This is a genomic window from Streptomyces sp. NPDC033221, from assembly GCF_055577005.1.
On the sequence record NZ_JBVIQN010000004.1, the window covers coordinates 337,755 to 392,659 of the forward strand.

Consider the following 54,905-nt stretch of genomic DNA (forward strand, 5'->3'; position numbering starts at 1 on the left):
CGACGGCGCGGGTGAGCGAGGGGCCCGCCACATAGCCGGTCGCCACCCAGGGGACGGGGGCGTCGGGGTCGGCGTCCAGGACGGGCGCGGTCCAGGCGCCGCCGACCCGGCGTGCGGACTCCACCTCGCGCCGGAAGCGGGCCCGGAACCGGTCGTCGGCGGCGAACTGCGCGTGTACGGACTTCACCGCGACGGTCCGGCCGCCGGCGCTGCGTCCGAGGTAGACGCGGCCCATGCCGCCCGCGCCCAGCCGCCCCAGCAGCCGGTACGCACCGATGACGCGCGGATCGTCCGCCCCCAGCGGCTCCATGGCTTCGCCTCCCCCTGCCGGCCCGGATCACTGCCCAGCCTATGACCCAGGTCATGCCCGGTCCGGTGAACCCGTACAGCGGCTTTCGGCATCAAAGAGATGGAACGCCAGCAACCGTCCGACTTGTCCTGCGGGGCAGCCCACCATCCGGAGTCCTTCGTGCAGCACCAGCGCCATTCCGGGGAGCAGCCCCCGTACGGCCCCGGGGGCCATTCCCCGTACGGACCCGACGGCGGGCCCGCGTACGGCCCCGCCCGGGAGCACCGTGCCCCGCGCCGCCGGGCGGGCAAGCGCAAACGGCTCTGGCTGCTCGGCGCGGTCGTCGTCGCGCTCGGGCTGGCCGCCGTGCCCGTACTGAACGCCCTCGACGTCTTCTCCGACAACGGTGACCCGATGTCCTTCGGCCGGCCCGGCCCGGACGGCGGCGGCGCGGGCGGGTCCGCCGGTTCGGGCGGGGCGTCCGGCACGTCCGATCCGCGGGTGCGGATGCCCACCGGGCCGCAGGCGCAGTTCACGACGGCGAACACGCTGGAGGACGGCACCAAGATCGGCGTGACCACGCTGCACGGGAAGAAGTCCGGTTTCACGGGCAAGGTCTGGGTCTGGGCGCCCAAGGAGTACTACGAGGAGAAGTACGCCAGGAGCGCGTTCCCGGTGCTCATCGCGCTGCCCGGCGGCCCCGGCTACCCGGTCAATTACTGGATGGGAACCGACCTGAAGCTGCAGAGCAGCATCAGCGACTGGGCGAAGTCGGGCAAGAGCAAGCCGTTCATCGTCGTCATGCCGGTGCTGAACGCGGACGACAAGAACTACTACGACGGCAGTGACATACCGGGGCAGCCGAAGATGGGCACCTGGATGTCCGACGACGTCCCCGACCTGGTCAAGGCCAACTTCCGGACCTTCGCCTCGCGGGACGGCTGGGCCTTCATGGGCTCTTCCTCGGGCGCCTTCGTGGGTCTCAAGCAGGTGCTCCAGCACCCCGACCGGTTCAAGGCCGTGATCGCGAGCGGTCCCGACACCCGGCCGGACTCGCCGCTGTGGCGCGGCCACGAGCAGGAGCAGCGGGCCAACGACCCGGAGCAGCTGGCCAAGGCCCTGCTCGCGCGGCCCGGGGCCCCGGACGTGCACATCGCGTTCCAGATCGGCACCAAGGAGGGTGGCCGGGCCAAGCTGGACGCCTTCATGAAGAAATACGGCAAGGGTCCGATCAAGACCCGCCTGCAAGTGATCCAGGACGGCGGGCACAACGCCCGCGGCTACATCCGCGGCATGAATGACGGATCGATGGAATGGATCAGCAAGGTGATGCCGGGGCCGACGCCCGCCGGGTGATGTACCGGCCGGGCTTTTCCGTACACCCTTCTTTCCTTTCCCGATGACTTCCGTACGGCTTCCGTACGCCCCCCGTACGACTTCCGCACAACTCCGATGCGCCACGCGATCCTTTCGTATGCTTTTCGCACACCTCTCGGCACCGCTCACGCATCCTCCGGTACGCGCGGAATTCGCCGCCGGAATCGGGAGCCGGGCCCGCTGGTTCGCCGGCGGGCCCGCGGGTTCTGCGGCTAGCCCCGCGGGTTCTCCAGCAGGTCCACCCGGACATCCGCCGGATAGCCGGTGGATTCTCCCGTTCTGCGGGCGAATTCCGTCACACCGCGCAGCTGCTCCGGGCCGAAACGGAAGTCCAGGGTCGTGAAGTAGCGCTCCAGCACCTGCTCGTCGAAGGTCTCCCAGCGCGCGGCCTGCTCGGCCACCTTGCCGACCTCCTCCAGCGACAGGTCACGGGAGGCCAGGAACGCCTCATGCACCTTGCGTACGACGACCGGCTCGCGCTCCAGGTAGTCCCGCCGGGTCGCCCAGACCGCGAAGACGAACGGCAGCCCCGTCCACTCCTTCCACATCTGGCCCAGATCGTGCACCTGGAGGCCGAGCCGCGGCGCGTCGTGCAGGTTCGCGCGCAGCGCCGCGTCCCCGATCAGCACCGCCGCCTCCGCCTCCTGCATCATCAGGCCGAGGTCGGGCGGGCAGGTGTAGTAGTCAGGATTGACGCCGATCTTCTCGGCCAGCAGCAGTTGGGCCAGTCGTACGGACGTACGGGAGGTCGAGCCGAGTGCGACCCGAGCCCCGTCCAGCTCCTCCAGGGGCTTCTGCGACACGATCACGCACGACATGACCGGCCCGTCGCAGCCGACCGCCAGGTCGGGGAAGGCGACCAGGTCGCCGGCGGCCCGCAGGAACTCCACGAGGGTGACCGGCGCGATGTCGAGATCGCCGCGCACCAGCTGTTCGCTGAGCTTTTCCGGGGTGTCCTTCGTGAGCTCCAGGTCGAGCAGCGTGCCCGTACGCGCGAGGCCCCAGTACAGGGGCATACAGTTCAGGAACTGGATGTGGCCCACCCGCGGCCGGCTGCGACGGTGGTCGGCTGCGGCTCCTGCGGATGCGTCTCCAACGGTTGAATTGTCCACATGCGGAGGCTAGACCCGGTGTGTGCCGAGCGGCGCGGCGGGGCCGCCCTATGGCCGCCGCACTGCACGGGTAAACGTGATCTTTGGCTCTTCCGCCCTCCAAGCGCCCCGTGCTACGCTCAGCGCAAGTTGCAGTTTGGTTTCCCTTGCAGTACAGAGCCTGCGGAGCATGTGACGCCGCAGGCTTTTGTAGTTTTCAGACTTCTTGCAGGTTCTGGAGCAGGGCAACCCTTTGGCCCAAGGAGGGCTTATGGCTACCGGAACCGTGAAGTGGTTCAACGCTGAAAAGGGCTTCGGCTTCATCGCCCAGGACGGCGGCGGCCCGGATGTCTTCGTTCACTACTCTGCGATCAACGCCTCTGGCTTCCGCTCCCTGGAGGAGAACCAGCAGGTGAACTTCGACGTCACGCAGGGCCCGAAGGGTCCGCAGGCGGAGAACGTCACGCCGGTCTGAGTTGCCCGGTCCGACCGATCGCGGTCGACTTAGCAGTACCCAAGGAGCCCCGCTCCTTCCTTTCGGGGAAGGGGACGGGGCTCCTGCCTTTCCCGCACGCCGCCGCTCGAATGCGGGCAGGCGGATTTTCGGCGCTCCGGCCCTGCTGACCTCTTCGGCCCCCGCGGCTACCGTGCAGGGTCATGACCGGGCCGACCATCGCGGTGCACCATGTGCGGGCCGTACTGAGCGGTGCGCGGCGGATGGGTGTGGACACCGTGCCGCTGCTGCAGGCGGCGCGGATCTCGCCGCTGCTGCTCGGGGACGAGCGGACGCGGGTCGCCGCCGACCGCTTCGCCCGGCTGGTCACGGAGCTGCACCGGGCGACGGACGACGAGTTCCTGGGCCTCGGGCCGCTGCCCAGCCGCCGCGGCACCTTCGCCATGATGGGCCTCACCTGCCTGGGCTGCCCGGATCTCGGTACGGCGCTGGAGCGGGCCGTACGGTTCTACGGGCTGTTCCCCGGCGGGCCGGAGATGGCGGTGACGGTGCCGGTGGAGTCTCCCGGTACCGGCACCGATAGCGCCACCGGCCCCGCTCCCGCCGAGTTCTCGATCCGTACCGACCTGAGCCCGTACCCCGAGGCCACCTTCCTCGCCGAGTCCGTGATGATCATCTGGCACCGGCTCTCCAGCTGGCTCATCGGCCGGCACATCCCGCTGCGCCACGCCCGCTTCGCCCATCCGGCCCCCGCACACGCACGTGAATACGAACTCCTGTTCGGCTGCGCGGTGCATTTCGGAGCGCCGTACACCGCGGCGGCTTTCGACGCCCACTGGCTGGCGGCGCCGGTCGTCCGGGACGAGGCGGCGCTGACGGCGATGCTGCGGCGCGCCCCCGCCGGCCTGCTCAGCCGCCGGGAGTACGGCACGACCGTCGCCGAACGGGTGCGGCGCACGCTCGTGCTCGCGCTGCGCGCCGCGGGCCCGGCCCGGCTGCCCGAGGCCGCCGAAGTCGCGGCGCGGCTGGCGGTGAGCCCGGCGACGCTGCGCCGCCGGCTCCAGGAGGAGGGGACCTCGTACCGGCGGCTGAAGGACGCGGTGCGCCGGGACGCGGCGATCAGTTCGCTGATGGCGGGCCGGGAGCCGATCGCGGCGCTGGCTGCGCGGCTCGGCTTCTCCGAGGACACCGCCTTCCACCGCGCGTTCCGGCGGTGGACGGGGACCACGCCGGGCGCGTACCGGCTGCGTCCGCCCGCCGCTGCCCTTCCGGGTCAGCAAAGCTGAGCGTCCTGGTCAGCGCCATACTTACCCGTGAGTCACTACGGTCACCCCAAGTACCCCGTCCTCCGGACCCCTGGGAGAGCCGCATGGTGCCCCACACCCCCCATGACCGGCGTGCGTCCCGCGCGCTGCGCACCACCGCCGTCACCGCCGTCACGATGCTCACCCTCTCGCTCGGCCTCACGAACGCCGCCGCCACCGCGCAGTCCGCCCCGGCGGCCCCGCAGCCGGCCACCCAGGCGGCCGCGCGCCCCGGCGACGTCGTGGCGTCCTCACCCACGTCCTTCCACCCGCTCCCGGGCCAGCCGACCCGCACCCGCGCCTGGCACCTGCAATACCGTTCGACCACCGCCAAGGGCACCCCGAACGTCGTCTCCGGCACCGTCATCGTCCCGGACGACGGCCGCACCGGACCGCGCCCGCTGGTCACCTACGCCGTCGGGACGGTCGGCCTCGCCGACCAGTGCGCGCCCTCGGCCGGCTTCCCCAAGGGCACCACCGTCGAGGCCAACCTCATCCAGCAGCTCACGGCCCGCGGCTGGGCGGTCGCCGTGACCGATTACGAGGGCCTGGGCACACCCGGCGAGCACACGTACACCGTCGGCCGCGCCGAGGGGCAGGCCGTCCTGGACGCGGCACGCGCCGCCCAGCGGCTGCCCGGTGCGGTGCGGGCGGGCGTCGCCGAGGACTCCCCCGTCGGGATCATGGGCTACTCGCAGGGCGGGCAGGCGGCCGGCTGGGCGGCCGAGCTGCACGGTACGTACGCCCCCGAACTGAAGGTCAGGGGCACCGCGGCCGGCGGCGTCCCCGCGGACCTGCTCAAGGTCGCCGACTTCAACAACGGCAACGTGGGCGCGGGCCTGATCCTGATGGCGGCCGTCGGCCAGGACGCCGCCTTCCCCGAGCTTGATCTGGCGAAGTACCTGAACGACAAGGGCCGGCACTACGTCGGCTTCATGAAGCGCAACTGCGTGGCGATCGACGGCATCGCCGGCGCCTTCAAGAAGATCTCCGACGTCACGGTGCGGAACCCGCTGTACGAAGCCGACTGGCAGCAGCGGCTGCGGGAGTCCGGCCTCGGTACGCGTACGCCGGACGCGCCGGTCTTCCTCTACCACGGCACGCTCGACGAGCTGATCCCGTACGGCGTCGGCAAGCGGCTGCGCGCGGACTGGTGCGCCGAGGGCGCCGACGTGCGGTGGGCCGCGATCCCGCTGGGTGAGCACGTCGTCGGCGCGATCGCGGGCGCCGTACCGGCCGCCGACTGGCTGGCGGGCCGCTTCGCCGGGAAGCCGGCGGGCGGCAACTGCGGCTGAGCCGGCGGCGGCAGGCATACGAAGAGGAACCCCGTGCCACTTCCCCCACAGAGGTGACACGGGGTTCCAGTCTGCCGGGCCGGGCATCTCCGAGGTTACCCGGGGGTCAGTTAACGGGGCATCAGTATGGGGATTCCGGCGCGTACAACTCCGTTATCTCCTTGGCGAAGTCGCGCGCGACGGCGGCCCGCCGCAGCTTCAGGGACGGGGTGAGGTGGCCGGCCTCCTCCGTGAAGTCGACCGGCAGCACGGTGAAGCGGCGTATCGATTCGGCGCGCGAGACCAGCTGGTTGGCGTCGTCCACCGCGTCCTGGATCCCGGCCAGCAGCGCCTCGTCGCGGACCAGTTCCGCGATCGGCACCTGCTGCTTCTTCCGCATCTGCCGCCAGTGCGCCAGCCCGTCCGGCTCCAGCGTGACCAGCGCGGTGATGTACGGGCGGTTGTCGCCGACGACCATGCACTGGCCGACGAGCGGGTGCGCCCGCAGCCGGTCCTCCAGCGGGGCCGGGGCGACGTTCTTGCCGTTGGAGGTGACGATCAGCTCCTTCTTGCGGCCGGTGATGGTCAGATAGCCGTCCGCGTCCAGGGCCCCGATGTCACCGGTCGCCAGCCAGCCGCCGTTGCCGTTCCCGCCCGCGTCCCCGAATCCGCCCCCGTAGGCCTTGCCGTTCCCGCCGCCGCGCCCGGCCTCGTCCACGTCCCCGGCCGGCAGCGGCCCGCCGGTCGCGGCGTCCCAGTACCCGGTGAAGACCTGCCCGCCGCGCAGCAGCACTTCCCCGTCCTCCGCTATCCGTACGGCCGTGCCGGGCAGCGGCCAGCCCACCGTGCCGATACGGGGCCGCAGCGGCGGGGTGAGGGTGGCCGCGGCGGTGGTCTCGGTGAGCCCGTACCCCTCGAAGATCTCGATGCCCGCGCCGGCGTAGAAGGCCGCGAGGCGGTGCCCGAGCGGGGAGCCGCCGCAGATCGCGTAGCGGACCTTGCCGCCGAGCGCGGCGCGGATGCGGCGGTAGACCAGTGGGTCGTACATCCGCCGGGCGGCTTTCAGCGCCACGCCGGGGCCGCTGCCGGTGCCGTGTTCCTTCGCCTCGACGGCTTCCCCGTAGCGTTGCGCGACCGCGGCGGCGCGGTCGAAGGAGGCGGCCCGGCCCATCTTCTCGGCCGTGGCGCGGCCGGTGTTGTAGACCTTCTCCAGGACGTGGGGGATGGCGAGCAGGAACGTCGGCCGGAAGGCGGCCAGGTCGGCGAGGAGGTCTTCGGTACGGATGCTGGGCGCGTGGCCGAGCCGTACCCGGGCGCGCAGGCAGCCGACCGCGACCATCCGGCCGAAGACGTGCGACAGGGGCAGGAAGAGCAGGGTCGAGGCGGGCTCGCTGCTGACCGACTTGAAGACCGGGTGCAGCAGTTCGACCGCGTTGTCCACCTCGGCGAAGAAGTTGCCGTGGGTCAGGACGCAGCCCTTCGGACGGCCGGTGGTACCGGAGGTGTACACGAGGGTGGCGATGTCGGCGGGGCCGGTGGCCGCGCGCCGCTCGGCCACCAGCGCGTCCGGCACCGGCCGCCCGGCCGCGACGATCTGCGGCACGGCGCCGGTGTCGAACTGCCACAGGTGCCGTAGTCCGGGCAGCCCGGACCGTACGCCGCTCACCAGCCGGGCCTCCTCGACGCTCTCCACGACACAGGCCGCGGCCCCGGAGTCCTGAAGGATCCAGTGCGCCTGGTGGGCCGAGGAGGTCGGGTAGACGGGCACGGTGACCAGCCCGGCCGCCCAGGCGGCGAAGTCGACGAGCGTCCACTCGTAGGTCGTACGGGCCATGATGGCCAGCCGGTCGCCGGGCCGCAGCCCGTGCGCGATCAGCCCTTTGGCCACGGCGAGCACCTCGGCGGCGAACTCGGCGGCGCTCACGTCCCGCCACGCGCCCCCGGCCTCCCGGCCCGCCTTCTTGCGCGCCAGCACCACCTCGCCGGGCGCTTGCGCGGTGTTGTCGAAGGGGATGTCTCCCAGTGAACCGGTCCGCACCGGCGGCACCAGCGGAGGTACGGCCACCTCCCGCACGACCCCGTCCCGCGTCTGCGTGCGCGGTTCCACCGGAGCGGGCGCCGGCGGCCCGACTTGCCGTTGCTGACTGGACACGAGCGGCTCCTCGTCTCACGGTGGGCGTAGGGCGCGCGGCGCGGCGGCCGACACTCGGCGCGGCGGCCGGCGGACCTCAACGGGCCCAAGGAGCAGGCTCGTTCGGTGGCCGTGAACGGCGCGCGGAGCGCGGACCCGCGCTCTCGACCAACACCTGACCCGACAGTAACCTTACTTCGAAGTTAACTTACGCGAGGACCAGGAGTTGGCCAATGCCCGAACACCGTCTTCCTCCCACCGATTCGGCCCCGGGCCCCCTCCGCACCCCTCGCACCGGCCACCCGCTGCCCGCGCCGCACCGGCCGGGTGCCTGATGGCGGCCGACGCGCCGGGCGGCGCGACCACCGGCCTGTCCCGCCCGCCACGGCTGATGCCCGTACTGGCCAAGGGCGTACTGACCGGCTTCGGCAAGCACCCCCGGCCGCACGCCGCCCTGCCGCGCACCCGACTCGCCCTGCCCTCCGTACGGATCGGGCTGGGCCGGGCCGCCGCCTATGCGCGGGTCTGCGGGTACGACGCCACCGAGCCGCTGCCCGTCACCTATCCGCACATCCTCGGATTCCCGCTGGCCGCGCGGCTGATGAGCGCGCGGGACTTCCCCCTGCCGATGCTCGGCCTGGTGCACACCGCCATCGAGATCACCCAGTACGCGCCGCTGCACCCCACCGACACCCTCGAACTGGCGGTGTACGCGAGCGCGTTGCGGCCGCACCGCCGCGGCACCGAGGTCGTGATGACCACCGAGGCGCGCCGCGCGGAAGCACTGGTGTGGCACGATCGCAGCACCTACCTCGCCCGGCACCGCACGGCGGGGAGCGAGGGGGCCCGGCGCCTCGATCCCCCGCCCCCGGGCCCCCGCGAACTGCCCGTACGCGCCCGCTGGCGCCTGCCCGCCGACCTCGGCCGCCGTCACGCCGCCGTCTCCGGTGACTACAACCCGATCCACCTGCACGCGCTCACGGCCCGCCCGCTCGGCTTCCCGCGCGCCATCGCGCACGGCATGTGGACCTTCGCGCGCTGCGCCGCCGAGGCGGTGCTGCCGGGTACGGCCACGCTGCGCATATCGGCGGAGTTCCGCGCCCCGGTGCTGCTGCCCGCCACCGTCGCGTACGCGTACGAGACCACGCGCAACGGCGGCGCGTTCCAGCTCCGCGGCGGCCCGGACGGGCGGCCCCGCGTCCACCTGGAGGGGCGGGTCGAAACGGACGTATGACGCCCGGGGGCGTGCGCCCCCTCACCCGCCCGGCGACCACCGCTCTCCGCCCATCAGCCGGCCCAGCCCCGCCCAGGCGAAGTTCATCAGCGTCGCCGCGGTGTCCTTGGCCGACGGGCGTTCCCCCGACGCCGCCTGGCTGCCGCGCGCGTTGGCCCAGTCGGCCAGCGATTCGGCGGCGCCCACCAGGGCGTGCGCCAGGCCGGACACTTCGCGCGCGGCCAGTTCGCGATCGCAACCCGCTTCCTGTGCCGCCGCGCCGATCATCGCCGTGACGAACTCGACGATCTCCGCCCGCATGGCGGCCACTTCGACCGCGAACGGTTCGCCCTGCGTACGGGCCTGCTGGTGCAGCACCGCCCAGCCGTCCGGATGCTCGGCCGTATGTGCGAAGAATCCTTTCAGCCCGCTCCACAGCTGCCGGTCCGCGGGCACATCCGGCTCCACCGAGGCCCGTACGGCCTCCGCGAGCGCCGTCGACTCCCGCCGGATCACGGCACTGAACAGCTCCTCCTTGGAGTTCAGATACAGATAGACCAGCGGCTTCGACACCCCGGCCACCTCGGCGATCTCATCCATCGAGGCCGCCCGGTATCCGCGCCGCGCGAAGGTCAGCACGGCCGCGTCGAGCATCTGCTGCTCCCGTACGGCCCGCGGCATTCGCTTGCTCTTCACAGCTCCCACGCCAATTGCCCTTCCGTCCCACCCCTTTACCGCCAAGTAAGTTTACGTTTTCCCGCCTTGTCCGGTGCCTCTTGACGTGATCGCATCCCCTACGAGACGATACGTATCGCCTCGTTGAGTGCGACGGAAGGACCTCCCCATGCACCAGGCGCACCAGCAATACATCGAAGCGGCCCCCGGCGTGCACCTGTGGACCGAGCAGCGCGGACCGGCCGACGCGCCCCCGCTGCTGCTCGTCATGGGTGCGCAGGCCTCCGGCCTGGGCTGGCCGGAGCCGTTCGTGGACGCGCTCGCCGTCCACCACCGGGTCATCCGTTACGACCACCGCGACACGGGCCGCTCCACCTGGTCCTTCGACGAACGGCCGTACCGCATCACGGACCTGGCGCAGGACATCGTCCGCGTCCTCGACGGCCTCGGGGTCGAGCAGGCGCACCTGGTGGGCCTGTCACTCGGCGGAATGCTGACGCAAATAGTCCTCGCCGACCACCCCGGCCGGGTGCTCAGCGCCACCCTGATGGGCACCTCAGCGCTGAGCACGACCCCGTACACCCGCCCGGACGGCACCCGGGTCCCCGCCGCCGAACTGCCCGGCATCGCGCCGGAGGTACTGGAGATGTGGGCCCGCCCCGTCGAAGACCACGGCCTGGAAGCCGAACTCGACCGGCGCGTCGAACACTGGCGGGTCCTCAGCGGTGGACAGCTCCCCTTCGACCCCGGCCATTTCCGCGCCCTGGAACGCCGGATCATCAAACACACCGGCCGCTACGACGTCTCCACCGCCCCCGCCCGCGCCGACCACTCCGGCATGCTGCGCACCGAAGCCCTGGCCGCCAACCGGGTCCCCGCCCTCGTCATCAGCGCCCCCGCCGAACCGGTCTTCCCGCCACCGCACCCGCACCACCTCGCCCAGGTCATCCGCGGCGCGCAACTCGCGGAAATCCCGGGCATGGGCCACGCCCTGCCACCGGAGGTCCAGGGGCCGCTGGCGGAGGCGGTCCTCGCGCTCACGGCGAAGGTGGACTGAGGAATCAGACCGGGCGCACGCCAAACGCCGGGCGGGCCGGGGATCGCTCCCCGGCCCGCCCGGCGTCGGAATGTGGCGTCAGGCCCGGGCCCCGGCAGGCGCCGGCACCGAAACCTTCTGCTCAGCCGGCTCCGCGTCGCCGACCGCGCCGTCCTCCAGATCGACGCCGGCGGCACGGGCATACGCCTCGCGGTCCAGGATCTTCTCCTTGGCCGAGACCAGGATCGGCACGACGACCTGGCCGGCCACGTTCGTCGCCGTCCGCATCATGTCCAGGATCGGGTCGATGGCCATCAGCAGGCCGACGCCCTCCAGCGGGAGACCGAGGGTGGACAGGGTCAGGGTCAGCATGACGGTGGCGCCCGTCAGGCCGGCGGTGGCCGCCGAGCCGATGACCGAGACGAAGGCGATCAGGATGTAGTCACCGACGCCCAGGTCGACGTCGAAGATCTGGGCGATGAAGATCGCCGCGAGCGCCGGGTAGATCGAGGCGCAGCCGTCCATCTTGGTCGTCGAGCCGAAGGGCACGGCGAAGGACGCGTACTCCTTCGGGACGCCCAGGCGCTCGGTGACCTTCTGGGTCAGCGGCATGGTGCCGACCGAGGAGCGGGAGACGAACGCCAGCTGGATGGCGGGCCAGGCGCCCTTGAAGAACTGCAGCGGGTTGACCTTGGCGAAGACCGACAGCAGCAGCGGGTAGACGCCGAACAGGACGATCGCGCAGCCGACGTAGATGTCGACGGTGAAGGTCGCGTACTTGCTGATCAGGTCCCAGCCGTAGTCCGCGATGGCGTAGCCGATCAGGCCGAGCGAGCCGATCGGGGCGAGGCGGATGACCCACCACAGGGCCTTCTGGAGCAGCTCCAGCGCGGAGCGGCTCAGGCGCAGCACCGGCTCGGCGCGGTCGCCCAGCTTCAGCGCCGCGATACCGGCCACCGTCGCCATGAAGACGATCTGCATGACCTTCAGCTCGGTGAACGGCGTGATGACGTCCTTGGGCACGATGCCGGTCAGGAAGTCGATCCAGGAGCCGGCGTGCTGCGGGAGCTTGCCGTCCTTGGGGGTCAGTCCGGTGCCCGCGCCGGGGTCGCTGACCAGGCCGATCGCCATGCCGATGGCGACCGCAATGAGCGAGGTGACCATGAACCACAGCAGGGTGCGGGTGGCCAGCCGGGCGGCGTTGTTGACCTGCCGCAGGTTGGTGATCGAGACCAGGATGGCGAAGAAGACCAGCGGTGCCACGGCCAGCTTGAGCAGCTGGACGAAGAGGTCGCCGATGGTGTCGAGGGTGGTCTTCAGCCAGGAGATGTCACCGCTCTTGGCGATCCAGCCGAGCAGCACGCCGAGGACCAGGCCGAGCAGGATCTGGGCCCAGAACGGGACCTTGGGTATGCGGCGGGAGGATCTGGCGGTCTCGGCGGACCGCGGGGTCTCGGACGACGTGGTGGACAACGGACACACTCCGGGGACAGACAGGCGTCGGGAAGGAAACGGCGGACAGCGCCAGGAGACAGGAGGTCCGTATCGAAGTCCGTACGGGATCTCCGGCCGCTGCGGTGACGGGAAGGTCAGCGGCGGCAACAGGCCGCGGACATGCAGCGGCAAAGATCGACGTGCAGGCGCGCCACGAGCGGGACGCCCGTGGAGTGGTGGTGCGCTGCTGCTGTCTTCATGCCGAATACGTTAACACTTGAACTTTGGGGAACCCAAAGAATTTCTTTGGGCAGGACGGGAGGAATATGTACGGAGTGGCGCGTGTTACGCGCGATGCCCCGTCGTGGAGGGGTTTCTCCACGGCGGGGCATCCGTCGGTTCAGCTGCTGTGCGGCGCCTCGCGGCGCGGGCGGACCGGACGCGGTACGGCGGCCACGGGGCTACAGGAGGCCGTCCTCCTGGCGGGCGCTGGCCGCGATACGGGCCTTCTGCCTGTCCACCTTCGACACGATCTGCTCGGACATCGCGTCCCGCTGCTTGCGCAGCAGCACGAAGCTCAGCGGCGCGGAGATCACGATCGCGAGCAGCAGCAGCCATACGGCGTTGGAACTGCCCACGCCGAGCGGGATGACGTGGAAGTACGCCAGCGCCCAGACCAGCGCGAAGCACACGACGAAGATCCCCAGGCGCAGGGCGGTGTAGCGGAGCGTGGCGAACTTCTGGCTACTCACGGGCGGACCTTCTTCACGACGACAACCGAAAGGGTCTGCATCCAGTCAAGCACAGCCCGATTCGTGATCTTTTAGGGCCCCTGCCGTGGCGGCGGACCCGCGGCGCCGGGCCCGGCGCGCGGCCGGTGGCGCCGGTGGCGCGCGTCACGCCAGTTCGCGCCACATGGTGATGTCGTCCCGGTAATCGTCGTCGGCCAGTTTGATCGCCGACGGCACCCGGCCGACCTCCTTGTAGCCGCAGGCGGCGTAGAACCGGTCGACGCCGCTGCCGCCGCGGCAGGTGAGGCGGATGCCCTGGACGCCGTCGGTCGCGCGGGCGGCCTCGTCGACGGCCGCCATCAGGGCGCTGCCCGCGCCCTGCCCCTGGAGAGCGGGGTGCACCATCACCGTGTAGACCCACAGCCAGTGCTTCATCAGGCGGTGCTGGTTGAGGTGGAGGAAGGCGGTGGCGAGCACCCGGCCGCGCTCGTCGCGGCCCACGAGCAGCCGGGCGCGGCCCTCCGACATCGCCACCAGGTGGCTGAGCAGGTCGGGGCGTACGTCCTCGGCCGTCACCGGCGGGACGAAACCGACGGCACCGCCCGCGTTGGACACCTCGGCCCACAGCGTTCGGATGCCGTCGGTCAGTTCGGGGGTGACGGCGGGGTCGAGGTCGAAGCGGAGATCCATGGTCCGGACCCTAATCGCCTCGGGTGACACCCGCCGCCGGCGTCACGCGCATCCCTGGCGTCACACCGGCCCCTCGCGTCACACGCGCATCGGCTGCGGTGCCTCGCGGCGCTCCGCGTCCGGGCCCGGGTACTCCCGGATGATCTCGTAGCGGGTGTTGCGCTCGACCGGCCGGAAGCCCGCGTCGCGGATCAGGTCCAGCAGGTCGTCACGGGTCAGCTTGTTCGGCGTGCCGTAATTGTCCGCGTCATGCGTGATCTTGTACTCGACGACCGAGCCGTCCATGTCGTCGGCACCGTGCTGGAGCGCGAGCTGCGCGGTCTGCACGCCGTGCATGACCCAGAAGACCTTCACGTGCGGGACGTTGTCGAACAGCAGCCGGGAGACGGCGAAGGTCTTCAGCGCCTCGGCGCCGGTCGCCATCGTCGTGCGCGCCTGCAGCTTGTTGCGGACCTTGCCGTCCTTCATGTCCACGAAGTCGTGCTGGTAGCGCAGCGGGATGAAGACCTGGAAGCCGCCCGTCTCGTCCTGCAGCTCACGCAGGCGCAGCACGTGGTCGACACGGTGCCGGGGCTCCTCGATGTGCCCGTACAGCATCGTGGCCGGGGTCTTGAGGCCCTTCTCGTGCGCCAGGCGGTGGATGCGCGACCAGTCCTCCCAGTGGGTGTCGTGGTCGACGATGTGCTGGCGCACCTCCCAGTCGAAGATCTCGGCGCCGCCGCCGGTCAGCGACTCCAGGCCGGAGGCGATCAGCTCGTCGAGGATCTCGGAGGCGGGCAGCCCGGAGATCTTCTCGAAGTGGTGGATCTCGGTGGCGGTGAACGCCTTGAGGGAGACCGTGTCGGGCAGCGCCTCCTTGAGGGCGCTGAGCGAGCGCGGGTAGTAGCGCCACGGCAGGGTCGGGTGCAGACCGTTGACGATGTGCAGCTCGGTGAGGTTGTCGCCCTCCATCGCCTTGGCGAGGCGGACGGCCTCCTCGATGCGCATCGTGTACGCGTCCTTCTCGCCCGGCTTGCGCTGGAAGGAGCAGTACGCGCACGAGGCGGTGCACACGTTGGTCATGTTGAGGTGACGGTTGACGTTGAAGTGCACGACGTCGCCGTTCTTGCGCGTGCGCACCTCGTGGGCGAGTCCGCCCAGCCACGCCAGGTCGTCGCACTCATAGAGGGCGATGCCGTCCTCGCGGGTCAGCCGCTCCCCGGACCGGACCTTGTCCTCCAGCTCGCGCTTGAGACCCACATCCATGGATGCAGTCATCCGGCCGCCTCCCATATCTCTGCCAAAATCGGGCTTCACCGAGCGTACTCTCCCGTTTCCCGGCCCCACCGGGCCCCCATGCCTGTACGGCCGGGAGCCCGCCGTACAGGCGCGGGAGCGGGGTGTTCCCGCGTGTCGTTCCGCGGGCCGCCGCCCTACGGGGTGTCCTCGGGCAGCTCGCCGACGCGGTTCTCCCACTTGGTGGAGAGCACGATGGTGGTCCGGGTGCGGGAGACGCCCTTGGTGCCCGAGAGCCTGCGGATGGTGCGCTCCAGCCCGTCCACGTCGCCGACCCGGACCTTGAGCATGTACGAGTCGTCGCCCGCGATGAACCAGGCGTCCTCGATCTCCGCGAGGTCGCGCAGCCGCATGGCCACGTCCTCGTGGTCGGCCGCGTCCGACAGGGAGATGCCGACCAGGGCGGTGACGCCCAGGCCCAGCGAGGCCGCGTCGACGGTCGCGCGGTAACCGGTGATCACGCCGGCCGCCTCCAGGCGGTTGATCCGGTCGGTGACGCTGGGCCCGGACAGGCCCACGAGCCGGCCCAGCTCCGCGTACGAGGCCCTGCCGTTCTCCCGCAGTGCCTGGATGAGCTGCCTATCTACGGCATCCATACGCCCCTGACCTTCCATTCACTCAGCAATCCCGGCTTTTACATGTAGAATCTAAGGCATACAGGGGCTGCAACCCTGTAGAACCGTCAATCCCAGTTGATCAAAGACGATCTTTCACAGGAGATGTCACCGTGTACTCGATCGAGATGGCCTACGCCCGTATGCGCGAGCTGCAGGACCTGGCCAATCGTTCTCGTGCCCACCGTCCGGCCGCTGCCCCCACCGAGAGCAAGCGCCGCTTCGGCCGTACCTCCAAGAAGCGCTAGTCCGCCTCCTTGGACGCGGAGCCCAGCTCCCCTTCCCAGCGCCGGTAGAGCCGGTGCGGCACACCCGCCGCATCCAGTGCCCGGCCCGCGACGAAGTCCACCAGATCCTGGATGTGCGTCGCTCCCGCATAGAACGCCGGCGAGGCGGGCAGCACGACAGCGCCCGCCTCGTCCAGCGTCACCAGGTGCTTGAGGGTCTGCCCGTTCAGCGGGGTCTCCCGCACCGCGACCACCAGCCTCCTGCGCTCCTTGAGCGTCACGCTCGCCACCCGCTGGAGCAGGTCCTTCGACAGGCCCAGCGCCACCCCCGCCACACACGCCGTGCTCGCCGGCACGATCAGCATCCCCTTGACCGGGTACGAGCCCGACGACGGCCCCGCGGCGAGATCACCGGCCGGCCAGTACCGCACCAGGTCCAGATCGGCGTCCGTGACATCGAACGTCCCCGGCTTGCCGTCCGCGCCGCGCGCCAGCCACTCCCGCAGGTCCGCGCGCCAGTGCGCGTCCCGGAAGGAGATGCCCGTCTCGTCCAGCAGCGTCAGCCGCGACGCCCGGCTGACGATCAGATCCACCGCCTCGCCGGCCGCGAGCAGTCCGCGCACCACGGAGGCCGCGTACGGCGTGCCGGACGCGCCGGAGACACCCACCACCCAAGGGCGGCGGGGCACGTCGGCGGACCCGGCGGCCGGCCGGGCGGAGTGCCCGCCGGGCCTTGTGACACCGGGCTGACTGGGGTTGTTGTCCTGCGGTTCCACGGTTCGAGCCTATCCGGCGGAACCATCGGACCCCGCACGGCCGTTTGTTCCGGTGAACGGGGAAGGGGAGGTGCCGGGAGATGATGACGCGAGCACTGGAGCGCGCGAAGCCCGCCGCCGCGCTGATGCTGGGCTGGGTCGCCCTGCTGTGGGTCCTGGAGATCGCCGACGCCGCTTCCGGCAACGCGCTGGACACCTTCGGCGTGCAGCCGCGCGAGATGAGCGAGCTGGCCGACGTGCTGCCCGCCGCCTTCGTGCACTTCGGCTTCGAACACCTGACGGCCAACACGCTGCCGCTGCTGCTCCTGGGCTTTCTCGCCGCGTTCCGCAGCGGCCTGCGCCGGTTCCTCGGGGTCGCCCTGTTCATAGCCCTGACCAGCGGCCTGGGCGTCTGGCTGACCGCCCCCGCCGGCAGCAACACGGCCGGCGCCTCGGGCGTCGTCTTCGGCCTCTTCGGCTATCTCCTGATACGCGGCTTCATCGACCGCAAGCCCCTGGACATCGCCCTCGGCGCGCTGGTCGCCGTGGTCTACGGCTCGATCCTGTGGGGCGCGCTGCCCACCGACAGCGGCATCAGCTGGCAGGGCCACCTCTTCGGGCTGGTCGGCGGCGTCCTGGCGGCGTTCGTCTTCCGGCAGCGTCCGGCCGAGCGGATATCCGGCGTGGACGCCGGCTGATCCCGTGGGCGACCGGGCGTCCGGCCCGCGCGATGGCGCCTCCGGGCGCAGTGCGCTCCGGAGGCGGCCGCCCCCGGAGCGCCGCGGCTCAGAGCGTCAGACCGCGCACGAACAGATCGAGCAGCGCGCAGACGAACAGCGCTATCCCGATGAACCCGTTGACCTGGAAGAACGCCCGGTTCAGCCGGGACAGGTCGTGCGGGCGCACGATGGTGTGCTCGTAGAGGAAGGCACCGACGACGATCACCAGACCGAGCCAGAAGAACGCCCCGGCGTGGGTGGCGAGCGCGTACCAGACCAGCAGCGCCGTGGTGACGGCGTGGCAGGCGCGGGCGCCGTACAGCGCCCCCGGGATGCCGAAGCGGGCCGGTACGGACTTCACACCGTGCGCCCGGTCGGCCTGCACGTCCTGGCAGGCGAAGATCAGGTCGAAGCCGCCGATCCAGACGCCGACGGCGAGCCCGAGTATCACCGCGTCCCAGGACCAGGACCCCGTGACGGCTATCCACGCGCCGATCGGGCCGATCGCCTGGGCGAGGCCCAGTATCGCGTGCGGGAAGTTCGTGAACCGCTTGCCGTACGGGTAAACCACCATCGGGATCACGGCGACCGGCGCCAGCGCCAGGCACAGCGGGTTGAGCAGCGCCGCGGCGCCGAGGAAGAACACCACGGCGACCAGCGCGCCGGTCCACGCGGACCGTACGCTCACCGCGCCGGTGACCAGCTCACGGCCCGCGGTGCGCGGGTTACGGGCGTCGATCTCCCGGTCGATGATGCGGTTGGCGGCCATCGCGAACGTCCGCAGGCCGACCATCGCGACGGTGACCAGCAGCAGCTCGCCCCAGTGGACGCTCTTGTCCGACCCGTGCATCGCGGTCAGCGAGGCGATGTAGGCGAAGGGCAGCGCGAAGACCGAGTGCTCGATCATCACCAGCCGCAGGAACGCCTTGATCCGGCCGGGCGGTGCGGGTTCGGGGGCGAAGAGATCCGGTGTCGCTGAATCGGCGCTCATGACTGGAACCCGTACTCCTTCCAGCGGCGGTCGACCTTCGCCGCCGTCGCGGTGTCCGACTCGACCATCTCCGGCCAGCCGCCGTCCCGCGTGTACCCCTCCTCGGGGAGTTTGCGTGTCGCGTCGATGCCCGCCTTGCCGCCCCAGAACTGCTGGTACGAGGCGTGGTCGAGGTGGTCGACCGGCCCCTCGACGACGGTCAGGTCGCGCGCGTAGTCCGTGTTGCCGAGGGCCCGCCAGGAGACCTCGTGCAGGTTGTGCACATCGCAGTCGGCGTCGACCACGATGATCAGCTTGGTCAGCGACATCATGTGCGCGCCCCAGATGGCGTGCATCACCTTCTGGGCGTGCTTGGGGTACTTCTTGTCGATCGAGACGATCGCGCAGTTGTGGAAGCCGCCCGACTCGGGCAGGTGGTAGTCCACGATGTCCGGCACGATGATCTTCAGCAGCGGCAGGAAGAACCGCTCGGTGGCGCGGCCCAGCGGCCCGTCCTCCGTCGGCGGCCGGCCGACCACGATCGACTGGAGCAGCGGGCGCTTGCGCATCGTGACGCAGTCGATGGTCAGCGCGGGGAACGGCTCCTGCGGCGTGTAGAAGCCGGTGTGGTCGCCGAAGGGGCCCTCCGGCAGCATCTCGCCCGGCTCCAGCCAGCCCTCCAGGACGACCTCGGCGTTGGCCGGGACCTGGAGCGGCACGGTCTTGCAGTCCACCATCTCGATCCGCTTGCCCTGCACGAACCCGGCGAACAGGTACTCGTCGATGTCGCCGGGCAGCGGCGCGGTGGAGGCGTAGGTAACGGCGGGCGGACAGCCGAAGGCGATGGCCACCGGCAGCTTCTCGCCGCGCTTGGCGGCCACCTGGTAGTGGTTGCGGCTGTCCTTGTGGATCTGCCAGTGCATCCCGATGGTGCGCTTGTCGTGGCGCTGGAGGCGGTACAGACCCAGGTTCCGTACGCCCGTCTCCGGGTGCTTGGTGTGGGTCAGGCCCAGGTTGAAGAACGACCCGCCGTCCTGCGGCCAGGTGAACAGCGCGGGGAGCGTGTCCAGGTCGACGTCGTCGCCCCGGAGCACGACCTCCTGGACCTGGGCGCCGTCGCCCTTGACCTTCTTCGGCGGTACGTGCGTCATGTTCGCGAGCTTGCCGAACGCCTCGCGCACACCGACGAAGCCCTGCGGCAGCTCGGGCTTGAGCAGGCCGCCGATCTTGTCGCTGATGTCGTCGTACGACGTCAGGCCGAGCGCCTTGAGCAGCCGGCGGTCGGTGCCGTACACGTTCATCGCCAGCGGCATCGACGAGCCCTTGACGTTCTCGAAGAGCAGCGCCGGCCCGCCGGACTTCTGCACCCGGTCCACGATCTCGCCGACTTCCAGGTGCGGGTCGACCTCGGCCTTGATCCGCTTGAGGTCGCCCTCCCGGTCGAGCGCGCGCAGGAACGAGCGAAGGTCGTCATAAGCCATGCGTTCCAGTATCCGGTACGCACTACCCTGGACGGGTCACCGGGCCCCGCCGAGGCCCGCCCGTCAGCTCTGGGGGGCTGCTTCCGCAATGCTCAGGTATCTGCCGTTCCTCTTGATCCTGGCGCTGTGGATCTATGCGTTCATCGACTGCCTGAACACGCCGGAGAACCAGGTACGCGGGCTGCCGAAGATCGCCTGGGTCTTCATCATCCTGCTGTTCGGCGAGGTGCTGATCGGGCCGGTCGCCTGGCTGGTCGCCGGCCGGCCCCGACGCGAGCACGCCGGCGGCCCCGGGGGCGGCGGCGCGTCGCCGTGGCCCCGCGGCGGACGCGGCCCGGCCCCCAAGTGGGTCGCGCCGGACGACAACCCCGACTTCCTGCGCTCGCTCAAGGACGAGGGCAAGAAAGAGGAGGGCAAGAAGGACGAGGCCGTCCTGAAGGACTGGGAGGCCGATCTGCGGCGCCGCGAGGAAGAGCTGCGGCGCAAGGAAAACGGTTCGTCGGACGGCGAGGGGAACAACCCGCCGCCGAAGGGCTGACGCTCCGCCGGCCGGCACTCCCCCGCGCCCCGGACACACCGGCCTGATCACGTCCCGTGCGTTGCCCGGCCGCCCCGGAGCGAGGAAAGTGGCCGTCGTGAAGGACCGGGAGCGCGAGATGCTGACGACGGCGGTCGCCGAGGCACGGGCCGGGCTGGCGGAGGGCGGCATCCCCATCGGCGCCGCGCTGTGCGACGCCGACGGCACCGTCCTCGGACGCGGCCGCAACCGGCGCGTCCAGGACGGCGACCCGTCCGCGCACGCGGAGATCACCGCCTTCCGCGCCGCGGGCCGCCGGCGCGACTACCGCGGTACGACGATGGTCACCACCCTCGCCCCGTGCTGGCTCTGCTGCGGCCTGATCCGCCAGTTCGGCATCTCGCACGTCCTGATCGGCGAGGCGCGCACCTTCCACGGCGGGCACGAGTGGCTGGCGCAGAGCGGCATACGGATCGTGCTGCTGGACGACGCGGGATGCCGGACCCTGTTGCGCGAGTTCATCGCGGCCCGGCCCGCGTTGTGGAACGAGGACATCGGCCATGAGTGAGCCCCCGGGCCCCGCGCCCACCCCGTCCGGCTCTCCCGCCTCCCCTGCCCCTCCCGCCTCTCCCGTCCCCACCATCGACCTCACCCGCTGGCGGACCGGCGACGCCGACACCCGCCGCGGCATCGCCGAGGCCGTCGACGCCGGGCTGCGCGCCGCCGGCTTCCTCCTCGTCACCGGCCACGGCATCGGCCAGGACCTGCGCGACCGGGTCCGTAGCACCGCCCGTACGTTCTTCGCGCTGCCCGCCGCGGCGAAGCAGCCGTACGCCACCGAGGTCGGCGGCCGCGGCTGGCTCGGCCCCGGCGCCGAGGCCAACGGCGCCGCCGAAGGCACCGCGACCCCGCCGGACCTGAAGGAGTCGCTGTCCTTCGCCTCCGAGGAGCCGACCGGCGTCCCGGCCGTCGACGCCGAGTGGTTCCTGCCCAACATCTGGCCCCACCAGGTCCCCGCGCTCCGCACCGACGTCCAGGACCTGCTGACCGCCCTGCGCGCCCTCTCCGACCTCCTCCTCGAACTCCTCGCCGCGGCACTCGGCGCCGCGCCCGACCGCTTCACCCGGCACACCGCCCACCCCACCTGGGGCTTCAACATCAATTGGTATCCGGGCACGGAGACGGTGGGCGAGGCGCTGCCCGGCCAGTTCCGCATCGGTCCGCACACCGACTTCGGCACGGTCACCGTCCTGGACCGGCAGTACGGCAAGGGCGGCCTCCAGATCTGGACCGACCCGGCGTACGGCGGCACCGGCTGGCAGGACGCCCCGTACGTACCGGGCTCCCTCACCGTCAACATCGGCGACCTGATGACCCACTGGACCGAAGGCCGCTGGCGCTCCGGCCGCCACCGCGTCCTGCCGCCACCGCCCGACATCCCCTCCGAAGAGCTGATGTCGCTGGTCTACTTCTACGAGTGCGACCCCGGCACCCGCATCGGCTCCCTGGCCGACTCCCACACGTATCTGCGCGGGCAGCTCGCCGCCATCAACGCGCAGGGCGCCTCCTGACGCCCGGGCCGCCGCCTAAATCAGTGGCCCACCGCACCACCGCTCGCACAGACTGACCGCCCATGAACAGCGAAGACACCGACCCGATCCGATCCACCACCCACCCCGAACCGCTCCGCCGCATCCGGGCCGCCCACACCGGCACGACCATCACCGTCTACCAGGCGTACGGCCCGTCCCTCGGCCTGCCCGCCGCCCGCGACGGCCGCTTCCCGCCTGCCTGGAAGCGGGAGCGGATGACGTGGATCAAGCCGTCGTTCCGGTGGATGATGTACCGCTGCGGCTGGGCCGCCAAGCCCGGCCAGGAGCGCGTCCTCGCCATCGAGATCGAGCGGACGGGCTTCGACTGGGCGCTGCGCAACGCCTGCCTGTCCCACTACGACTCCGCCGTCCACACCGGCCGCGACGCCTGGAAGCGGCAGCTGCGCGACTCCCCCGCCCGCGTCCAGTGGGACCCCGAACGCGATCTGCACCTCAGGCCCCTGCCCCACCGCTCGCTCCAGCTCGGCCTGGCCGGCGAGGCCTCCCGCCGCTACGCCGACGAGTGGACCGTCGCCATCCGCGACGTGACCCCGCTCGCCCACCAGATCCACGCCCTGGTCGCCCGCGGCGACCTGACCGCCGCCGCCGGTCTGCTCCCGGAGGAACGCCCCTACCCGGCTCCGGCCGAGACCCCGGGCCTTCACTGCCCGGCAGCCGCGTAGTCCGCGCGCAGCTCCCGCCACCGGTCCAGGTTCCAGGTGGCCCAGTCCTTGGGGCGGCCGCCGAGGGCTTCGGTGAGGAACTCGAAGTGGTGGTGCCAGCCCGCGAGGCAGTCCAGGCGGCAGGAGGGCGATCCGGTGAACTCGTTGGTGAACCGCAGGCGGGTGCCGGACGCGCCGGGCCGCAGTTCGAAGCGGATCCGGCCGTGGATGTCGACGGTGTACTCGGCCAGCCGGGTCGGCCCCCAGCCGGTGACCTGGCCGGGAGCCACCGTCGCGGTGCCGTGTTCGTCGGTGTTCTGCCACCGGAGGGTGATCGCACCGCCCTCGCGCCGTACGAACGGCTCGGCGACCGCGAGCCAGCCCGGCAGGCCCTCCTGGGTGGCCACCGCGTCCCAGACCTCCTGCACGGGCTGCGGAAAGCCCAGCTCGTAGCGGAGGGTGTGGGTGTCGTCGGCGGAAACGGCGGTGCCGTACGGAACGGGGCTCTCAAGGCGATCCATGAGGCCACCGTCGCGTACGGCACCGGTTCTCGCAGGGGCGTACTGCGCCGACCGGGTCAGACTCCGGAGTAGGAGTGCAGCCCCGAGAAGAAGTAGTTCACGACGTAGTAGTTGAAGATGTACGTCACGAAGGCGAACAGGCCCAGGTAGGCGGCCTTGCGGCCCTTCCAGCCCGCGGTGGCGCGGGCGTGCAGGTAGGCGGCGTAGGCGACCCAGGTGACGAAGGACCAGATCTCCTTGGAGTCCCAGCCCCAGTAGCGGCCCCAGGCCTCGCCGGCCCAGACCGCGCCCGCGATGATCGTGAAGGTCCACAGGGGGAAGATCGAGGCGTTCACGCGGTAGGAGAACTTGTCCAGGCTGGCGGCCGCGGGGAGGCGCTCCATGACGGAGGTGGCGAAGGCGCCGGGCTGCTTGCCGGACGGGTCGGCCAGCTTGCTCTCGTAGCGGTCGCGGAAGAGGTAGAGCAGCGTGGAGACGGCGCCGAGGTAGAGGAAGGCGCCGGAGATGATCGCGCAGCTGACGTGGATCCACAGCCAGTACGAGTGCAGGGCCGGGACCAGCTGGGAGCTGTCGGTGTAGAGCCAGGTGACGGCCACGCCGAGGTCCAGCAGGACGGTGGCGGTCAGCAGCAGGCCGATCCAGCGGACGTTCTTCTTCAGGGCGAGGAGGACGAGGTACGCGGCCACCGCGACCATGCCGAAGGTGGTGGAGAACTCGTACATGTTGCCCCAGGGGGCACGCTGCACGGACAGGCCGCGGGTGAGGACGCCGCCGAGGTGGATCAGGAACGCGAGAGTGGTCAGCGAGATGGCGATCCGGCCGTACAGGTCGCCCTTCTCGGTGCCGCCCGCGGCGCCCGGGCCGTCCGGGACGTCCCGGCTGCCGTTCGTCGCGCGCGTGACGACCTTGGGGCGCTCCAGCACGGCCGTGCCGCCGCCCTGCTCCGACCGGGCCGCCGCCTTGGCGGGGGCGGGCACCGTGGCGGTCAGGGCCGCGGCCGTACGGCCGACCTTGCTGCGGCTGCCGAAGGCCCACTCGGCGAGGTGCGCGAGGAAGGCGAGGGTGTAGACGGCCATGGCCGAGTAGATCAGCACATTGCTGATACTGGCCAGGTTCTCGTTGGTGGCTGCGGCAGCGAGGTTCACGCGCGCGCTCCTTCGGAGGGATCAGCAGGATCGGCGGAGTCGGAGGGCTTCGCCGCGTTCTCGGGCTCGGTGGGGGTGGGGGAAGGGTCGGCGGCCTGCGGCGCGTCCGGCCCGAGGGCCGCCGCCAGGTCCGCCAGTTCCTCCGGCAGGCGGGCGGACTCGCTGCGGCCCAGGCCCGCCAGCTCGACGACGGTCACCCCGTCGGCGCCCCGGACGGCCCGTACCCACACCCGGCGGCGCTGGATGAACAGCGAGCCGGCCAGGCCGAGCAGCACGGCGACCGCGCCGATCAGCGCGAGGCCGTTGCCGGGCTGGTGGGAGACCTGGAAGGTGGCCCACTGCTTGACGCCGACGAACTTGATGCTGCCGTCGCCGCCGGGCAGCTTCATCGTCTCGCCGGGCTGCATCATCTGGGCGACGGCCCGGCCGTCCTGCTTGTACTGCTTGAGGTTCTTCTTCTCCAGCTGGTACACGCTCTGCGGCAGTCCGGAGTCCACGCCGAGGTCGCCGTGGTACGCGGTCAGCGTCAGCCGCGGATTGTCCAGCGCGGGGAACGTGGAGAACATCGAGCCCGAGCCCTTGCCGCCGTACGTCGGCACGAAGAAGCCCGAGAAGCCGAGCTGGTTGCGCCGGCCGGCCGCGGTCTGCGCGTTGGGCACCTTGACCACACCGGTGGAGGTGAAGTTCTGCATGTCCTGCGTCAGGAACGGCACCGCACCGCTGTAGACCTGCTTGCCGCGGCCGTCGGTGACCTCGACCACCGGCGCGTAGCCGTGGTTGAGCAGGAAGATCTTGGAGTCGGCGATCTCCAGCGGGTGGTTGACCTCGATCTTGCCCTGGTGTTCCGTGCCGTCCGCGCCCTGGAAGTACGAGATGTTGGCGCGGAACTCGCGCGGGGTGCCCTTCTGGGGGCCGGTGCGCTCGTAGGACGCGTCGAAGCTCTTGAGGGAGAAGCCGAACGGTTCGAGGTCGTCGCTGTCGTAGAAGGCACCGGACTTGAAGTTGTCGTACTGGGTGAGGCTGTTCGCGAAGCCGTCGCCCTCGACGACGAGCTTGCCGCCCTCGGACTTCCACAGGCTGCCGACGGCGACCGCCACCAGGATCACGATCAGTGAGATGTGGAAGACGAGGTTGCCGGCCTCGCGGAGGTAGCCCTTCTCGGCGGCGACCGCGTCACCGACCGTGTGCGCGCGGAAGCGGCGCTTCTTCATCAGCCGCTGCGCGGCGCCCAGCACCTCGTCGGGCGCCCGGTCCGTACGCCACGTCGTGTACGCGGGCAGCCGGGTCAGCCTCCGCGGGGCGCCCGGCGGGCGGCTGCGCAGCTGGCCGACGAACTGCCACGTGCGCGGCACGATGCAGCCGATCAGCGAGATGAACAGCAGCAGGTAGATCGCGGAGAACCACACCGAGCTGTAGACGTGGAAGAGGCCCAGCTTGTCGTAGACCGGCGCCAGCGTCGTGTGGTCGGCCCGGAACTGTTCGACCTTGGTCGGGTCGATGCCGGTCTGCGGGACCAGCGAGCCGGGGATGGCGCCCAGCGAGAGCAGGAACAGCAGGATCAGCGCGACCCGCATCGAGGTCAGCTGCCGCCAGAACCACCGGGCCCAGCCGATCGGCCCGAGGGACGGGAAGGAGACCTCCTCCTCGGGCGCGGTGGACAGCTGCGAGCCCGCGGCGCCGACATCGGCGTCGTCGGCGTCGCGGGCGGCGTCGGTCTTGGTGGACATCAATCAGATCCCTGGGGTGAAGCTGCTGGACCAGCGCTGCAGGCCGGACATCAGGTCGGCCCACGCTCCGGTGAGGAGCAGGACGCCGAGCACGACCATCATGCCGCCGCCGAGCCGCATCACCCACACGTAGTGGCGCTTGACCCAGCCGAAGGCGCCCAGCACCTTGCGGAAGGCCAGTGCGACGGCGATGAAGGGCAGGCCCAGTCCCAGACAGTAGGCCACGGTCAGCAGCGCGCCGCGCCCGGCACTGGCCTGGTCGATGGCGAGCGAGCTGACGGCGGTGAGGGTCGGGCCCAGGCACGGCGTCCAGCCGACGCCGAAGAGCACGCCCAGCACCGGGGCGCCGGCCAGCCCCATGGCGGGCTTCCGGTGGAAGCGCAGCTCGCGCTGGCCGAAGTTCTTCAGGACGCCGGCGAAGGCCAGGCCGAGCAGGATCAGCAGGACGCCGAGGATCTTGTTGATCAGATCCTGCTGTTCCTGGAGCTTGCTGCCGAAGTAGCCGAAGAGCGCGCCGGTGGAGACGAAGACGGCGGTGAAGCCGAGGACGAAGAGGGAGGCGCCGGCGAGCATCCGGCCGCGCTTGGCGTCGGCGAGGTCCGTGCCGGTCACGCCGGTGACGTAGGACATGTAGCCGGGTACGAGCGGCAGCACGCACGGCGAGAAGAAGGAGACCAGTCCGCCGAGGAGGGCGACGGGCACGGCGAGCAGCAGCGCGCCCGAGGTGATGGTGGAGGCGGGTCCGGTGGCGGCGGCGAGCGTGATCACGTGATCACTTCTCGTCGATCAGCGGCTGCACCATCTTGCGCAGCTCGTCCTCGCCGAGCGGCCCGATGGACCGCGCGGCGATCTTGCCTTCACGGTCGACCGCGATGGTGGAGGGGATCGCCTGCGGGTTGAGGCTGCCCTTGGGGAAGCGCAGCATCAGCTTGCCGGTCGGGTCGAACAGGCTCGGGTACGGCACCTTGTGCTGGTCCTCGAAGCTGATCGCCTGCGACTCCCGGGAGTCGCGGGTGTTGATGCCGACGAACTGGACGCCCTTGGCCTTGGTCTCGTTCGCGACCTTGGCGAAGTTGGGGGCCTCGGCGATGCAGGGGGCGCACCACGATCCCCAGACGTTGAGGACCACGACCTTGCCCTTGTAGTCCGCGACGTCCAGCTTCTCGCCGCGGGTGGTCTTGCCGGTGAGGTCGGGGACGGGCTTGCGGTCCTGCTTCGCGACCCGCTCGACTCCGTCCTTGCCCTCGACGAACTTGGTCTGTTCGGAACCGCCGGAGGTGCCCTCGCCGCAGGCGCTCAGCGTCAGCGCGGCGAGCGCGGCTCCCGCGGCGAACAGCGCGGTGCGGCGATGACTGGCGAGTCGTCGGGGGACGCGGCAGGCACTCATGTGAAAAGTTTCGCATGGGGCGGTTACGGATCTTCCGCACCCCCCTCGCCGGGGCCCTGCCGATCGTGTCGGGGCACGTCAGGGGGCCTGCGGGCGGAAACGGTACGGCCGGGGCGCGCGGCCCCGGCCGGTACCGCGGCGTCTCAGGCGCCCGCGAGGAACGTCTTCCAGCCGCCGGCCGGCTTCCGGCCTACCGGCAGGCCCTGGAGCTTGGCCACGACCTTGGGGTCCTGCGCGTCGAGCCAGTCGGTGAACTGCCGGAACGAGACCAGGCGCACATCCTTGCGCTTCTCGTCGGCGATGTGCTTGAGCGCTTCCTCGACGGCGTCCATGTAGATCCCGCCGTTCCACTGCTCGAAGTGGTTGCCGACGAACAGGGGCGCGCGGTTGGTCTCGTAGGCCCGCTCGAAGCCCTTGATGTAGGCGCCGGCGGCCTCCTTGCGCCAGCCCGGGTAATTGGCCGGCGGGCCCTTGGTGGAGTTCTTCGACTGGTTCGCGAGGATGTTGTAGTCCATGGAGAGGACCTCGAACCGGTGGCCGGGGAAAGGTATCTGCTGGAGCGGGAAGTCCCACAGCCCCATCTTCTTCTTGGGCCACATCTGCAGGCCGCCCGGCGAGCTGGCGTCGTAGCGCCAGCCCAGCTTCTTGGCGGTCGGCAGCAGGTTGTCCTGGCCGAGCAGGCACGGCGTACGGCTGCCGACCAGTTCCTTCTCGTAGTCGAACGGCAGCGGCTCCAGGTCGGTGAAGCCGGTGTTCGTACGCCACTTCTTGACGAAGTCCTTGGCCTGGTCGATTTCGGACTGCCACTGGGCGGGGGTCCAGTGCTTGACCGAGGTACGGGCCTCGCCGCAGAAGTGCCCGTTGAAGTGGGTGCCGATCTCGTGGCCCTCCAGCCACGCCTCCCGGACGTTCTGCAAGGTGGCCTTGATGTGCTCGTCGGTGAGGTAGTCGACCTCGGTGGCGCCGACCTTGTTGTTCGGCGGGTGGTAGAGGTGCTTCTTCGACTCGGGCAGCAGGTACAGCCCGGAGAGGAAGAAGGTCATGCCCGCGTTGTGGTCCTTGGCCAGCTTGCGGAAGCGCGGGAAGAGGCCGTTGCCGACCTCGCCCGCGCCGTCCCACGAGAAGATCACGAATTGCGGCGGGGTCTCGCCGGGCTCCAGGCGGCGCGGCTTCTCCGGCTGGTGGGGCTGCGGGCCCGCGTCGGCCGTCGAGCCGTCGCCGATCGGCTTGGCCTTGGCCTGCACGTCGTTCTTGGCGTTGCCGGTCCCGGAGCCCGAGTCGGAGGAGCAGCCCGCGACGCCGAGCGCCGCGGCCGCACCCACTCCCATGCCCAGCACGTTCCGCCGACTGATCGCGCGCATACCGTCGTCCCCATCCGTACTCGTCTTACTCAATGTCCGAATAAACGGACATGCAGTAAGAGGTTTTGTCGAACACGGAGGTTCCGGGCTATTGGCGCGAATTTATTATTTTGCTTGTAGATGACCTCACGTCACACCGGCCTCTCGCGTCCCTCACACCACAAGATGCAAAAGGCCGGTCCGACGTCACGCCCCGAAGGCTTTGGATTTACCCGCCTGCGGCTTGGCACCCGCCCGCAGGTGCACCGGCACCAGATCGAGCGCCGGTTCGCTGTAACCCACCGAAATGATCTTGTCGCCGCGGAAGGTGAACGAGGTCAGCGAGGCGAGCGTGCACTGCCGCTTGCGCGGGTCGTGCCACAGCCGCCGCCGCTCGGCGAAGCTGCGCACGATCCAGATCGGCAGCTGATGGCTGACCGCCACCGCCTCGTGCCCGCGGGCCGCGTCGCGCGCCGCGCCCAGCGCCCCCATCATCCGTACGACCTGCTCCAGGTACGGCTCGCCCCACGACGGGCGGAACGGGTTGGTCAGGTACTTCCAGTTGCCGGGCTTCTTCAGCGCGCCGTCACCGACCCCGAAGGTCTTGCCCTCGAAGACGTTGGCCGCCTCTATCAGCCGCTCGTCGGTGGCCAGATCCAGTCCGTGCGCCTTGGCGACCGGCGCCGCGGTCTCCTGCGCCCGCTCCAGCGGGGACGCCACGACATGCGTGACGTCCCGGCCGGCCAGGTGCTCGGCGACCCGGTCGGCCATGGTCCGGCCCAGCTCGGAGAGGTGGTAGCCGGGCCGCCGCCCGTACAGCACGCCCTCGGGGTTGTGCACCTCGCCGTGCCGCATCAGGTGTACGACGGTGATGTCTTCGCTGCTCATGTCACCCATCTTCCGGTCCGCTCCGCCGCCCGCCGCGCTCACGCGGTCGCTTCGGCGGCGGCCCGCGCGGCCGACGGCAGGGCGGCGGCGATCCGCTCGACCGCCCGCTCGTCGTGGGCCGTCGAGACGAACCAGGACTCGAAGGCGGACGGCGGCAGGTACACGCCCTGGGAGAGCATCGAGTGGAAGAAGGCGGTGAAGCGGAACGCCTCCTGCGCCTTGGCCGAGGCGTAGTCGGTCACGTCCCGGTCGGTGAAGGCGAACGAGAACATGTTGCCCGCGACCTGGAGGCGGTGCGCGACGCCCGCCTTCGTGAAGGCGTCGGTGACCAGCGAACGCACCTGCTCCGAGACCGCGTCGACCTTCTCGTACGCCGCCTCGTCCAGCAGCTTGAGCTGCGCGACACCGGCGGCCGTGGCGACCGGGTTACCGGACAGGGTGCCCGCCTGGTAGACCGGGCCGGCCGGCGCGAGGTGGGCCATCACATCGGCGCGCCCGCCGAAGGCCGCGGCCGGGAAGCCGCCGCCCATGACCTTGCCGAAGGTCATCAGGTCGGGCCGGACGCCGTCGATGCCGTACCAGCCGGTGCGGCTGACCCGGAAGCCGGTCATGACCTCGTCGGAGATGTAGAGCGCGCCGTTCTCGGCGCAGACGTCCTTCAGGCCCTGGTTGAAGCCGGGCAGCGGCGGGACGACGCCCATGTTGCCGGCCGCCGCCTCGGTGATCACACAGGCGATCTCGCCGGGGTGCGCGGCGAAGGCGGCCCGTACGGCGTCGATGTCGTTGTACGGCAGCACGATGGTGTCACCGGCCTGGGCGCCCGTGACGCCGGGCGTGTCCGGCAGGCCGAACGTCGCGACGCCGGAGCCGGCCGCGGCCAGCAGCGCGTCCACGTGCCCGTGGTAGCAGCCGGCGAACTTCACGACCTTGGTCCGGCCGGTGAAGCCGCGGGCCAGCCGGATGGCGGACATGGTCGCCTCGGTGCCGGAGGAGACCAGCCGGACCTGCTCGACCGGCTCGATCCGGTCCACGATCTGCTCGGCCAGCTCGACCTCACCCGCGCCGGGCGTGCCGAAGGAGGTGCCGCGGGCGACGGCCTCCTGGACGGCGGCGATCACCTCGGGGTGGGAGTGTCCGAGGATCATCGGACCCCACGAGCACACGAGGTCGACGTACTCGCGTCCGTCGGCGTCGGTGAGGTAGGGACCGGTACCGGACACCATGAACCGGGGCGAACCACCCACGGCGCCGAACGCGCGCACGGGAGAGTTCACCCCGCCCGGCGTCACAACGGCCGCACGGTCGAAGAGCGTCTGCGAAACTGGGGCTTCATAGGGAAAAGGCACTGTGATCCTGACCTGCACAAACGTAGGAAGGGGCGGCGGCCGGCGGCGGCACCCGGGCTGAGGGCGGAACGGAAAACCCCCCGCTCTCGTCCAGGTGTCAGACCCTGCGGGTCTGCAAAACTGGGTCAACGTACGAGTAAGTCACGCAAGCAATGGTCTCAGAGGCGCACGGGGGCGCGCGGCCGGGCGTTTCACGCGCCGGTGACGGGGGAGGTCTCTGAGACGATGATCGGGTTGCGCGGCTGGGGCTGCGAGTGGTCGGGTGGAGATATGCATCGCGGTGGCGGACTGGGCGAGGGCACCGATGACCGGGGGCCTGAGCGCGACCAGCGGGGCCGCCACCGGCGCGAGGAGACCAAGGGCGGGGGAAACAGAGGCGGCCGCATGGGGGTGACGTACAAATACTTCGGCGCGCCGAACGGAGCCACGGCGGCGCGCGTGCCGATCTCGATGCGGCCCGAAGAGCTCGGCGGCGACGAGCTCGGCATGGGCGGCATGTTCACGAAGATCAAACCGGAGACGATGGCCGCGATGGTCCTCACCGGTATAGAAGGCATACCGCTGCACAAGGTACCCCCGCTCGAACTGGTCGTCCTCCATCCCGACTACGCCGTCGTCAAGCTCCCCATGACGGTCGTCGACCCGCTGCGCGGCGTCGGCGAGGAATCGGTGGGCGCCGCGGCCTTCATCTGGTCCACGGTCCCCGACCGCGGCGGCCCCCGCGACGCCTTCACCGTCTACCAACTGCTCCACGAATGGCAGGATTTCTCCCACCGGCTGCACGAAGCCGGACACCAGGCGTACTGCCTGGTGTGGCCGTGACCTGACCTACGGACGGCCCCGCCGGTCCGGCGCGGCCCGGCCGTCCCCCGCGCCCGCCGGGGGCGGGCCCCGGCAAGCCGCTGCCCCGGGCGCGTCCGGGGGCTCTTGTAGCGTGTGATCTCGTGGCTTTACGACCGCGGCGCCGGCCGCGCACACGGACCCTGATCCTGCGGCCGTCCGCCCCGCCCCGGGTGACCGGCGGTCACCGCACGGACGCGTACGTCGAGATCGGCTCACTGACCAAGGTGCTCACCGGCACGGCCCTGGACCGGCTGGCAGCCGGCGGAGCGCTCACGCCGGACGACCCCGTGGAACGCTGGCTCGACGCGCCCGAAGGCACCGGCATCACCCTGCGCCACCTGGCCGACCACACCTCGGGCCTGCCCAGGCTGCCGCCGCTGCGCCTGCCCCGTAAGAGCCTGTCTTTGAACCCCCGTCGTTCGCGCGAAGCGCGGGCGCCGCGGCGTTCGGTGCGTGCGATCGGTGTGCGGCGTTCCAGGTCATGTGGCGGAGCCACCTGTCCTGGGGCGCCGTGCGGCGAGCGTGCGTGCCGGGCGTCGGGGCGCAGGCGGGGGTTCAAAGACAGGCTCTTATGGACCCGTACCGCCTCTTCGACGCCGCGGCGCTGCGGTCGCTCGTGGGCCGGCTCGACCGGATCGCCACCACGGCCCCCGGCGAGACCGAGGAGTACTCCAACTTCGGTTACGCCGTTTTGGGGGCCGCGCTCGCCGCGGCCGCCGGAGAGCCGTACGAGCAGGTCGTACAGCGCCACGTACTCGGCCCGCTGGGCATCGAGGAGATGACCGCCCGGCCGCCCGCCGCACAGCGGATGGCGGGAACCGGCCCATGGGGCCGGCCGCGCGCCCCGTGGACGATGACCGGCGCCGTCCTGCCCGCCGGGGGCTACTGGGCCACGCCCGCCGCCGTCGCCGCCCTGACCCGCGGACTGCTGGTCGAGCGGGTGCTGGGGCCGCCGGCCCTGACCTGGCGCCGGAACGGCCCGCTGATCTGGCACAACGGCGGGACCCGGGACGCCGCGGTCTTCACCGGGCTGCACCGGGAGAGCGGCGAGTGGGTGGTCGTGCACTGCCTCGACGGCGGCCTGGACGAGGCCGACCGGACCGGGGTACGGCTGCTGGTGGACGACGGCCCGGCGGACGGCGGAGACGAGGGGCCGACGGACGGCGGGGGCTGACGGACGGCGGATGCGCACGGCGCGCGCCGGACGGCTGATGCGCCGTCAAGACGCCCCGCCACCCGACCGGTCGGTCACGCACGCTGTTCGCGCCACCTCCCCCGCACTACCCTGGAGGGTGCAGCCCGAGTCCCCGGCAGCGCGGAAGCCCGTCCGCCCCGAGGAGGCGCGTGCTGATGGCAGACCCCGGAACCTCCCTCGATCTCCCGCGCGTCGGCGCGGTGGGCTCGCGGGTGCCCCCGACCCGTCACCACGCCCGGTACGCACCGGACCGCACGTCCGCTCCGGCCGGACCACCGGGTCCCGCCGCGGACGAAGCGCCGTCGGTGCCGGTGACCGACACCGACTTCGCGGTCCTCATCGTGCGCGGCAGGGTGGACCTGGCGACCCTGCCCACCCTGCGCGAACGCCTGCGGCGGCTGCCCCGCGACCACGGCAGCCTGCTGATCGTCGACCTGTCCGAGGTCACCGACTGCTGCGCGCTGGCCCTCGGACCGCTCGTCGCCGCGGCCAGGCGGGCCCGCTCCCACGGCGGTGTCCTGCGACTCGTCCGGCCCAGTCCCGCCGTCCTCACGGCGCTGCAGGCCAGTGGGCTGAACCGGCTGCTGCCGGTCTTCCCCGGCCTGGAGACCGCGACCGGGACCGCAGCCGCCGGCCCGCCCGGTCCACCGGCCGGGGCGGCGGCGTAAACAGGGAGCGTTCCGGGCGGCGCGCTTCCATCACCGCACACTCTGTGGGAGGTGCGCAGTGTTCGCGCTCCTGCTCGTCTCGTTCGCACTCACGGTCATCGCCGGATTCACCAATCCGGTGTGGTGGCTGGCTTCCGCCGTCCTGCTCTACCTCGCCGTGCGCCACCGCCAGGGCTACCTGGGCTACGACGCGGAGTACCGCGCCTACCGGGAGCGCCGGATCCGCCAGGACCGGTACGACCGGCGGTACCGCGCGGAGCGGGGTGGCGGCGCGGCGAAGGGCAAGTAGCCCGCGGGCGGCCCGGACGGGCCGACGGCGGGCGGACGGTCACCAGGCGGGCCTGGCCGAAACCCCGCCGTCCACCACCAGGTCGTGGCCGGTCACCCAGGCGGCCATCGGTGAGGCGAGGAAGACGCACGCGTCACCGATGTCCTCGGGGCGGCCGAGCCGGCCGGCCGGAGCCGCCCGCCGGTAGCGGGTGACGCCGTCCGGCCAGGCCGCTTCCAGGCCCTCGCGGTCGACCAGGCCCGGCGAGACGCTGTTGACGCGGATGCCGTCGGGTCCGTACTCCAGCGCGGCCGAGCGGGCGTGCATCGCGACGGCCGCCTTGGACGCGCAGTAGTGGGCGTGGCCCGCCGCGGGCTGGTGCGCCTGGATGGACGCGATGTGGGTGACCGAACCGCCGCCGTCCCGCATCACCGCGGCCGCGGCCTGGGTGCAGGCGAAGACGCTCAGCACGTTGGTGTCGTTGACCGCGCGCCAGTCGGCGACGGTCATGGCCGCCAGGTCCTGGTCGGGCTGCACGCCCGCGTTGTTCACCAGGGCGGTGAGCCCGCCGCGCCACTCCGCCGCCGTGCGCACCAGGCGGTGGCACTCCTCCTCGGCGGACAGGTCGGCCTGTACGGCGAGCGCGCTGCCGCCCTGTGCCCCGATACGGGCGACGAGCGCGTCGGCGGCCGCGGCGTTCGAACGGTAGTGGGCGACGACCGCGGCGCCCGCCGCGGCGAAGCGCAGCGCGATGCCGGTGCCGAGGCAGCCGCCCGCGCCGGTCACCAGGGCCACCTGGCCCGCCAGGGACGGCAGCTCCGGGCAGCCCGCGGGGGCGGTCACGGGCGGCACAGCGCGGTGATCCGCGCCGCCTCCCCGGGGTGACGCGCGGCCAGTTCGGCGGCGTCCCCGTGCTCGTACCCGCCGAAGGTGAAGCCCGGCGCCATGGTGCAGCCGAACAGCGACCAGGCGCCGCCCCTGGCGACCTCGGCGGCCATCCACGTGCCGGCCGGCACCGTGAACTGGAGGTGCTGGCCACCCAGGACGTCCGGGCCGAGGACGACCGTACGGGCGTCACCGGACGGGTCCAGCAGGTACAGCGAGAGCGGGTCGCCGAGGTAGAAGTGCCAGACCTCGTCGGCGGGCAGGCGGTGCAGCGCGCAGCGGTCACCGGGCTCGGAGGTGAGCAACACGATGATCGCGGTGCCCTCCGGCCGCCCGTCGGGGCGCTCGGGGCCCGCCCAGGTCTGCCGGTAGCGCCCGCCCTCCCTGGGCAGCGGCTCCAGTCCGTAGAGCTCGACGATTTCCTGGGGCGACGGTGACACGGACGGCTGCCGGGCCATGCGTCTCCTTCCCGGTCCACTGCGGGTACGGCGGCACGTACGACTGGTACGGGCACCACCGTAGAACGGCGGTGCCGCGACGTCCGGGGATCACCGAAGTCGGGCGCGTTCGGGACGGACCGGGGCGGGCGCCCGGCCGGAGTCGCACCGGCTCTACGGATGCTCGGAGGTGAGGTAGTGCTGGATGGTCGGCGCCAGCCAGCTGACGATCTCCTCGCGGCCGAGGTCGACGGCGGGCGGCAGCAGCAGGACGTACCGCAGCATGCCCATGCCCACGAGCTGGGAGCCGACCAGCGCCGCGCGGGACGCGTCCTCGTCCGGAACCGCGCACACCGCAGCGAGCGCCGGTCTGATCTGTTCGACGAAGACGCCGCGCAGCCGGTCGGCGCCCGCTTCGTTGGTGACGGCGACGCGCACCATCGCGGTCAGCGCCTCGTCGCGCTCCCAGCGGTCCAGGAAGTGCCGTACGAGCAGGGATCCGAGCTGCTCGCGCGGCACGGACGTCAGGTCGGGCAGCTTCAGGTCGATCTCGGAGGCCGCCGCGAACAGGCCCGCCTTGTTGCCGTAGTAGCGCATGACCATCGACGGGTCGATGCCCGCGTCCCGGGCGACGGCCCGGATGGTGGCGCGTTCGTAGCCGTCGGCGGCGAAGCGCTCACGGGCGGCTTCGAGGATCGCGGCACGGGTGGCGTCGGAGCGGCGGGGGCGGTCCGGTGCGGCGTCCGGCGCGAGGGGGGAGGAATGGGTCTCAGCCATGCCAACGACTGTAGGCCAACAACTGTTGACTGGCCAGCACACCGGCCCTATCGTTGCCAACAAGCGTTGACCAACAACCGTTGGCAAACACTCGTTGGCATTGGAGGCGGCCATGTACCGCGATCCCGGCACCACCGACGACCCGAACCCCGCGGCCACCGCGCATCCCGCAGACACCGCGCACCCCGGCGAGACCGCCGACGTCCTCGTGGTCGGCGCCGGCCCCACCGGACTGCTGCTCGCCGGGGACCTCGCCGCCGCCGGCCTGCGCGTCACCCTGCTGGAGCGCCGTGCCCCCGGCCTCAGCAACCTGACCCGCGCGATGGCCGTGCACGCCCGCAGCCTCGAACAGCTCGACGCGCGCGGCCTCGCCGACGAACTGGTGGCGGGCGGCCACACGCTGCGGAGCATGCGGCTCTTCGGCGGCCTCGTCCTGAAGCCGACCCGGCTGCCCTCCCGCTTCCCGTTCGTGCTGATCACTCCGCAGTACGAGGTCGAGCGGCTGCTGGAGCGGCGCGCGCAGCAGGCCGGTGTCACCTTCCGGTACGGGGCCCGGGTGACCGGCCTGGACCAGGACGCCCACGGCGTCCAGGCCCGCGTACAGGAGGACGACGGGACGGCCACGACGTACCGCGCGTCCTACCTGGTCGGCTCGGACGGCGTGCGCAGCACCGTCCGCAAGGCACTCGGCCTGCCCTTCCCCGGCCGCGCCGTGGTCAGCTCCGTCGTCCTCGCCGACGTACGGCTCGACGAGCAGCCCGACCTCCCGATGGTCGGCAACGCCAGCGGCGACGCCATCGCGGTCGTCGCCAACTTCGGTGACGGCTGGTACCGCGTCGTCGGCTGGGACCGCCGCCGCCAGATCCCCGAGGACACCCCCGTCGGCCCCGACGAGGTCCGCAGCTACCTGCGCCTCGCCCTCGGCACCGACTACGGGATGGGCGAGGTGCGCTGGACCTCCCGCTTCCACAGCGACGAGCGCCAGGTGCCCCGCTACCGCGTCGGCCGCGCCTTCCTCGCGGGCGACGCCGCGCACGTCCACTCCCCGGCCGGCGGCCAGGGCATGAACACCGGGCTCCAGGACGCCGCCAACCTCGGCTGGAAGCTGGCCGCCGTACTGCGCGGCGACGCACCCGACAGCCTGCTGGACAGTTACCACGCCGAGCGCCACCCGGTGGGGAAGATGGTGCTGAGCAGCAGTGGCACGCTCATCCGGGCGGCCCAGCTGCGCAGCGCGCCGGCGCGGGCGCTGCGCGCTTCGGTCGCCGGGCTGATGAACGTGGTGCCGCCCCTGACGGACCGGGCACTGGCGATGATCAGCGGGGTGGGCATCTCCTACCCGGCCGAGCGCGGCGCCCACCCGCTCACGGGCAAGCGGGCCCCCGACTTCCGGCTGGCGGGCGGCACCCGGCTGTACGAGGCGCTGCGGGAGGGGGCGTTCGTGCTCGTCGCGCCGGAGGACGACGTCGTGCCCGACTCGGCCGACCGCTTCGTCCGCGCCTCGTGGGTCAGCGACCGGCGCACCGCGCTTCTCGTGCGCCCCGACGGCTATATCGCCTGGGCCACCGACGAGACCGTCCCGGCCGCGCGCGCCGCGTCGCTGCGCGGCGCCCTGGACCACTGGACCGGCTCGGGCCGGGTCTCCATGGTCCGCGCCGCGGCCTGAGCCCGACCGGCGCCCCGGCCCGAGCTTGACCAGCGCCGCGACCTGCCCCTGACCGGCATCCCGGCCCGAACCCGACCAGCGTCCCGGCCTGGATCCAACGGCACGCCGCCCCGCACCCGGTGCGGCCCACGTGGACCCGCCCCCCGGCCATGAACGGGGGACGGGTCCACGTCGCCCTGTACACCCGGCCGTCCCCGGGCCGGGCGGACGGACGCTCGCCGGGCCTGGCGGCCGAACCGGATCCCGCAGCTGCCCGGTTTCCGCCGCCCGCCACCGAAGTCCGTGCGGTCGCGCGCGATGGAAGGTGGAACCGGTCCCCGAAAACGCGGGGCGGGCCGGGCGCGTCCACGCACCCGGATACACCGCGGGGAATTCGAGGTGGTCACCAGTTATCCACCGATCAACGGAAAGCCGCGGTTCACCGCTCTGTCCGCCGTCCGCCGATCAGTGTCGTACCCCCCGGTAAACAGGGAATCTAGGGACACCCCAGCCGCCTGACAAGGGGCCCGGCCAGCGGATGTGACGCACCGTACGGTTTTTGGCCAGTGGTTCGCCCTTCACTCAGCGGTCGCCGCCGGAGCATTTCCCTTTCCCGTCAATCCCCGCTTCCGGACGCCCGCCCCCGGCCACCTCCGGCGCTCCGCGGCCGCGCCCGGCGCGCACGCCACCGCCCCCCTCCCCACAGCCGATACCGCCCCCTTCCCCTCAGTCGATGATGTGCCGCACATACGCCCGCGGGTCGGCGAGATAGCGGCGCCAATGGTCGACGAGGGCCAGCTCGTCCCACTCCACCGAGCGCATGCCGTGCTCACCGACCTCGACTATCTCCGCGCCGGGCAGGGCCGTGAGCAGCGGTGAGTGCGTGGCACAGACGACCTGGGCGCCGCTGCGGCCCAAGTCGTGCAGCACCCCGAGCAGTTCGAGGCAGGAGGAGAACGACAGCGCGGCCTCGGGCTCGTCCAGCACATACAGCCCCGGCTGCCGGAACTTCTCCCGGAACGCCATCAGGAACCCCTCGCCGTGGCTCATCTCCTCCGGCGCCCCCGACAGCCGCTCACGGCCGAGCGCGTCCCACGCGGTCTCGGCACGCAGGAAGAAGCCGTGCCTGCGGGTGCGCGGCCCGCGGACCATCCGGCGGCCCGCCATCGTCGCGTCGAAGCGGATCGCCAGGCCCAGCTCGGACGGCACGCGTGAACTGGCGTACTTGTAACCGGCCGAGCCGCCGTACGAGTCGAGCCCGAAGCCCTCCGCCAGGGCTTCGGCCAGGGTGGACTTGCCGGAGCCGTTCTCCCCCACGAGAAAGGTGACCGGCGCGCTGAATTTCAGCCCGTCCGCGACCAACCGCCGCACGCAGGGAACCGTCCAGGGCCAGCTGTCCCCGCTCTCCGCCCTCGTTTTCTCGGAGAGATGCACGTACGCGCGTTCGATGAGCATGTCTCGAAGCTCTCACACGCCACTGACAACCGCCCCGCACACCGCCCGCCCGCGCGCCCCCATGACCGCCCCACGCCCCCACCCGCCTCACCGCCACACCCCGCCCCCACCCCTCCTCCTCCCTACGCTGGCCCCATGCTGATCTCCCGCTCCATCGCCCTCTTCGTCCTCGCCGCCCTCTTCGAGATCGGCGGCGCCTGGCTCGTCTGGCAGGGCGTACGCGAGCACCGCGGGTGGATCTGGATCGGCGCGGGCGTGCTCGCCCTCGGCGCGTACGGCTTCGTCGCCACCCTCCAGCCGGACGCCGACTTCGGCCGCATCCTCGCCGCATACGGCGGGGTCTTCGTCGCGGGCTCGCTGGCCTGGGGCATGGTCGCGGACGGGTACCGCCCGGACCGCTGGGACGTGGCCGGCGCGCTGATCTGCCTGGCCGGCATGGCTGTGATCATGTACGCGCCCAGGGGCCGCTGACCCGCGCATATCCTGCGTAGGCACCACGACCACGCCCGCAGCGCCCGAGGAGCCACCGCATGACCGCCGTACCCGACGCGCCCGCCGCCCGCACCCGTACCGCCGTCGTCACCGGAGCCAGCAGCGGCATCGGCGCCGCCACCGCCCGCCGGCTGGCCGCCGAGGGCTACCGCGTCGTCCTCGCCGCCCGCCGCAAGGACCGCATCGAGGCGCTGGCCGCCGAACTGCCCGACGCCGAGGCCCACCAGCTCGACGTCACCGACCGCACCGCGGTGGACGCCTTCGCCGCCCACCTCCGGGAGCAGCACGCCTCGGTGGACGTCCTGGTCAACAACGCCGGCGGCGCCCTGGGCGCCGACCCCGTCGCCACCGGCGACCCGGCCGACTGGCGCACCATGTACGAGGTCAACGTCCTCGGCGTACTCAACGTCACCCAGGCCCTGCTCCCGTCCCTGACCGCCTCCGGGGACGGCACGGTCGTGGTCGTCTCCTCGACCGCCGGCCACGGCACCTACGAGGGCGGCGGCGGCTATGTCGCCGCCAAGCACGGCGCGCACGTCATCGCCGAGACGCTCCGGCTGGAGCTGTGCGGCGAGCCCGTCCGCGTCATCGAGATCGCCCCCGGCATGGTCAAGACCGACGAGTTCGCCACCACCCGCTTCCGCGGCGACACCGCCAAGGCCGCCAAGGTCTACCAGGGCGTGGCCGAGCCGCTGACCGCCGACGACGTCGCCGACACCATCGGCTGGGCCGTCACCCGCCCCGCCCACGTCAACGTCGACCTCCTCGTCGTCCGCCCCCGCGCCCAGGCCTCCAACTCCAAGGTGCACCGCGCTTCCTGAAGCACCCACCCGGCACGCGAAGGCCGCCCCGCGGCGCCACCGGAAAAACCGCTGGCGCCGCGGCGGCCCCCGCCCGTACCGTCTCCAGGGTCGGCGCATCTGCGCGCCGTCGCACGTGCACGACCTCGCACGTGTCCCCACTCTCGGGCCCCGGCGCCCTGGAAAGCAGTGTCTATGCCCCGGCCGGCGCTGAGCGCGCCTCACCACCGCGCGGACGAACCCCGCCGCTGACCTTCACCGTCTGACGGCCGCCGTCCGCCGCACCGGCCCGGCCGCACCCGCCTTCGCGCGGTGCCGCCCGTTGCCCGTACGACCGAGGCCGCTCGGCCCGCTCCCGCTGCCATGACCCATGTTTTCCGGCAAGGAGTCCCCGAGTGCTGTCCAACAGCTCCAAGAACCCGCACCGCCCGAACCCGCTCCCGCGCACCGACACCTTCACCTGCGTCCGGTGCGGGCTGACCGTCACCACCCTCGATCCGGACGGCAACCGCCGCAACCACTGCCCCAGTTGCCTGCACTCCCGGCACGTACGGGACGCGGTCGAGGGCGGCCCGTCCACCTGCGGCTCCCGTATGTCGCCCATCGCGATCGCGGTGCTGCGCACCGACGACTGGATGGTCATCCACCGGTGCACCCGCTGCGACGAGCTGACGTCCAACCCGGTCTCCCCGGACGACAACCAGCTGATCCTGATGCGGATGGCGGTCCGGCCACTGGCCCAGCCGCCGTTCCCGCTCGAAGCGTTCGGCGACCTGTGAGCGGGGAGTGACGGAGCCATGCCACGACGCCGTACTCCCCGACAGCAGCGCCGCACCCAGCGGCCCAAGGACGTCCTCCACGGGCCGGGCGGCGCCTCCGGCGACACCTTCCGCTGCGTCGAGTGCCGCCTGGAGGTCCCGCTGACCGCACCGGGCACCGCCCACCGCAACCACTGCCCGCACTGCCTGGCCAGCCGCCACGTCGACCGCAGGATCCCGGGCGACCGGTCCGCGGACTGCGGCGGCCGGATGCGGGCCCTGTGCCTGACCACCCGGCAGGACGGGGAATGGCTGCTGATCCACCAGTGCCTGGCCTGCGGCGCACTGAGCACCAACCGCACCGCGGGCGACGACAACGCCCTGGCACTGGTGATCCTGGCGGTCCGCCCGCTGGCCGACACCCGGATGCCCGTACGGGCGCTGATCAGCCTGTGACACCCCGAGGACACGAAGCGGCCACCTCATGACACGCCGGTGCCGGGCCCTGACGCCGCGGGGCCCGGCACCGGCCGGTCCCGGCGGTTGTCTTTCCTGGCGCCTCTGTTGTGCTCGGTGCCACTAAGCCAGCAATGGTGCTCAGTAATAACTGCTCATCTCTGCGGGAAGGTCGATCAGCGGACGGCGCTGTGACCCGCCCGAGGCGCTTCCACACCACGTCGAGCGCTTTCCAGGATGTCCTGGTTCCGGACGCACATCTGCTGGGCTCGCGTGCGCATCTCCTTCGCCCGCTTCCTCATCGCCCAGGACCGCGCGACAGTCGCCCGACTGTCCTGGAGAATCCGGCAGTCCCACCACCAGACAGGAGCCGGGCCGCACCACCCCGGAGTACGTGCGGCGCCGGAACTCAGCCCTTCACACACACCACCTGCTTGAGCTTGGCCACGACCTCCACCAGGTCCCGCTGCTGGTCGATGACCTTCTCGATCGGCTTGTACGCGCCCGGGATCTCGTCCACGACGCCGGAGTCCTTACGGCACTCCACACCCCGCGTCTGCTCCTCCAGGTCCCGCGTCGAGAAACGCTTCTTCGCGGCGTTGCGGCTCATCTTCCGGCCCGCGCCGTGCGAGGCGGAATTGAAGGACGCCGGGTTCCCCAGCCCCTTGACGATGTACGAACCGGTGCCCATCGAACCGGGAATGATCCCGTAATCACCGCTCCCGGCCCGGATCGCGCCCTTGCGCGTCACGAGCAGGTCCATCCCGTCGTACCGCTCCTCCGCCACATAGTTGTGGTGGCAGGAGATCACCGGCTCGAACGTCGGCTTGGCCTTCTTGAACTCCTTGCGTACCACGTCCTGGAAGAGGGCCATCATGATCGCGCGGTTGTGCTTGGCGTACTCCTGCGCCCAGAAGAGGTCGTTGCGGTAGGCCGCCATCTGCGGGGTGTCCGCGATGAAGACGGCGAGGTCGCGGTCGACCAGGCCCTGGTTGTGCGGCAGCTTCTGCGCCTGGCCGATGTGGAAGTCGGCCAGTTCCTTGCCGATGTTGCGGGAGCCGGAGTGCAGCATCAGCCACACCGCGCCGGACTCGTCGAGGCAGAACTCGATGAAGTGGTTGCCGCCGCCGAGCGAACCCATCTGCTTCACGGCCCGGTCCTGCCGGAACCTGACCGCTTCGGCGACCCCGTCGAAGCGGCCCCAGAAGTCGTCCCAGCCACTCGTCGCCAGGCCGTGCAGGCGGCCCGGGTGCACCGGGTCGTCGTGCATGGCCCGGCCGACCGGGATGGCCTCCTCGATCTTGGAGCGGAGGCGGGAGAGGTCGCCGGGCAGATCGTTCGCGGTGAGCGAGGTCTGCACGGCGCTCATACCGCACCCGATGTCGACACCGACGGCCGCCGGACAGACCGCCCCGTGCATGGCGATCACCGAGCCGACCGTCGCGCCCTTGCCGTAATGCACGTCCGGCATCACGGCCAGGCCCTTGATCCATGGCAGGGTGGCCACGTTGTGCAGCTGCTGCATGGCAGCACCCTCGACCGTGGACGGATCCGCCCACATCCGGATCGGAACCTTCGCCCCGGGCACTTCGGTGTACGACATAGCTTCCTCATTCCCCCGAAAATCAGCAAATAGCAAAAGCCGGACAAGAAGCCTGATCAAGGACAGGGAACCGGCGTACGCAGCAGAACGTGCGGTAGACATTGTGTCCATCTGCCGTCTTGCCACGGCAACCAGATTTCCTACGGAAGGAGCCGGGTACGGTGCAGCGAAGGTCGTTCGTACCGGGTACCGCACTGGCGACCGTGGCAGCACTGGCCGCCACGCTCAGCGCCTGCAGCGGCGGCTCCGGAACCGGCAGCGGTGCCGCCGACACCAAGAGCGGCGACGCGGCCGCCGCGTCGCAGTCCGCCGAGCCCGGCAAATACAAGACGCTCCCCGAGCCGTGCAGCCTGCCCGCCAAGGGCACCCTGCGCAAGCTGCTGCCGCCCGGCGGCACGGAGAGCCCGCAGGACGCCGAGAAGATCTACGCGGGCACCGCGGACATCACCTACGACACGGACCGCAGGGTCGGCTGCCGCTGGAAGCGCGAGGCACCCGACGGCACCCGCCACCTCACCCTCGACTTCGAGCGGGTCGTCTCCTACGACCCCGCGGTCAGCGATGACGACAAGGCGCAGACCGTCTACGGGAAGAAGGAACTGGCCGCCGACCTGCCGTCCGGCAGCAGCGCGGCGCCGACGCCCACCCCCACGCCTTCCGGCGACAAGGACAAGAAGCCCGGCGAGGACACCGGGGGAGACCAGGAGGCCGGCAAGGGCACCGCCGGCGGCAAGGCATCCCCCGTCCCCTCCTCCCCTTCCTCCCCCGCCACACCCACCACCCCGCCGGGCGGCGGCGCGAGCGACGCGCCCGGCTCCGCCACGGCTCCGCGCGTCCTGGACGGCCTCGGTGACGCCGCGTTCCTCAACGACAAGCTGGTCACCGCCGACAGTGGCGTACACCGCGATGTCACGATCGTCTTCCGCTCCTCGAACGTCATCGTGACCATCGCCTACGACCGGTGGTCGGCTGACAAGACGACGCTGCCCGACAGCAAGGACCTCCAGGACAAGGCACAGGCGCTGGCCCAGGAACTGGCCGACCGCTTCAACGAATAGTCCGCTTTGTCCGGCGAGTAACGTCACGAATCGCCCTCCGGCCGCCCTCCGCCGCGTACCGTGTGCCCCCGAGCCCCGCGCGCGGCAGTGTCGCCGCGCGCCCCGAAGGACGTACCGCACGCGGCCCGCACCCGGACCTCACGCGGCACCCGACGGCGTCCAGTGCGACGCGCCGAACGACGACAAACAGCGAAGGAACCATGCACCGTTCAGCCAAGCGACTCGCCAGCCTCCTCGCCTGCGCAGCCGTACCGGTGATGCTCGTCGCCGGCTGCTCCTCCGACGACGACTCCGGCAAGAAGAAGGACTCGGGCGGCGCGTCGAAGTCCGCCGCCCCCAGCAAGAGCGGCAGCTCCACCCCCAGCGTCACGCCCGCCAAGATGAAGAAGCTGCCCAGTCCCTGCCAGGCCGTGTCCAAGGACACCGTCAAGAAGCTGGTACCCAAGACCAAGAACGAGGACGGCGAGCAGGGCAAGTCCTCCGACGCCATGGCCCGCGGCTACTGCGCCTGGAACAGCTCCGACTCCCAGGGCGTGGACGGCACCCAGTACCGCTGGCTGGACGTCGGCTTCCAGCGTTACGACTCCGACCCGACCCTGGGCACCGGCGAGAAGCGCGCCACCGACTTCTACAAGAAGCAGGTCGACGCCGCCAAGGCCACCCAGAACGCCAAGAACACCAAGACCGGCACGGTCGACGGCAACGGCGACGAGTCCTCCTGGATCACCTACGACCTCAAGAAGGACGACTCCGACTTCAAGAACCAGACGGTGATCGCCCGCACCGCGAACGTCGTGGTCACCGTCAACTACAACGGCGCGGGCCTGGCCGGCGCCGACGCCCCCGACCCGAGCGACCTGCTCAAGGCCGCCGAAACCGCCGCCAAGGAAGCCGTCGCCGCGGTGGGCAAGGCCAACCAGTAACCACCCGGGCCCTCCCACCCCGGCCCGGCTTGACGGGTGTGCCAGGCTGAGCCGCCACAGTCAGCCGAGGCCGGGGAGGGATCGCGGGTGCCCGCGACGACACACGCGACGCGCTTGAGCCGTACCCACCGCATCCTGATCGGCCTGGTCATCGCCGGCGCCGCCCTGATCGCGGCCATCGGCTTCGCCGGCTCCTACACAGCCGTACGCGACCTCGCCCAGCGCAAGGGCTTCGGCGCCTTCTCCGCCGTCTTCCCCATCGGCATCGACGCCGGGATCGTGGTCCTGCTCGCCCTGGACCTGCTGCTGACCTGGACCCGCATCCCGTTCCCCCTGCTGCGCCAGACCGCCTGGCTGCTGACCGCCGCCACCATCGCCTTCAACGGCGCCGCGGCCTGGCCGGACCCGCTCGGCGTCGGGATGCACGCGGTGATCCCGGTCCTCTTCGTGGTCGCCGTCGAGGCCGCCCGGCACGCCGTCAGCCGGATCGCCGACCTCACCGCCGACAAGCACATGGAGGGCGTCCGCCTGGCCCGCTGGCTGCTGGCGTTCCCGTCCACGTTCCGGCTCTGGCGCCGGATGAATATCTCTATGCCAATCTGACGTGCCAGGGACGTTCGGCACATCTTGTAACTCGTTCGTGGCTCACAAGTATCTACAACGCGGGAGTCACGTTAGGTACGGCATGAACGCCCATGCCTTCCAAGCTGAGCGAGCCTTGTCCCCTACGGGAGATCCTCAGAGCACCCGATGGGTCATTCTCGATCCCCGGCTCGCCATCCACCGGGAGGGGACGGACTTCCTGACGTTCCTGCACGGTGCGGACCGGTCCGTGAACACCATCAGGGTCTACGCGGGGCGCCTGGCCTTGTTCCTGACCTGGTGTGCCGAGCATGCAGTCGACTGGAGAACCGTCACCCTCGCGTCGATGGCCCGATTCAGGTTCTGGCTGGAGGCCACTCCCGGCTGGCGAGGCAAGTCACGCTCCGGCACAACGGTCAACGCGACGATCACGGCGGTGGTCGAGTACCTGCGGTACTGCGCACTGCACAGCGTGATCGCGCCAGAGGTGGCGGACCGCTTGTCTCAGCCTCGCTATCTCGCCACCCCTCCGCCTGGCCTCGATGCCGGTGAGCGCGGGCAGTTCCGCACAGTGCGGGCAAAGGCGATCAAGTCACGGGAGGTGGAGAAACCCTACGAAGCCCTGTCCGAGGAGCAGGTTGCCGCGGTGGTGGCCGGGTGCCGTACGGCTCGCGACCGGTTCTTGGTGGTGCTGATGCTGGCGACCGGTATCCGCATCGGGGAGGCTCTGGGGCTGCGCAGGCAGGACATGCACTTCCTGCCGGATTCCCGGGCCCTCGGCTGCAGCGTTTCCGGCGCCCACGTCCACGTACGTCACCGCCGGGACAACGAGAACAAAGCCCTGGCCAAGTCCCGCTACCCGCGGGTCGTCCCGGTCGACGCCCCCACGGTGGCCGAGTACGTGGCCTATCGCCTCGACCGCGATGCGGTGGTCGAGGCCGAAGCGAACGATTTGGTTTTCGTCAATCTCTATCAGCGGCCTCTGGGCAAGGCGATGACCTACCAGGCAGCGAAAGGCATGTTCGAGCGGCTGTCGCAACAGTGCGGGTTCGTCGCACGCCCGCACATGTTGCGACACACCGCGGCAACGGCCTGGGTCAGGGCCGGCGTGCCGATCGATGTCGTGCAACAGCTGATGGGGCACGTGTCGGCCGCATCCACTGCGATCTACCTGCACGCCAACGAGCGCGAGAAGCGGGAGGCCGTGGAACGCGTGGCCGCTCAGCGGGAGGTGGCCGCGCGATGAAGCCCGTGCTCGCTGCGCCCCTGCACTCGCACTCTGAGCCTGCGGCGTCGGCAGAAGGGTGGTTGGCGTGGCTGCGCCAGCAGGTACGGCCCGATTGGCGTCCGGGCGAGTGGGACCACGAGCGGATGTTCTTCGACGGGGACCTGGACAACGACGCCACCAGTGCCTCACGCTGCAGGGTTGCCGCCTGCCGGACGCCTTGTCCTGGCCGTGTCGGCCGGTGTTCGCCCTGCAGTGTTGCAGCGCGGGCCAGCGAGCTGTCGGACGAGGAGTTCGACGCGACCTACCGGCCGTCGCGGAAGCGGCGGGTACGCGGGGCCTCTGATCGCGAGGCGTGCCTGGTTGCCGACCACACAGGTCGGTGTGCACGGGAGGCGGTGAGTCATGGGTTCTGTCCGACCCATGCCTCCGCGTTCAGCGAGCGCAGGAGACGGACTCCCGACCTTCAGGTCGCGGATTGGCAGGCCTCGGCCGCTCCCCGCCCCTTGCCTCACCAAGGGGAATGCCTTGTGGGCGGATGCAACCGGGAGCAGCAGCAGCTCCGGCTGTGCACGTCGCACCACGGGAAGTGGCGCCGTGAGCTCTGTAGCGGTAACCGCACCCCTGACCAGCTTCTGGCATGGGCAGCGGATGCCGGTCCGTTCCTCCAGGTCCATCAGTTCTGGTGCGGCGGGCTTCACCCCGTCGTCGCCCATGAGCTGCTGCTCGGTCTGCAGAAGCGCGACCGAGAGGGACTGAGCATCAGTCCGCTTGCAGTGCGACTCGCCATCGCGGCCGCCGCCGACGTGGACAGCCTGCGCGGCCTGGACCTGTCCTCGTTGCGGTTCGGCAGGGAGAAAGGCAGCAGCCCGGCGCGTGCCTTGCTGGGCCAGATCCAGCGCATGCTCGAACGCGCACGACGGCAGTACGAGGGTGCTGATCCCATGGCAGGCGACGTATGGGACGCCGCAGCCGTGGGCCTGTGGGCCGCGACGCATCGTCGCTACGACGCGGTGAAGGGCGACATCGACTTCCGGGTCGTCCGCCAGGCATGGCTGCGTGCACTTCTCATGGAATGGGCGCGCTCGGTTCGGCCGACCATCCAAGATCTGCGCACCTCCCTCCTGGCGTTCTCAGCCGCCTCCGACGGACTGGCCCAGCGAGTGGGAGGAGGCGAAGAACCCTCGCGCCTGGGCGCCGCAGACATGACGGCGGCCGTCGATGCAATCAAGAAGTCCCGGAAGAAGGACGGGAAACCCCGTGCGGCTGCCACCCAGGACAAGCTGGTCAGAGCATGGTTCTCGGTCTTGGAGTTCACGCGTGCGAGCGGGCTGATGGATGACGCGCCCGGTACCTTCAGTCGGGCCCGCCACCATCGCGTGGCTCCGGTCGACGTCAACGAGGAACACGCCGGCCGAGCTCTGCCCAACTCCGTCATCCGCCAGCTGGATGCTCAGCTCCACCTCGTGGACGTCACCCACCGAGGCTGGCCGAAGGATCTTTCACGACTGTTCCACCAGACCGTCTACGCCGTCCTGCGTGACACCGGGCGCCGCCTTGGCGAGGTCGCGAGCCTCAAGGTGGGCTGCATCGAGCAGGATGACGGCCACTACCAGCTGGTCTACGACAACCACAAAGCCAAACGGAACGGCCGTCGCCTGCCCGTCCCGCAGAGCACGGCCGAACTGGTCAACCTCTGGGAACGGCGCCGCGCCGAGCTATCGCTGACCGAGCGAGCAGGTTCGTGGCTCTTCCCCAGCGCCCTGCACGGCTCCGGCCGGGGCAACGGTCACATCCGGCCCGACAGCATCTCGGCAGCGCTGCGCACCTGGGTCGACGCACTCCCCCGCATCGACAGCGACGTCCTGGGAGCGGATGGGAGCCCTCTGCCCTTCGACCGCTCCCTGATCACCGCACATGCCTTCCGGCACACCTACGCCCAGCGGCATGCAGATGCCGGCGTTCCCGTCGACGTGCTACGCGATCTCATGGATCACACTTCGGTCGATACGACCATGGGCTACTACCAGGTGACGCTGAAGCGTAAGCGGGAGGCTATCCGCACGCTGGCGCCCTTGGCTGTGGACCGCACCGGCCGGTCGTCTCCGCTCCCTCAGAGCAAGTACGAGATCGCTTCGGTCGCCGTCCCGTTCGGAAACTGCACCGAACCCTCCAATGTCAAAGCCGGTGGTGGTTCCTGTCCCATCCGGTTCCAGTGTTCGGGCTGTACCTTCTACCGTCCCGACCCGTCCTACCTGCCCGCCATCGAAGATCACGTACGCGGTCTGAAGTCCGACCGCGAGACCGCTGACGCCATCGGAGCTGCCGACTTCGTACTGGACAACATCGAAGCCCAGATCGACAGCTTTCAGGAAGTCGCCACCACCATGCGCGACCAGCTGGCGGCGCTACCCGACGACGAGCGGCAACAGATCGAGGAAGCGAGCAAGATCCTCCGCAAGGCACGAGCCACTACCTCTCACAAACTGCTGCCTCTGGCAGTGATCAAGCAACGCAAGGAGGACCAGTGACCGCTCGCGAAGCCCGCGCTGCCGCGCTGAAAGCGGCGCGTGAACGCGACAGCCAGAACAAGCGCCGCCGCGTACTGGAGGTTCTGGACTCCCTGCAACGCGCAGGAACGAAGATCACGTTCGCCAGGGTGGCCAAGGAGGCCGGCGTCTCCAGCTGGCTCACGTACTCCCCTGGACTGCGCGAACCCATCGAGGCGGCCCGCCGACGCCAGGAAGAGCTGGGTATCGAGGCGACAGCCGGTGCCGTTCCGCCACAGAGCCGCGTCAGCAACGCCAGCCTCAAGACCGACCTCGCACTCGCCCAGCAGCAGATCAAAGAGCTCCGCGAAGAACGCAACCGACTTCGAGAACGGCTCCGCCTCCAGCTTGGGACAGAGCTGAACCACACCAACGTCAGCGAACTCAGAGACGATATGGGCGAGTTGAACCGCGCGAACGCTGCCCTCACCAAGGATCTCCAGCAAGCTCAAGCCGACAACAAGGCGCTGCGCGCCACAATCGAAGGCCTGGAAGATGACCTGTCGGCGGCCCGACAGAGCCTGCGCAAGATGATGCGTGCCACGTAGGTTCAGGCCTGCCATCTCTCAGCACCGGCGCGACGGAATCGCCCGTACCATGCCAGTGCTGAGCACGGTCACATCCAGAGGAGGAACAGAGCCATGGCCCCGTGGCGGAGCCCGGTACGCCCCATCCACTTCCTCCTGGCCCCACGCATGGCACGGCGCCTGTACCTATGGACGCTGGACAACCCCGGCCTCACCTACCAAGAGGCGTTGAAGTGGGAGAGCCTCTGGCAACTCGAACGTGCCCGGATACGAGGGGTCTACGGGCGGTGGCTCTGGCACCTGAAGGCGCCCCGGCCCGAACGGACTCCCCTGCGCGCTGGCCTCTTCAGTCCCGACTTCCTCTCCGAGATGCGGTCCGCTCAGAGATCCGCGAGCGGCAGCTGAACGAAGCGGTGTCAGGCAGGCGTCCATGGACGCGCTGGATCATGACCCAGCTGATCAGCTCGCGAACACCGCATCACAGAAGGGAAGGGCGTGGAGAACCGGTTCGCAGGAGGGTGCACCTTGTGTTCGGTGTGGGTAGCTGCGCACGGCGGCTTCTTGCAGCGAAGCGAGAGCGGCACCTGGGAGGTGCGCTGCCCAACGTGCCGTCACGTTGACGAGCTCGCCGAAGCAGGCGACTTTGACCCCGACAAGATCGCGCTGCCCGCATCGCCACCGTCCGGAGCCGCTCCCGTCCTGCATCTTCGTGTTCTCGGTCTAAACCGATCCTGTTGGAAGTGCGGGCGGGCCACCACCTGTATCGCCGGCCTCTATCCCGCTCGCCCGGCACGCGGCTACTGCGGGCTCTTCACCACGGAGAACCCTCGGACGATGGAACTCGCCGTGCACCTTCTGGAACGAAACGGACGGGCGGATCTGACGGCGCCGGTGAAGTCCCGATACAGCAGGACCATGCGCGAGCGGCAGCTGGCCAATGGGTGCCAGCACTGCGACGCGCTTCAAGGCAACTTTCCAGTCCAGGAGGAGGCGTTTGCGCGAGTCGCGGCAACCGGCGGGCCGGACGGTCTCGACACGCTAGTCGTCGCCGAGTGCCCGGCCCTGGCGTGGCAGGCTGTCGTGCACGACAACAGCGGTGGCGTCATCGCCGTCTGATGCAAGTCCGTTGGCCGTTAATGCACTCGGATCGGATCACGGCTGGTTCCGCCTCACCGGCGATAACAGTCGCGCTTCACACGAAGCCCGCGTCAGGCCGACCGTTCCTCGGTTGAACTCTGCTGCTCAAGCTGCAGTTCCCTCTTGCGCTGCTCTTCCTTCAGACGCTCGACGAATCGCGCAAACATTCTCAGCCTCTCCTGCTCCGAGAGGGGCTGTGACGGGTCGGTTCCCGCGTAGTCATCGAGCATGAACTGCGACGCGTTGTAGTGCTTCTCGATGTCGTCGGCCGTTGACTGAAGGTTGTACCCACGTTCGCGGAACTTGAAGTAGCCAGTGATGCCAGCGGAGATACCCACTAGGGCGCTGAGAGCTGATGTGATGATCCGCAAGACCAAGTTGGAGCCTTCGTTCATCGCCGCCAGCGTCGACGTAACGATCGAACCCGTAATGATGATGATCTGGAAGAAGTTGTGAACACGGCGGTTTGTCGCCGCACCCTTCCTGTACTGGTCGATCAGGTCGAGTGACGCTTCGCGATAGATCCGCAGCCCTGACGGCGAGTCCAGCGGGAGCTTCGCCGCGGCCGTTTGCCGGTCCAGCGATGCATTCCGCAGTGTCGTGTTCGCTGCCACTATCTTCTTGCGGTTCTTCCAGAGCGCCCACCCAGCGGCCACCCACAGCACCAGCACGATGACCAGGCCGACGTACCGCGTAAAGGTCGGCTGCTCGTTCCACAAGCCCACGACGACGGTGTAGCCCAGCAAGAACGCCAAGGCGATGGCGCCCAACATCGTCAGCATGAAGATCCGCTGAAACGTCCGGGCTGCGCGGAGATCGTCCTCCAACTGGTCGAAGGCTCTCACCTTCTCGCGGTACTCCTGCTGAAGTGCCCGCTCCTGCTCTTCCGTCAGTGGCGCTGAGCCCGCCCCGCCGTCTGCCCCTACAGTCACTGTTCCCCCTATCCCTGCGGCACGCTCATCGTGCCAATCGACCATCACTGCGGCCGACGTAACTGACATGCCAGAAGGGAAAACACCCTACCGATCAGGAGTGACGTCAGAGACCTAGAGATAAGGATGAAGCTGTGGGAGCTGCGGTCGTACGACGAGGTGATCAAGCTGGAGCAGGACCGGCTGGTCTACCGGACACGGCTGCGGGCCCGCTACGGGCGGGCCTGGCGGCGGCGGGCGCCGGTCGAGGCGCTGATGCCGCTGCGGCTGGCGCGGTACGGGGTGCCGCTCACGGAGACGGGGGCGGCGGGGCTGGCGGCGGCGGGGATCGAGGGGCCCGTTTCCGTCCCCGTCCCGGCCGTGTCGGCGGCGCGTCCCGGGGTCGGCGAGTCCGCCGTCGCCCCGGAAGCGCCCGCGGCCCCCGAGCCGCAGGCCCAGGCTCCCGTGTCGACCCCGGCATCGGAACCGGAACCGACCCCCGCCCCGGCACCCGGCCCCGACGACTCCGCGTCCGAACACCCGCCGCACGAGGCACGGTTGACCGTTCCCGTGGCCCCCGGCCGTACGCGTCCCCTCGGCGGTACGCCCCACCCGCTGCCCATCCCGGAACCGCGCGCCACACCCGAGTCCTCCCCCGAGCCCGAACCGACCCCCGAGCCCGAACCGATGCCCGCCCCGGCCCCCGAGCCGACGCCCACCCCCGTACCCCCGCAGCTCCCCACCCCCGACCACCCCGGCCTCCCCGACGACGTCCCCCGTGACGAGGCCTATTACGAGGCCTTCCGTAGGTACGTCGCCGAGAAGAACCACTTCCCCGACTCCCGGCAGTTCGGCCGCTACCTCCTGGAGGTGTACGGCGTCACCGGTCGCGACGGCGGCCCGCTCTCCGAAAGCTATCTGCGGGCGTTCGCGCGGGAGTTCCGGCAGCGGCTGCGGGAGGAGATGGAGACCGCCGAGCACATCCCGTAGCCGCCGCCCCCGCCGGCCTCAGTGCCTCCGCAGCGGCCGCCTCCCCGGTGGCTGCGTGGGCTCCGGGCGGGCTGGCTGGTCGGGGATTTGCCTCTCCTGGGGGTCCTTGTCGGAGACGGTGAGCGGTTCGCCGTAGTGCTGTATTTCGAGGGGCGCGCCCTCGACCATGCTGTACGTCACCGACTTGGCGGTGATCTCGATGCGCAGCCGCCGTCCCAGTACCTGCACCGAGAACGCCAGGCGGGTGAGTTTCTCGGGGAGGCGCGGCGCGAAGGTCAGGCCGTCCTGGCTCGTGTGCCGCATGCCGCCGAAGCCGGCGACGAGGGCGATCCAGGTGCCGGCGAGCGAGGCGGTGTGCAGGCCGTCGCGGGTGTTGTTCTCCAGGTCCTGGAGGTCCATCAGGGCCGCTTCGCCCAAGTAGTCGTAGGCGAGGCGCAGATGGCCGACCTCGGCGGCCACGACGGCCTGGACGCAGGCGGACAGGGAGGAGTCGCGTACGGTCAACGGCTCGTAGTAGGCGAAGTTGCGGGCCTTGTGGTCGTCGTCGAAGCAGTCGCCGCGCTTGTACAGGGCGAGGACCAGGTCGGCCTGCTTCACGACCTGTTTGCGGTACAGGTCGAAGTAGGGGAAGTGAAGCATCAGAGGGTACTGGTCGGGGCGCGTCCCGGAGAAGTCCCAGGTCTGGTGGCGGGTGAAGCCCGCCGACTGCTCGTGCACCCGCAGATTGCGGTTGTACGGTACGGCCACCGCCTCCGCCGCGTCCCGCCAGGACGCGCTCTCCTCGTCGTCGACGCCGAGCGCCTCCGCCTCCCGGGGGTGGCGTTCGGCGACGTCGGCGGCGGCCCTGAGGTTCGCCTGGGCCATGAGGTTGGTGTAGACGTTGTCGTCCGCGACGGCGCTGTACTCGTCGGGGCCGGTGACGCCGTCGATGTGGAAGGTGCCGTGGTGGTCGTGCTGGCCCAGTGAGTGCCACAGCCGGGCGGTCTCCACCAGGATCGGTACGGCGGTCTCCCGCTCGAACTCCTCATCGCCGGTGGCGCACACGTAACGGACGACCGCGTCGGCGATGTCGGCGTTGACGTGGAAGGCCGCGGTTCCGGCCGGCCAGTAGGCGGAGCATTCCGAGCCCTCGATGGTCCGCCAGGGGAACGCCGCGCCGCGCAGGCCGAGTTGGGTCGCGCGCTCGCAGGCGGCGCCCATCGTGTTCTGCCGCCAGCGCAGCGCTTCGGAGACGGCGCCGGGCGAGGTGTATGTCAGCATCGGCAGGACGAACGTTTCGCTGTCCCAGAACGTGTGCCCGTCGTACCCGGAGCCGGTCAAACCCTTCGCGGGGATGGCGCGCTGCTCGGCCCGGGCGCCCGCCTGGAGGACGTGGAAGAGGGCGAAGCGGACGGCTTGCTGGATCTCCGCGTCGCCGTCGACCTCGACGTCCGCGCGGTCCCAGAAGTCGTCCAGGTAGGTGCGCTGCTGGTCGACCAGCCCCTGCCAGCCGGTGCTGCGGGCTCCGGCGAGCGCCGCGTCCACCTGGTCGCGCAGGGCGGGCAGTGAGCGCGCGCTGGACCAGCCGTACGACACCGTCTTCTCCAGGCGCAGCCGCTGGCCCTGCTCCAGGAGCGAGGTGACGGTGAAGCGGGCGGTGTCGTCGCCGCTCTCGCTGTCGGTGCGGGTTTTGCCCTCCGGGCCGTCGACGAGGTGATCGGCGGCGGCCGCCACCCGCAGCCCGCTGCGGCGGGTGCGGTGGATCAGCCGCAGGCGCGCGTCGGAGGCGAAGTGCTCCTCCGGCTCCAGCGGATTGTGCAGCGCCGAGGAGACCCGCGGGTCGCCGCCGGTCTCCGGCAGCTGCTCGTTGGTGACGA

At 70.8% G+C, this 54,905-nt stretch carries 56 protein-coding genes and 2 pseudogenes (2 of these 58 cut by a window edge); 31 read left to right on the forward strand and 27 right to left on the reverse strand.

The window, feature by feature from the left end; translation table 11 throughout:
* Positions 1-310 carry the beginning of a serine/threonine-protein kinase gene (locus ACZ53K_RS07410; protein ID WP_468832720.1) on the reverse strand. The gene continues 1,541 nt to the left of window position 1, outside the view, so the window shows 310 of its 1,851 coding nt (coding positions 1-310); its start codon is at positions 308-310; its stop codon lies off the left edge, out of view.
* 99 nt (positions 311-409) lie between these two features.
* Here ACZ53K_RS07410 and ACZ53K_RS07415 point away from each other — a divergent pair, with 99 nt between their 5' ends.
* Positions 410-1,645 carry an alpha/beta hydrolase gene (locus tag ACZ53K_RS07415; RefSeq protein WP_468832721.1) on the forward strand — a complete coding sequence of 412 codons (1,236 nt, stop codon included), beginning with the start codon at positions 410-412 and terminating at the stop codon, positions 1,643-1,645.
* A gap of 233 nt (positions 1,646-1,878) precedes the next feature.
* Here the strand turns inward: ACZ53K_RS07415 and ACZ53K_RS07420 are convergent, their stop codons facing one another.
* Positions 1,879-2,778 carry a menaquinone biosynthetic enzyme MqnA/MqnD family protein gene (locus ACZ53K_RS07420; RefSeq protein WP_468832723.1) on the reverse strand — a complete coding sequence of 300 codons (900 nt, stop codon included), beginning with the start codon at positions 2,776-2,778 and terminating at the stop codon, positions 1,879-1,881.
* A gap of 250 nt (positions 2,779-3,028) precedes the next feature.
* Here ACZ53K_RS07420 and ACZ53K_RS07425 point away from each other — a divergent pair, with 250 nt between their 5' ends.
* From ACZ53K_RS07425 to ACZ53K_RS07435, 3 genes are all read left to right on the forward strand, one after another.
* Complete coding sequence (locus tag ACZ53K_RS07425) at positions 3,029-3,232, forward strand: cold-shock protein (RefSeq protein WP_003984261.1); 204 nt, start codon at positions 3,029-3,031, stop codon at positions 3,230-3,232.
* A 182-nt stretch (positions 3,233-3,414) separates the two neighbouring features.
* Complete coding sequence (locus ACZ53K_RS07430) at positions 3,415-4,497, forward strand: AraC family transcriptional regulator (protein ID WP_468832724.1); 1,083 nt, start codon at positions 3,415-3,417, stop codon at positions 4,495-4,497.
* Between the two features lie 83 nt (positions 4,498-4,580).
* Positions 4,581-5,810 (forward strand): lipase family protein, encoded by a 1,230-nt coding sequence (locus ACZ53K_RS07435; protein ID WP_468832726.1) that lies wholly within the window; start codon positions 4,581-4,583, stop codon positions 5,808-5,810.
* 121 nt (positions 5,811-5,931) lie between these two features.
* Here ACZ53K_RS07435 and ACZ53K_RS07440 read toward each other — a convergent pair whose 3' ends face one another.
* Entirely contained in the window at positions 5,932-7,941 is a 2,010-nt protein-coding gene (locus tag ACZ53K_RS07440) for an AMP-dependent synthetase/ligase (RefSeq protein WP_468832727.1), read from the reverse strand.
* 313 nt (positions 7,942-8,254) lie between these two features.
* Between ACZ53K_RS07440 and ACZ53K_RS07445 the strand changes: the two genes are divergently transcribed.
* Positions 8,255-9,154, forward strand: a complete 900-nt coding sequence (locus tag ACZ53K_RS07445) for a MaoC family dehydratase (protein ID WP_468832728.1) — start codon at positions 8,255-8,257, stop codon at positions 9,152-9,154.
* A gap of 21 nt (positions 9,155-9,175) precedes the next feature.
* Here the strand turns inward: ACZ53K_RS07445 and ACZ53K_RS07450 are convergent, their stop codons facing one another.
* Positions 9,176-9,838 (reverse strand): TetR/AcrR family transcriptional regulator, encoded by a 663-nt coding sequence (locus ACZ53K_RS07450; protein ID WP_468832730.1) that lies wholly within the window; start codon positions 9,836-9,838, stop codon positions 9,176-9,178.
* Positions 9,839-9,977: 139 nt separating this feature from the next.
* On the opposite strand from ACZ53K_RS07450, the gene ACZ53K_RS07455 reads away from it, so the two are divergent.
* Positions 9,978-10,865 carry an alpha/beta fold hydrolase gene (locus ACZ53K_RS07455; protein WP_468832731.1) on the forward strand — a complete coding sequence of 296 codons (888 nt, stop codon included), beginning with the start codon at positions 9,978-9,980 and terminating at the stop codon, positions 10,863-10,865.
* Positions 10,866-10,943: 78 nt separating this feature from the next.
* On the opposite strand, the gene ACZ53K_RS07460 is transcribed toward ACZ53K_RS07455, so the two are convergent.
* The 5 genes from ACZ53K_RS07460 to ACZ53K_RS07480 all read right to left on the reverse strand — a co-directional run bounded on the left by ACZ53K_RS07460 (position 10,944) and on the right by ACZ53K_RS07480 (position 15,570).
* Positions 10,944-12,317 carry a dicarboxylate/amino acid:cation symporter gene (locus ACZ53K_RS07460; protein ID WP_468832732.1) on the reverse strand — a complete coding sequence of 458 codons (1,374 nt, stop codon included), beginning with the start codon at positions 12,315-12,317 and terminating at the stop codon, positions 10,944-10,946.
* 422 nt (positions 12,318-12,739) lie between these two features.
* Positions 12,740-13,030 (reverse strand): DUF4229 domain-containing protein, encoded by a 291-nt coding sequence (locus tag ACZ53K_RS07465; protein ID WP_468832734.1) that lies wholly within the window; start codon positions 13,028-13,030, stop codon positions 12,740-12,742.
* Between the two features lie 144 nt (positions 13,031-13,174).
* On the reverse strand, positions 13,175-13,699 hold the full coding sequence (locus tag ACZ53K_RS07470; RefSeq protein WP_468832735.1) for a GNAT family N-acetyltransferase: 525 nt from the start codon (positions 13,697-13,699) through the stop codon (positions 13,175-13,177).
* A 78-nt stretch (positions 13,700-13,777) separates the two neighbouring features.
* Complete coding sequence (gene mqnE, locus ACZ53K_RS07475) at positions 13,778-14,944, reverse strand: aminofutalosine synthase MqnE (RefSeq protein ID WP_468832811.1); 1,167 nt, start codon at positions 14,942-14,944, stop codon at positions 13,778-13,780.
* 167 nt (positions 14,945-15,111) lie between these two features.
* Entirely contained in the window at positions 15,112-15,570 is a 459-nt protein-coding gene (locus tag ACZ53K_RS07480) for an Lrp/AsnC family transcriptional regulator (RefSeq protein WP_468832737.1), read from the reverse strand.
* A gap of 131 nt (positions 15,571-15,701) precedes the next feature.
* On the opposite strand from ACZ53K_RS07480, the gene ACZ53K_RS07485 reads away from it, so the two are divergent.
* The gene (locus tag ACZ53K_RS07485) at positions 15,702-15,836 is read left to right on the forward strand and encodes a hypothetical protein (RefSeq protein WP_468832819.1); all 135 of its coding nucleotides are present in this window, start codon (positions 15,702-15,704) and stop codon (positions 15,834-15,836) included.
* Here ACZ53K_RS07485 and ACZ53K_RS07490 read toward each other — a convergent pair.
* Positions 15,833-16,504 carry a UbiX family flavin prenyltransferase gene (locus ACZ53K_RS07490; RefSeq protein WP_468832813.1) on the reverse strand — a complete coding sequence of 224 codons (672 nt, stop codon included), beginning with the start codon at positions 16,502-16,504 and terminating at the stop codon, positions 15,833-15,835. The genes ACZ53K_RS07485 and ACZ53K_RS07490 overlap by 4 nt on opposite strands.
* 167 nt (positions 16,505-16,671) lie before the next feature.
* On the opposite strand from ACZ53K_RS07490, the gene ACZ53K_RS07495 reads away from it, so the two are divergent.
* Positions 16,672-17,268 carry a rhomboid family intramembrane serine protease gene (locus ACZ53K_RS07495; protein ID WP_468832738.1) on the forward strand — a complete coding sequence of 199 codons (597 nt, stop codon included), beginning with the start codon at positions 16,672-16,674 and terminating at the stop codon, positions 17,266-17,268.
* Between the two features lie 88 nt (positions 17,269-17,356).
* Here the strand turns inward: ACZ53K_RS07495 and mqnP are convergent, their stop codons facing one another.
* The gene (mqnP, locus tag ACZ53K_RS07500; protein WP_468832739.1) at positions 17,357-18,280 is read right to left on the reverse strand and encodes a menaquinone biosynthesis prenyltransferase MqnP; all 924 of its coding nucleotides are present in this window, start codon (positions 18,278-18,280) and stop codon (positions 17,357-17,359) included.
* Positions 18,277-19,740, reverse strand: coding sequence for a menaquinone biosynthesis decarboxylase (locus ACZ53K_RS07505; RefSeq protein WP_468832741.1), 1,464 nt, complete (start codon positions 19,738-19,740; stop codon positions 18,277-18,279). The genes mqnP and ACZ53K_RS07505 overlap by 4 nt, the downstream gene beginning before the upstream one ends.
* Positions 19,741-19,828: 88 nt before the next feature.
* Here ACZ53K_RS07505 and ACZ53K_RS07510 point away from each other — a divergent pair, with 88 nt between their 5' ends.
* The 4 genes from ACZ53K_RS07510 (at position 19,829) to ACZ53K_RS07525 (ending at position 22,532) form a co-directional block, all read left to right on the forward strand.
* Complete coding sequence (locus tag ACZ53K_RS07510; RefSeq protein WP_468832742.1) at positions 19,829-20,278, forward strand: PLD nuclease N-terminal domain-containing protein; 450 nt, start codon at positions 19,829-19,831, stop codon at positions 20,276-20,278.
* Between the two features lie 118 nt (positions 20,279-20,396).
* The gene (locus ACZ53K_RS07515) at positions 20,397-20,825 is read left to right on the forward strand and encodes a nucleoside deaminase (protein WP_468832814.1); all 429 of its coding nucleotides are present in this window, start codon (positions 20,397-20,399) and stop codon (positions 20,823-20,825) included.
* Positions 20,818-21,828, forward strand: coding sequence for an isopenicillin N synthase family dioxygenase (locus ACZ53K_RS07520; protein WP_468832743.1), 1,011 nt, complete (start codon positions 20,818-20,820; stop codon positions 21,826-21,828). The genes ACZ53K_RS07515 and ACZ53K_RS07520 overlap by 8 nt, the downstream gene beginning before the upstream one ends.
* Positions 21,829-21,890: 62 nt before the next feature.
* Entirely contained in the window at positions 21,891-22,532 is a 642-nt protein-coding gene (locus ACZ53K_RS07525; protein ID WP_468832745.1) for a DUF4291 domain-containing protein, read from the forward strand.
* Here the strand turns inward: ACZ53K_RS07525 and ACZ53K_RS07530 are convergent.
* The 8 genes from ACZ53K_RS07530 to hemL all read right to left on the reverse strand — a co-directional run bounded on the left by ACZ53K_RS07530 (position 22,511) and on the right by hemL (position 30,865).
* A complete protein-coding gene (locus ACZ53K_RS07530; RefSeq protein WP_468832746.1) occupies positions 22,511-23,032 on the reverse strand; it encodes an SRPBCC domain-containing protein in 522 nt (173 codons plus the stop codon). The genes ACZ53K_RS07525 and ACZ53K_RS07530 overlap by 22 nt on opposite strands.
* Positions 23,033-23,088: 56 nt before the next feature.
* The gene (gene ccsB, locus ACZ53K_RS07535; protein ID WP_468832747.1) at positions 23,089-24,177 is read right to left on the reverse strand and encodes a c-type cytochrome biogenesis protein CcsB; all 1,089 of its coding nucleotides are present in this window, start codon (positions 24,175-24,177) and stop codon (positions 23,089-23,091) included.
* Positions 24,174-25,904, reverse strand: coding sequence for a cytochrome c biogenesis protein ResB (resB, locus tag ACZ53K_RS07540; protein WP_468832749.1), 1,731 nt, complete (start codon positions 25,902-25,904; stop codon positions 24,174-24,176). Before resB ends, ccsB begins: the two co-directional genes overlap by 4 nt.
* Positions 25,905-25,907: 3 nt before the next feature.
* Complete coding sequence (locus ACZ53K_RS07545; RefSeq protein ID WP_468832815.1) at positions 25,908-26,669, reverse strand: cytochrome c biogenesis CcdA family protein; 762 nt, start codon at positions 26,667-26,669, stop codon at positions 25,908-25,910.
* Between the two features lie 7 nt (positions 26,670-26,676).
* Positions 26,677-27,291: a TlpA family protein disulfide reductase gene (locus ACZ53K_RS07550; RefSeq protein ID WP_468832750.1), complete on the reverse strand. Its 615-nt coding sequence runs from the start codon at positions 27,289-27,291 to the stop codon at positions 26,677-26,679.
* Between the two features lie 143 nt (positions 27,292-27,434).
* Positions 27,435-28,652, reverse strand: coding sequence for a polysaccharide deacetylase family protein (locus tag ACZ53K_RS07555; RefSeq protein ID WP_468832751.1), 1,218 nt, complete (start codon positions 28,650-28,652; stop codon positions 27,435-27,437).
* 186 nt (positions 28,653-28,838) lie between these two features.
* Entirely contained in the window at positions 28,839-29,519 is a 681-nt protein-coding gene (locus tag ACZ53K_RS07560) for a histidine phosphatase family protein (protein ID WP_468832753.1), read from the reverse strand.
* Between the two features lie 38 nt (positions 29,520-29,557).
* Complete coding sequence (gene hemL, locus ACZ53K_RS07565) at positions 29,558-30,865, reverse strand: glutamate-1-semialdehyde 2,1-aminomutase (protein WP_468832754.1); 1,308 nt, start codon at positions 30,863-30,865, stop codon at positions 29,558-29,560.
* A 270-nt stretch (positions 30,866-31,135) separates the two neighbouring features.
* Between hemL and ACZ53K_RS07570 the strand changes: the two genes are divergently transcribed.
* From ACZ53K_RS07570 to ACZ53K_RS07590, 5 genes and pseudogenes are all read left to right on the forward strand, one after another.
* On the forward strand, positions 31,136-31,687 hold the full coding sequence (locus ACZ53K_RS07570; RefSeq protein ID WP_073769157.1) for a hypothetical protein: 552 nt from the start codon (positions 31,136-31,138) through the stop codon (positions 31,685-31,687).
* Positions 31,688-31,878: 191 nt separating this feature from the next.
* Positions 31,879-32,091, forward strand: a pseudogene (locus ACZ53K_RS07575) (serine hydrolase domain-containing protein); the annotation flags it as partial.
* 188 nt (positions 32,092-32,279) lie between these two features.
* Entirely contained in the window at positions 32,280-32,882 is a 603-nt protein-coding gene (locus ACZ53K_RS07580) for a serine hydrolase (protein ID WP_468832817.1), read from the forward strand.
* Between the two features lie 176 nt (positions 32,883-33,058).
* Positions 33,059-33,571 (forward strand): STAS domain-containing protein, encoded by a 513-nt coding sequence (locus ACZ53K_RS07585; protein WP_468832755.1) that lies wholly within the window; start codon positions 33,059-33,061, stop codon positions 33,569-33,571.
* Between the two features lie 58 nt (positions 33,572-33,629).
* A complete protein-coding gene (locus ACZ53K_RS07590; protein WP_468832756.1) occupies positions 33,630-33,860 on the forward strand; it encodes a hypothetical protein in 231 nt (76 codons plus the stop codon).
* A 39-nt stretch (positions 33,861-33,899) separates the two neighbouring features.
* Here ACZ53K_RS07590 and ACZ53K_RS07595 read toward each other — a convergent pair whose 3' ends face one another.
* From ACZ53K_RS07595 to ACZ53K_RS07605, 3 genes are all read right to left on the reverse strand, one after another.
* Entirely contained in the window at positions 33,900-34,682 is a 783-nt protein-coding gene (locus ACZ53K_RS07595; protein WP_468832758.1) for an SDR family NAD(P)-dependent oxidoreductase, read from the reverse strand.
* Complete coding sequence (locus tag ACZ53K_RS07600; protein WP_468832759.1) at positions 34,679-35,182, reverse strand: cupin domain-containing protein; 504 nt, start codon at positions 35,180-35,182, stop codon at positions 34,679-34,681. Before ACZ53K_RS07600 ends, ACZ53K_RS07595 begins: the two co-directional genes overlap by 4 nt.
* Before the next feature lie 153 nt (positions 35,183-35,335).
* Positions 35,336-35,938: a TetR/AcrR family transcriptional regulator gene (locus ACZ53K_RS07605; protein WP_468832760.1), complete on the reverse strand. Its 603-nt coding sequence runs from the start codon at positions 35,936-35,938 to the stop codon at positions 35,336-35,338.
* 112 nt (positions 35,939-36,050) lie between these two features.
* Here ACZ53K_RS07605 and ACZ53K_RS07610 point away from each other — a divergent pair, with 112 nt between their 5' ends.
* Positions 36,051-37,604 carry an FAD-dependent oxidoreductase gene (locus ACZ53K_RS07610; RefSeq protein WP_468832762.1) on the forward strand — a complete coding sequence of 518 codons (1,554 nt, stop codon included), beginning with the start codon at positions 36,051-36,053 and terminating at the stop codon, positions 37,602-37,604.
* A 705-nt stretch (positions 37,605-38,309) separates the two neighbouring features.
* On the opposite strand, the gene ACZ53K_RS07615 is transcribed toward ACZ53K_RS07610, so the two are convergent.
* Positions 38,310-39,038 carry an AAA family ATPase gene (locus ACZ53K_RS07615; protein ID WP_468832763.1) on the reverse strand — a complete coding sequence of 243 codons (729 nt, stop codon included), beginning with the start codon at positions 39,036-39,038 and terminating at the stop codon, positions 38,310-38,312.
* A gap of 135 nt (positions 39,039-39,173) precedes the next feature.
* On the opposite strand from ACZ53K_RS07615, the gene ACZ53K_RS07620 reads away from it, so the two are divergent.
* The 4 genes from ACZ53K_RS07620 (at position 39,174) to ACZ53K_RS07635 (ending at position 41,544) form a co-directional block, all read left to right on the forward strand.
* The gene (locus ACZ53K_RS07620) at positions 39,174-39,509 is read left to right on the forward strand and encodes a YnfA family protein (protein WP_468832764.1); all 336 of its coding nucleotides are present in this window, start codon (positions 39,174-39,176) and stop codon (positions 39,507-39,509) included.
* Between the two features lie 59 nt (positions 39,510-39,568).
* Positions 39,569-40,351 (forward strand): SDR family NAD(P)-dependent oxidoreductase, encoded by a 783-nt coding sequence (locus tag ACZ53K_RS07625; protein ID WP_468832766.1) that lies wholly within the window; start codon positions 39,569-39,571, stop codon positions 40,349-40,351.
* A gap of 374 nt (positions 40,352-40,725) precedes the next feature.
* Positions 40,726-41,109 (forward strand): RNHCP domain-containing protein, encoded by a 384-nt coding sequence (locus ACZ53K_RS07630; RefSeq protein WP_468832767.1) that lies wholly within the window; start codon positions 40,726-40,728, stop codon positions 41,107-41,109.
* A gap of 18 nt (positions 41,110-41,127) precedes the next feature.
* Positions 41,128-41,544 (forward strand): RNHCP domain-containing protein, encoded by a 417-nt coding sequence (locus ACZ53K_RS07635; RefSeq protein ID WP_468832768.1) that lies wholly within the window; start codon positions 41,128-41,130, stop codon positions 41,542-41,544.
* A gap of 409 nt (positions 41,545-41,953) precedes the next feature.
* Here ACZ53K_RS07635 and ACZ53K_RS07640 read toward each other — a convergent pair whose 3' ends face one another.
* Entirely contained in the window at positions 41,954-43,147 is a 1,194-nt protein-coding gene (locus ACZ53K_RS07640) for an RtcB family protein (protein ID WP_468832769.1), read from the reverse strand.
* A gap of 161 nt (positions 43,148-43,308) precedes the next feature.
* Between ACZ53K_RS07640 and ACZ53K_RS07645 the strand changes: the two genes are divergently transcribed.
* The 8 genes and pseudogenes from ACZ53K_RS07645 (at position 43,309) to ACZ53K_RS07680 (ending at position 51,127) form a co-directional block, all read left to right on the forward strand.
* Positions 43,309-44,205: a hypothetical protein gene (locus ACZ53K_RS07645; protein WP_468832771.1), complete on the forward strand. Its 897-nt coding sequence runs from the start codon at positions 43,309-43,311 to the stop codon at positions 44,203-44,205.
* 200 nt (positions 44,206-44,405) lie between these two features.
* On the forward strand, positions 44,406-45,128 hold the full coding sequence (locus tag ACZ53K_RS07650; RefSeq protein ID WP_468832772.1) for a DUF3558 family protein: 723 nt from the start codon (positions 44,406-44,408) through the stop codon (positions 45,126-45,128).
* Between the two features lie 114 nt (positions 45,129-45,242).
* A pseudogene (locus tag ACZ53K_RS07655) lies at positions 45,243-45,716 on the forward strand (DUF2637 domain-containing protein); the annotation flags it as partial.
* Between the two features lie 97 nt (positions 45,717-45,813).
* A complete protein-coding gene (locus tag ACZ53K_RS07660) occupies positions 45,814-46,956 on the forward strand; it encodes a tyrosine-type recombinase/integrase (protein WP_468832773.1) in 1,143 nt (380 codons plus the stop codon).
* Positions 46,957-47,465: 509 nt separating this feature from the next.
* The gene (locus ACZ53K_RS07665) at positions 47,466-49,466 is read left to right on the forward strand and encodes a tyrosine-type recombinase/integrase (RefSeq protein WP_468832775.1); all 2,001 of its coding nucleotides are present in this window, start codon (positions 47,466-47,468) and stop codon (positions 49,464-49,466) included.
* Positions 49,463-50,032, forward strand: a complete 570-nt coding sequence (locus tag ACZ53K_RS07670; RefSeq protein ID WP_468832776.1) for a DUF6262 family protein — start codon at positions 49,463-49,465, stop codon at positions 50,030-50,032. The genes ACZ53K_RS07665 and ACZ53K_RS07670 overlap by 4 nt, the downstream gene beginning before the upstream one ends.
* Positions 50,033-50,125: 93 nt before the next feature.
* Positions 50,126-50,416 carry a hypothetical protein gene (locus ACZ53K_RS07675; protein WP_468832777.1) on the forward strand — a complete coding sequence of 97 codons (291 nt, stop codon included), beginning with the start codon at positions 50,126-50,128 and terminating at the stop codon, positions 50,414-50,416.
* A gap of 429 nt (positions 50,417-50,845) precedes the next feature.
* A complete protein-coding gene (locus ACZ53K_RS07680; protein ID WP_468832779.1) occupies positions 50,846-51,127 on the forward strand; it encodes a hypothetical protein in 282 nt (93 codons plus the stop codon).
* 92 nt (positions 51,128-51,219) lie between these two features.
* Here the strand turns inward: ACZ53K_RS07680 and ACZ53K_RS07685 are convergent, their stop codons facing one another.
* A complete protein-coding gene (locus ACZ53K_RS07685) occupies positions 51,220-52,149 on the reverse strand; it encodes a DUF4231 domain-containing protein (protein ID WP_468832780.1) in 930 nt (309 codons plus the stop codon).
* Between the two features lie 57 nt (positions 52,150-52,206).
* On the opposite strand from ACZ53K_RS07685, the gene ACZ53K_RS07690 reads away from it, so the two are divergent.
* Positions 52,207-53,049, forward strand: coding sequence for a hypothetical protein (locus tag ACZ53K_RS07690; RefSeq protein WP_468832781.1), 843 nt, complete (start codon positions 52,207-52,209; stop codon positions 53,047-53,049).
* An 18-nt stretch (positions 53,050-53,067) separates the two neighbouring features.
* Here ACZ53K_RS07690 and ACZ53K_RS07695 read toward each other — a convergent pair whose 3' ends face one another.
* On the reverse strand, positions 53,068-54,905 hold the 3' portion of the coding sequence (locus ACZ53K_RS07695) for a glycoside hydrolase family 65 protein (protein WP_468832783.1). Its footprint extends 514 nt past the window's final position; the window shows 1,838 of its 2,352 coding nt (coding positions 515-2,352); the start codon falls outside the window, past its right edge — the gene reads right to left on this strand; its stop codon occupies positions 53,068-53,070.

Coding starts and splice junctions, on each gene's coding strand:
- ACZ53K_RS07520 (WP_468832743.1), top strand. CDS start 20,818: ATGAGTGAGCCCCCGGGCCCCGCGCCCACCCCGTCCGGCTCTCCCGCC.
- ACZ53K_RS07600 (WP_468832759.1), bottom strand. CDS start 35,182: ATGGCCCGGCAGCCGTCCGTGTCACCGTCGCCCCAGGAAATCGTCGAG.
- ACZ53K_RS07580 (WP_468832817.1), top strand. CDS start 32,280: ATGGACCCGTACCGCCTCTTCGACGCCGCGGCGCTGCGGTCGCTCGTG.
- ACZ53K_RS07455 (WP_468832731.1), top strand. CDS start 9,978: ATGCACCAGGCGCACCAGCAATACATCGAAGCGGCCCCCGGCGTGCAC.
- ACZ53K_RS07515 (WP_468832814.1), top strand. CDS start 20,397: ATGCTGACGACGGCGGTCGCCGAGGCACGGGCCGGGCTGGCGGAGGGC.
- ACZ53K_RS07480 (WP_468832737.1), bottom strand. CDS start 15,570: ATGGATGCCGTAGATAGGCAGCTCATCCAGGCACTGCGGGAGAACGGC.
- ACZ53K_RS07415 (WP_468832721.1), top strand. CDS start 410: ATGGAACGCCAGCAACCGTCCGACTTGTCCTGCGGGGCAGCCCACCAT.
- ACZ53K_RS07640 (WP_468832769.1), bottom strand. CDS start 43,147: ATGTCGTACACCGAAGTGCCCGGGGCGAAGGTTCCGATCCGGATGTGG.
- ACZ53K_RS07690 (WP_468832781.1), top strand. CDS start 52,207: ATGAAGCTGTGGGAGCTGCGGTCGTACGACGAGGTGATCAAGCTGGAG.
- ACZ53K_RS07610 (WP_468832762.1), top strand. CDS start 36,051: ATGTACCGCGATCCCGGCACCACCGACGACCCGAACCCCGCGGCCACC.
- ACZ53K_RS07625 (WP_468832766.1), top strand. CDS start 39,569: ATGACCGCCGTACCCGACGCGCCCGCCGCCCGCACCCGTACCGCCGTC.
- ACZ53K_RS07650 (WP_468832772.1), top strand. CDS start 44,406: ATGCACCGTTCAGCCAAGCGACTCGCCAGCCTCCTCGCCTGCGCAGCC.
- ACZ53K_RS07680 (WP_468832779.1), top strand. CDS start 50,846: ATGGAACTCGCCGTGCACCTTCTGGAACGAAACGGACGGGCGGATCTG.
- ACZ53K_RS07560 (WP_468832753.1), bottom strand. CDS start 29,519: ATGAGCAGCGAAGACATCACCGTCGTACACCTGATGCGGCACGGCGAG.
- mqnP (WP_468832739.1), bottom strand. CDS start 18,280: ATGAGCGCCGATTCAGCGACACCGGATCTCTTCGCCCCCGAACCCGCA.
- ACZ53K_RS07495 (WP_468832738.1), top strand. CDS start 16,672: ATGATGACGCGAGCACTGGAGCGCGCGAAGCCCGCCGCCGCGCTGATG.
- ACZ53K_RS07675 (WP_468832777.1), top strand. CDS start 50,126: ATGGCCCCGTGGCGGAGCCCGGTACGCCCCATCCACTTCCTCCTGGCC.
- ACZ53K_RS07430 (WP_468832724.1), top strand. CDS start 3,415: ATGACCGGGCCGACCATCGCGGTGCACCATGTGCGGGCCGTACTGAGC.
- ACZ53K_RS07525 (WP_468832745.1), top strand. CDS start 21,891: ATGAACAGCGAAGACACCGACCCGATCCGATCCACCACCCACCCCGAA.
- ACZ53K_RS07620 (WP_468832764.1), top strand. CDS start 39,174: ATGCTGATCTCCCGCTCCATCGCCCTCTTCGTCCTCGCCGCCCTCTTC.
- resB (WP_468832749.1), bottom strand. CDS start 25,904: ATGTCCACCAAGACCGACGCCGCCCGCGACGCCGACGACGCCGATGTC.
- ACZ53K_RS07530 (WP_468832746.1), bottom strand. CDS start 23,032: ATGGATCGCCTTGAGAGCCCCGTTCCGTACGGCACCGCCGTTTCCGCC.
- ACZ53K_RS07555 (WP_468832751.1), bottom strand. CDS start 28,652: ATGCGCGCGATCAGTCGGCGGAACGTGCTGGGCATGGGAGTGGGTGCG.
- ACZ53K_RS07635 (WP_468832768.1), top strand. CDS start 41,128: ATGCCACGACGCCGTACTCCCCGACAGCAGCGCCGCACCCAGCGGCCC.
- ACZ53K_RS07570 (WP_073769157.1), top strand. CDS start 31,136: ATGCATCGCGGTGGCGGACTGGGCGAGGGCACCGATGACCGGGGGCCT.
- ACZ53K_RS07615 (WP_468832763.1), bottom strand. CDS start 39,038: ATGCTCATCGAACGCGCGTACGTGCATCTCTCCGAGAAAACGAGGGCG.
- ACZ53K_RS07470 (WP_468832735.1), bottom strand. CDS start 13,699: ATGGATCTCCGCTTCGACCTCGACCCCGCCGTCACCCCCGAACTGACC.
- ACZ53K_RS07505 (WP_468832741.1), bottom strand. CDS start 19,740: ATGGCTTATGACGACCTTCGCTCGTTCCTGCGCGCGCTCGACCGGGAG.
- ACZ53K_RS07660 (WP_468832773.1), top strand. CDS start 45,814: ATGAACGCCCATGCCTTCCAAGCTGAGCGAGCCTTGTCCCCTACGGGA.
- ACZ53K_RS07510 (WP_468832742.1), top strand. CDS start 19,829: ATGCTCAGGTATCTGCCGTTCCTCTTGATCCTGGCGCTGTGGATCTAT.
- ACZ53K_RS07435 (WP_468832726.1), top strand. CDS start 4,581: ATGGTGCCCCACACCCCCCATGACCGGCGTGCGTCCCGCGCGCTGCGC.
- ACZ53K_RS07550 (WP_468832750.1), bottom strand. CDS start 27,291: ATGAGTGCCTGCCGCGTCCCCCGACGACTCGCCAGTCATCGCCGCACC.
- ACZ53K_RS07685 (WP_468832780.1), bottom strand. CDS start 52,149: ATGTCAGTTACGTCGGCCGCAGTGATGGTCGATTGGCACGATGAGCGT.
- ACZ53K_RS07605 (WP_468832760.1), bottom strand. CDS start 35,938: ATGGCTGAGACCCATTCCTCCCCCCTCGCGCCGGACGCCGCACCGGAC.
- mqnE (WP_468832811.1), bottom strand. CDS start 14,944: ATGGATGTGGGTCTCAAGCGCGAGCTGGAGGACAAGGTCCGGTCCGGG.
- ACZ53K_RS07425 (WP_003984261.1), top strand. CDS start 3,029: ATGGCTACCGGAACCGTGAAGTGGTTCAACGCTGAAAAGGGCTTCGGC.
- ACZ53K_RS07585 (WP_468832755.1), top strand. CDS start 33,059: ATGGCAGACCCCGGAACCTCCCTCGATCTCCCGCGCGTCGGCGCGGTG.
- ACZ53K_RS07445 (WP_468832728.1), top strand. CDS start 8,255: ATGGCGGCCGACGCGCCGGGCGGCGCGACCACCGGCCTGTCCCGCCCG.